Source organism: Micromonospora sp. RB23 (genome assembly GCF_053585025.1).
In genome coordinates this window covers 288,759-345,585 of record NZ_CM132111.1, presented here as the reverse complement: position 1 = coordinate 345,585, position 56,827 = coordinate 288,759, and the positions used below count along the sequence as shown (strand labels likewise).

The window sequence follows — 56,827 nt, the reverse complement described above, 5'->3', positions numbered from 1 at the left end:
GAGCCAGACCTGGACGGCCGGGTGCCCGACGGCGATGCCCAGGCCGTGCTGGTCGCGACGGGTCAGCATTGCCACGTCGACGGTGAACTCGAACAGCCGCCAGTCGACCCGCGGCTCCGCCCGGGCGCTCTGCGCCAGCCGGGCCACCCGCACCGGGTCGGTGACCGGCCAGGCGTGGCCCGCCACGTACGCCTCGTCGTCGCTCTCCTCCGGCGGGAACGAGTGCAGCGCGTATCGGCCGTCCCGTTCGAGGTCACGGCGCTTCGGCGAGTCGATGATGAAGCAGAACAGACCCTCGTCGGTGATGACCGGGGAGACCGGATGGACCCGGGGCCCACCGTCGGCACGGACCGTGGCCAGGTAGCCGAAGCCCGGCCCGTACTGCTGCAGGAGAACGCGGATGCCGTCGGCGAGGCGGGGCTCGTCTGCGGCGAAATCGGACCAGGAAGCCATGCGGGCATTCTATCGAACAAATGTACGAGGAGCGACCTCGACACGCTGGTCACCGCCCACCTCGCTATGGTGGTCCGATGCTGCTCTCCGACCGTGACCTGGTCTCCGAGATCAAGGCCGGCACGCTGGGCCTGGAGCCGTTCGAGCCCACCCTGGTCCAACCCTCCAGCATCGACGTACGACTCGACCGGCTGTTCCGGGTCTTCAACAACCATCTCTACACCCACATCGACCCGGCCATGCAGCAGGACGACCTGACCTCGGTGGTCGAGGTGCCCGACGGCGAGCCGTTCGTGCTGCACCCGGGGGAGTTCGTGCTCGCCTCCACGCTTGAAGTGATCTCGCTCGGTGACCAGCTCGCCGGCCGACTGGAGGGCAAGAGCTCACTGGGCCGCCTCGGGCTGCTCACCCACTCCACCGCCGGGTTCATCGACCCGGGCTTCTCCGGGCACGTCACGCTGGAGCTGTCCAACGTGGCGAACCTGCCGATCACCCTCTGGCCGGGCATGAAGATCGGTCAGCTCTGCATCTTCCGACTCTCGTCGCCGGCCGAGCACCCGTACGGCTCGGTGGTCTACGGGTCGCGTTACCAGGGCCAGCGGGGGCCGACGCCGAGTCGCTCCTGGCAGAACTGGCGCGCCTGGCCGACGCGGTAGCGGCCGTTCCCACCGGGAGCTAAACGACGAAGGGCCCGCCGCGAGCGGATCGCGACGGGCCCTGACCGTGTCCGGCGTCGGTCAGCCGGGTCGGCCGTAGCTGTGGATGGGCCCGTCGTCGACCCTCTTCATCTTGACGGGCACACCGGCCTGGGAGGCGTGCACCACCCAGCCGTTGCCGACGTACATGCCGACGTGGTGGATGTCGCTGTAGTAGAAGACCAGGTCACCGGGGCGCAGGTCGCCCTTGCTGACGTTCCTGGTCACCCGGCTCTGCGCGGCGGCGTTGTGCGGCAGCGACACACCGGCCTTCGCCCAGGCGGCCAGCATCAGACCGGAGCAGTCGTACGAGTTCGGCCCCTCGGCGCCCCACACGTACGGCTTGCCGATCTGGGCGCAGGCGAACTTGACCGCGATACCGGCACCGCCTCCGGGGTAGCTGGCCGGGCAGGGCGCGGGGCGCAGCGGACCGCCGCCGCCGTTGCCGTACACCTTGAGGCGCAGCTTCTGCAGCCGGTCGATCTCCTCGTTGATCTGCTTCTTCTTCGCCGCCAACTGGGCCTCGGTACGGGTCAGCTGGGCCACCATCTCGTCCAGCGGCGCCTTCTGCCGGGCCAGCTCGTTGCGCAGGTCGGCGACCTGACGGACGTCCTCCTGCTGGTTGTGGGCGAAGCGGTCGAGCATCTCGAGCTGACCGACCATCTCGCTGGGCGACCGGCTGCCGAGCATCGTGTTGACGGTCGACAGGTTCTCACCCATGTACGCCCGGACGGCCAGCGCGCTGACCTTGTCCATCGCGGCGTCGACCTGGCGCTCCAGCGGCGCGATGCGGGCGGCGAGGGCGTCGGCCTGCTTGCGCTTGAGGGCCAGGTCGGTACGGGTGGCGTTGTGCCGCTCGATGATCGGTTCGAGCTTGTTCCAGTCCTCGTCGATCTGTCGTTCGATCTCGGCGACGGACGGGTCGGCGTGGGCCACCGTGGCGCTGCCGGTCAGGACGACGGCGACGCCGACCAGGGCGGCGAGGGCGGTGGTGAAGCGGGACCAGCGTGGACGCGGCACGGTCGACGTCGGGTCGGCCGGAGCCGACCGTCCGGACGACGGCCGCGGGGCTTGGAGGGCCACCGGGTTCCGTACTCCTTCTTCCTGACCGCCTACCGGGTTAGCTGACGGGTTCGGGCGGGAAGTGGGCGCCCTACCGCAGTGACTGCGGATTCACCCCGGGGAACGTGGGTCCCCGGCTCGCTCGCGAGCGACTCGGCGGTGTCGGTCCGTTACCGCCCGGGGTGGGCAGACCTGCTACCGGGCCGACGAATGACCAGAGTAGAGACGGCCGTTACCGATCCGCAACCCGTGCGGCCGTGACACTCCGTACCGATCGGAGCGGTCCATCGAGCGGAGGTGAAGGTTTCTTTCCGCATGTTTTGATACATGGAAAGGTATTGACGCGGACTCCCGGGCGGCGCGAAGGTGACCGGACCGACACCAGTTCACATGTAGGGAGTTCGATGAAACGTCCGACCCTGCTCGCCGTCGCACTCGTCACCGCCACGGCGGCCGTGCCGCTGCCCGCCGGCCCGGCCTCCGCGGCTCCCATCACGGACCGCCAACAGCAGTACGCCGCCGCCGCGACCGAGTACGGCGTACCCGTCGGCGTGCTGCTCGGCGTCTCCTACCTGGAGTCCCGCTGGGACAGCAACGCCGGCACGCCGAGCACCAGCGGCGGCTACGGCCCGATGCACCTGACCGACGCCCGACACGTGGCCGCCCTACCCCGGCGCGGCCACCACGACACCCCGGGAGAGGACCCGCGCGGCGACGACTCCCGTCGCGCTCTCGCGCCCGCGCCCGCCACCGAGGACGCGCCCCCGACCGCCGCGCTACAGACCGTGGACGCGGCCGCCACACTGACCGGCGCCACCGTCGAGGCGCTACGCACCGACCCGGCGACGAACATCCGGGGCGGGGCGGCGCTGCTGGCCGCGTACCAACGGGAGGTCGGCGCCCCGGTCGGAGCCGGCACCGACCCGGCCACCTGGTACGGCGCGGTGGCCCGCTACGCCGGCGCGGACAGCGCCGACGCCGCGGCGGCCTTCGCCGACGAGGTCTTCACCACGATCGGCGCGGGCGAGACGCGGCTGACCGACGACGGCCAGCGGGTCACGCTGCCGGCCCGCGCGGTACGACCCGAGCGGTCCTGGCTGGACCGGCTCGGCCTGCGACAACTCGCCCGCCCGGACGGGTTGGAGTGCCCCCGCACCGTGTCCTGCGAGTGGATCCCCGCCCCCTACGCGGCATTCGGCGACGGCGACTACGGCAACCACGACCTGTCCGACCGGCCCGGCCGGCAGAAGATCGAGTACATCGTCATCCACGACACCGAGGCGAGTTGGGCGACCACCCTGCAACTCGTCCAGGACCCGACCTACGTGAGCTGGCACTACTCGCTGCGCTCGGTCGACGGGCACATCGCCCAGCACGTCCGGACCAAGGACGTCGCCTGGCACGCCGGCAACTGGTACGTCAACGCCAAGTCGATCGGGTTGGAACACGAGGGCTTCGCCGCGCAGGGCACCTGGTACACGGAGGCGATGTACCGGACCTCCGCGAAGCTCGTCCGCCATCTCGCGCTGCGGCTGGGCATCCCGCTGGACCGCCAGCACATCATCGGCCACGACAACGTGCCCGGGACCACCGCGTCGACGGTACGGGGGATGCACTGGGACCCGGGGCCCTACTGGGACTGGACGCACTACTTCGACCTGCTGCACGCCCCACGCCTGGACACCGGCACCCCGGCCACCGGGCTGGTCCGGATCGACCCCGACTACGCGACCAACCAGCCGGCGTTCACCGGATGCGTCACCCCGGGAACACCGTGCGCGCCGCGCGGCTCCTCGTCGGTGCTGCTGCGCACCGCGCCGTCGGCGGACGCGCCGTTGGTCAACGACGTCGCGCTGCGCCCCGACGGCACCCCGAACACGATGGACGTGTCGGACCACGGCGCCCGCGCGTCCGCCGGCCAGACGTACGCGCTGGCCGGTCGGGAGGGCGACTGGACGGCCATCTGGTACCTCGGCCAGCGGGCCTGGTTCCACAACCCGGCGTCCGCCCCGACCGCGACGTGGACCGTCGGCCTGGTGGTCACCCCGAAGCCCGGCCGGGCCACCATCCCGGTTTACGGGCGGGCGTACCCGGAGCAGGCCGCCTACCCCGCTGGTGTGCCCTACCAGACGATCTCACCGTTGCAGTACACCCTCGCCGCCGGCCAGCGGTACGCGGTCGGGGCGGTGCTGCCGGGCGAGTACTACCGGGCCAGCACCTTCGACGGGTCCTCGCCCGGCGACTGGACGGTGATCCGGGGGCAGAACCGGTACGCGCAGATCCAGTTCGGTCACCGGATCATGTACGTCGACCTCGCCGACGTGCAGCTCCTGCCGTCCCCGGTGGGCGCACCCCGCTGAGAACTACGACGGCCCCCGGTCGAGGTGACCGGGGGCCGTCGTCGTGCGTGGGGAGAGGTCAGCCAGGTCTGCGGAACCCGGCGACGGGCATCGTGTTGATGCTGGACACCTGCACCGGTTTGCCAGCACGTGGGGCGTGCACCATCAGGTTGTTGCCCAGATAGAGCCCGACATGGCTCAGACCGGAGTAGAAGAAGACCAGGTCACCGGCGCGGGCGTCGGCGCGTGAGACGGCCTTGCCCTCGTTCCACTGATCACCCGTGTGGTGGGTGAGGTAGATCCCGGCCGACTTGTAGGCGTACTGGGTCAGGCCCGAGCAGTCGAACGCGTTCGGACCGACGGCACCCCAGACGTACGGATCGCCGACCTGCTGGCAGGCCGTCTTGATCGCCTTTTGTGCCGCCACGGAGACCACACCGTTGATGGTCGGGCAACCGGCGGTCTTGACCGTGGTCTTGGGCATCGACGCCTCGAGCTTTTTGATCTCGGCGTCGATCTGCTTCTTCTTGGCCGCCAGGTCGTTCTGCTGCTTGGTCTGGGTGGCGATCAGCGCGTCCAGCTTCTGCTTCTCGGCGTCGTACTTGGCCCGGACGGCGAGCACACCCTCGACCTGCCTGCGCTCCTGTGCGGCGAGCCGGTCGAGGAGGGTGAGCTGCTCGGTGAGCGTGTCCGGCTTGGCACTGACCAGCAGCGCGCCGATCTCCTGCGAGGGGCCCGACATGTAGTAGCGGGAAGCGAGGTCACCGACGCGGTTGAGCGCCAGCTCGCTCTGCAGGGCCAGCGGCTCGATCTTCTTCTGCAGCGCGGCGGACTTGCTCTTGTTGACCTTCAGCTGCGCCCGCACCTTGTTGTACTGCTCGATCGTGGGCTCCAACTGCTCCCACTTCTTGTCGATCTGCGCCTCGATCTCGTCGACCGTCGGCTCGGCCTGCGCCGGCACGGCGAGCATTCCGGCACCGACCGCGGCTGCCGCGACCAGCACGAGCAGACGGTGGGCGACCTTGCGCAGACCGCCCGGTCGAGCAGGCAGTCCTGGTGCGTGACGATGAGGGGGCATGGTTGCCACCGGCACCGACTCCTTTGCAACCGACCGCCGGGCGCCTCGCTTGAGGGAAGGGCCGAGGCAGACGACCCACAGCGGTCGGTGCACCACATTAGGGAAGCGTCGGACCGGAATCAAGGCGAGCCGCGACAGTGTCACTGTCGCGCAACCACTTGCACACCAAGGGTGTTGGTCAATTACCCAACGATTGCGGTCAATACATCGTCGAGAGTGACCACACCGAGAGGTCGGCGTCCGTCACTGACCAGCACCATGTGTCGCCGTTCCCTGCGCATGGCCAGCAGCAGATCGGCCAGCGTACGGTCCGGTGGCACCACCGCCAACGGCCGGTACACCGCCGCCGGCACCGGCGCGCGGCGACCCTGCCCGGCGTACCCCAGGACGTCCTTGACGTGCACGAAGCCCAGCACCCGCCGGGTGGACCGCTGCACCACCGGGAACCGGGACCGACCGGTACGGGTCGCCAACACCTCCAGCGACGCCGGTGAGACGTCCTCGGCCACCGTCGTCACCGTCGACCACGGTTGCAGGGCGTCCGCCGCGGTCCGGGTGTGCAGGGCCAGAGCGCCCGTGATGCGGGCGTGCTCCTCGGCGTCGAGCAGCCCCTCCGTACGCGCCTGCGACACCAGCCCCGCCAACTCCTCGGCGGTGAACACCGTCTTCACGGCCTCCGTCGCCTCGATCCGCCACAGGGCCAGCACCCGCCGGGCGGCCCACTTCATCGCCAGCAGCAGCGGCTTGGTGGCCACGCAGAACGCCAGCATGGCCGGGCCCAGCCAGAGCGCCGAGACCTCCGGACCGGCAAGCGTGATGTTCTTCGGCACCATCTCGCCGACCACCGTGTGCAGGAAGACGACGACGCCGAGCGCGAGCACGAACGCCACCGGGTGCACCGCGCGCTCGGGCAGGCCGACGGCGTGGAACGGCGACTCGAGCAGGTGGGCCAACGCCGGCTCGGCGATCGCGCCGAGGCCCAGCGAACAGACCGTGATGCCGAGCTGCGCGCCGGCGATCATCAGGGGGATCTGGTTCATCGCCGACAACGCCCAGCGGGCCCGCTTCGAACCGGCCGCCAACGGCTCGATCACCGTCCGGCGGGACGCGATGAGCGCGAACTCACTGCCTACGAAGAACCCGTTGCCGAGCAGCAGCAGGACGGCCACCAGCAGCTCAGTCATCGGCGTCGGGATCCGCCGGGCGCAGCACCCGGACCTGCTCGATCCGGTGCCGCTCCACCTCCACCACGGTGAACTCCCAGCCGTCGGCGTCGACCGTCTCGCCGGGCAGCGGGATGTGTCCGAGCCGCGCCAGCAGGAATCCCGCCAACGTCTCGTACGGCCCCTCGGGCAGCCGGAAGCCCGTCTGCTCGACCAACTCGTCGGAGCGCAACACGCCGTCGACCAGCACCGTGCGCTCCCCGCCCGGCACGGTCAGCTCGAAGGGCCCGGCGTCGTCCACGCTGGCCGGGTCGAACTCGTCGGCGATCTCGCCCACCAGCTCCTCGACCAGGTCCTCGATCGTCACCACGCCATCGGTGCCGCCGTACTCGTCGACGACGATGGCCAGGTCGGCTCCGGCGGCCTTCAACGCCGCCAGCACGCCGTCCAGGTCCAGGCTCTCCGGCACGTACACCGGCTCACGGGCCACCGCGGCGACCGCCGTCGACGCCCGTGCCGTCAGCGGCACGCCCAGCGCGTCCGGCACGCCCGCCACACCGGTGACGAGGTCGAGGGTCTCCTCGTACACGGGGAAGCGGGTCCGACCCGTACGCCGGGACTCCTCGAGCAGCTCGGCCACGCTGGCGGTGGCCCGCAGCGCGACCACGTCGACGCGGGGAGTCATCGCCTCGGCGGCCCGTTTGTCGCCGAACCGGATGGTGCGACGCAGCAGCATCGCCGTGTCCGACGGCAGCGCCCCCGCGCGGGCCGAGATGGCGGCCAGCAGGCCCAGCTCCTCCGGCGACCGGGCGCTGGCCAACTCCTCCTGCGGCTCCACGCCGAGCGCCCGGACCAACCGGTTCGCGGAGCCGTTCAGGCCCCGGATCAGCCAGCCGAACGTCCGGGAGAAGGCGTGCATCGGCCCGGCGGTGGCCAGCGCGGCGGGCATCGGCCGGGCCAGCGCCGCGTTCTTGGGCACCAGCTCGCCGAAGAGCATGGAGATGAGCGTCGCCAGGGCCAGCGCCAGGAACGGGGTGAACCGCTCGGCGCCCTCCCCGGCCAGGGGACGCAGCAGCGGGGTGAAGAGCCGGGCCAGCGCCGGTTCGGCCAGATAGCCGGTGAGCAGCGCGGTGATGGTGATCCCGAGCTGCGCCCCGGAGAGCTGGAAGGACAGCTCACGCAGCGCGGCGCGTACCGTCCGGGCGGCGTCGTCGCCGGCGGAGGCCCGCCGGTCGATCTCCGCGCGGTCGACCGTGACCAGGGCGAACTCGGCCGCGACGAAGAACGCGTTGCCGGCGGTCAGCGCAACGAACCCGACCAGCGGCAGCAGCGTCATCAAGAGCAGGCCGTCGATGTCTCTTCACCTCGGCGAGATTCTTGCACGGCGGCGGCGACCCCTGAGGGCCGCCGCCGCCGATGTGCAGAACTCCAGGTGTACGCCTCAGCCGGCGACCGGCGTGGCCTCCTTGTCGCCCCGCGGCTGCTCGGGCTTGACCGAGCGCAGCAGGACGCTCGCCACGTCCACCACCTCGACCTGCTCACCGGCGCCCTTGCCGTTCACGCCGTCGTTGAGCATGGTCGAGCAGAACGGGCAACCGACCGCTACCGTCTTCGCCCCGGTGGCCATGGCCTCCTCGACCCGGTCCACGTTGATCCGCTTGCCGATCTTCTCCTCCATCCACATCCGGGCGCCGCCGGCGCCGCAGCAGAAGGAGCGCTCGCTGTTGCGGGGCATCTCGGTGATCTCGCCCTGGATGGCATCGCCGAGGACCTCGCGGGGAGCGGCGAAGACCCGGTTGTGCCGACCCAGGTAGCAGGGGTCGTGGTAGGTGACGCCGCCATCGACGGGCTGCACCGGCGTGAGCTTGCCGGTGGACACCAGGTGGGCCAGCAGCTGGGTGTGGTGGACGACCTCGAACTCGCCGCCGAGCTGGCCGTACTCGTTGCCCAGCGTGTTGAAGCAGTGCGGGCAGGTGGCAACGATCTTGCGCTTGGCCTTCTCCCGACCCTCGAACGCCTCGTTCAGCGTCTCGACGTTCTGCTGGGCGAGCATCTGGAAGACGAACTCGTTGCCGATCCGGCGGGCCGGGTCGCCGGAGCACGTCTCGCCCTCGCCCAGGATCGCGAAGCTCACGCCGGCCTCGTTGAGCAGCGTGGCCACCGCGCGGGTGGTCTTCTTGGCCCGGTCCTCGAACGCGCCGGCGCAGCCGACCCAGAACAGGTACTCGAAGTCGTCCACCTCGCCGACCCGCGGCACCTCGAAGTCGAGGCCCTTGGTCCAATCCTCGCGGGTGTTCTGCGGCGCGCCCCACGGGTTGCCCTTGTTCTCCAGGTTGCGCAGCATCACGCCGGCCTCGGAGGGGAAGCTCGACTCGATGAGCACCTGGTAACGCCGCATGTCGACGATGTGGTCCACGTGCTCGATGTCCACCGGGCACTGCTCGACGCAGGCGCCGCAGGTGGTGCAGGACCAGAGGACGTCCGGGTCGATGACCCCGCCCTCCTCGGCCGTGCCGATCAGCGGCTTGTCGCCCTCGGCGAGCGACAGCACGTCCAGGTGTGCGAGCTGCGCCTGGGTGGCCTTCTCCTCGCCGGTGAGGTCCTTGCCGCCGCCGGCCAGCAGGTAGGGCGCCTTGGCGTACGCGTGGTCGCGCAGGCTGAGCACGAGCAGCTTCGGCGACAGCGGCTTGCCGGTGTTCCAGGCGGGGCACTGCGACTGGCAGCGGCCGCACTCGGTGCAGGTGCTGAAGTCCAGCAGGCCCTTCCAGGTGAACTGCTCGACCTGGGCGACGCCGAACTGGTCCTTCTCCGGGTCGGCCTCCTCGAAGTCGAGCGGCTTGCCCTCGCTCATCATCGGACGCAGCGGGCCCAGGCCGGAACCGGCCGGCTTCTCCGGGTCGCGCTTGAAGAAGATGTTGGGGAAGGCCAGGAAGCGGTGCCAGGCGACGCCCATGGTGACGTTCAGCGAGATGACGATCAGCCAGGTCATCGAGATGACGATCTTGATGAGCGCGGCGACGCTCGCCCCGTCCGACCAGTCCGGGAGGATCGCGCCGACCGCGTGGCTGACCGGGGTCGCCCAGACCGGGTACTCGAAGTGGTCGGTGGCGACCTTGAAGCCCCGGATCACCAGGCCGAAGATCAGGACCAGCAGCACGATCCACTCGACGAAGTAGCCCTGCCACATGGTCGAGCCGGTGAAGCGGGAGCGACCGCCGGGCCGGCTCGGCCGGTTGCGCAGCCGGATCGCCATCAGCACCAGGATGCCGACCAGCCCCAGCACGGTGATGATCTCGGTGGCCAGCCCGAAGACGGTCCAGTGCCCGATGACCGGAAGGCCACCGGTCGGCGTGACCACCTCGAAGTACGCCTCGAGCACCAGCAGCGACAGCACGATGAAGCCGACCATCACGAACCAGTGGGCGGCGCCCACCACACCCCATTTGAGCATCCGGGTGTGGCCTGCGGTCTCCACCAGCATCTTCCTGGTGCGGGCGCCCTTGTCGGCGAACCGCTCCGGAGCGGGTTGCCCCAGCCGGATCACGGCCGTCATCTTCATGACCGCGCGCACCGCCAGCCACACCGCCACGGCGGTGATGCCAGCCGCGAGGATCGTGGTGACGATCTGGACGCTGCCCATCGAGTTGGCCTCCCCGGTCTGCTGCTCGTCGAGCGGTTCAGCAACCGGGGCCGGAGTGGGGCAACGTCGCGCCGCTGCCGCACCCGCGACCGGACCGGTCGATGACCTCGCTCCGCTCGGTCATGCAGTGCAGCCTACGCGCAAGGTTACCCAGCAGTAACGTGAGTCATCTCGCAGTAGGCCACGCCGCCTGCGGACACCATAGGGTGCCCGGCCCGGCCCTGCCGGGCAGGGGGACGGCGGGAGACGGAGATCCTGGGGTCCGGTGGTGGATCCCGCGGTGCGGCGGCGGCCCGACCGGGCTCAGCGCCAGCGGGAGAGCAGCACCAGCGACGCGACCATCGCGCCGAAGCCGACCGCCAGGTTCCAGTACTGCCACGAGGCGACCGGGTACTCCTGCTCGGAGAGGTAGTAGACGACAAGCCAGCCGATGCCCGCGACGATCAGAGCGACCGCGGTGATCGGCAGCCACACCGGGCTAGGCTTGCGCGACGCCGCCGTCGTCGTCGGACGGACGTCCGTCGGCGGGGTGTACACCTTCTTCTTGCGGACCTGAGACTTGGGCACGGCGCTCTCCAGAGGGGGTGACAACCTCGTCCGGCCTGACAACCGGACGCGGAGGCGACGGTTCATGGCCAATAATGTTCGACAGCTAGCGTAGTCCCGAACGGCCGCCTGGACCACGAATGGGGTCAGGCAGGTACATGGAGTGACCGAAAAAGGCGGGACTGTTCGCATCGCGGCCCAGCCGTCACGAACCGACCCCCGACACGCGGAAGGAACGCTCGGTGGAGTACACATCCGGCGCCGCCTCCTGGCAGAAGGTCCTCCGACGGGCCGTCGCCGGGCTGCTGCCCCGGCGGCCACGCCAACGGCGACCAGGCTGGTCGATCGGGGTGCCCCTGATCGCCGCCGCGGCGGGGCTGCTCTTCACCACCACCGCAACCACGGCCGGCGGCACCGCCCTGCGGGAGGACCGGCGGCCCCAGCTCAACCAGCTCATCGAGGAGCGGCAGCAGCAGGTCACGGCGAGCGAGCGCCGCGCTGCCACCCTCCGCGACGAGGTCGAGCAACGCACCAACACGCTGGCCGACTCGGACGCCCCGATCAAGGCCCAGCAGACCCGAGCCCAACGCAGCCTCGCGGCGGCCGGATTCACTCCCGTCACCGGCACGGCCGTGACGGTCGAGCTGAACGACGCACCCCAGCACAACGACGAGGCTCACTCCGACGCCACCAACGACGACCTCGTCGTCCACCAGGGTGACGTGCAGGCGGTGGTCAACGCGCTCTGGGCGGGTGGAGCGGAAGCCATGTCAATCATGAACGTCCGCGTGCTCGCAACCAGCGCGGTACGCTGCGTCGGTAACACCCTGCTGCTTCATGGCCGGGTGTACTCCCCACCGTTCAAGATCGTAGCGATCGGCGATCCCGCTGCCCTCCAGCAGGCCCTCGCCAGCTCTGAGGGAGTCCGGTTGTTCAAGGACGCAGTCGACGACTACCAACTCGGCTACAAGGAGTCCGTCTCCACCGTGACCGTGCCGGCCTTCGAGGACTCCACGGCCCTCCGCTCGGCGACGGTGCCCAAGTGAGCGGCCCCGACGGCCGCGACGGGCGACACCGGGACCAGGCCGACGAGCCGACAGCCTTCCTGCCCAAGGTCAGCCGACCCGAAACGGACCGCACCGAGCCGCCTGCGAGCCGGCCGGAGCCCTCCCCGGGCAACGCTGAGCCCACCGGAGGTCGACCCGATTCGTCGCCAGCCCGGCCCGCGCCGACACCGGGGCGGACACCGGCCGGAAACTGGCCCGATCCAGTGCTGCCCAGCCGGTCACGGCCGACGAGCCCGCCCGCCGCCTTCGAGGCACCGAGCGCCGGACGGCCCGACCCGCAGGTCAACCCCGACCACCCGACGCCGACCGCGCCACCGCGCTGGCCGGGTAACGCGGCACCGCGCGCCGAGTCCGGTCCTCCCCTCGCCGCCGCTCCCAGCCGACCGACCGCGCCGTCCCCACCGGGGCCGGTCCGGCCGGCCACCCCGGGCACCGATCCCACGCGCGCACCGGCCGCGCCCGGCAACGCTCCGGGCGCCTCCACACCCCCGAGCGCCTCCCCGCCCCCCGGCGTCCCCGCGTCGTCGGGCGGCAACGCGCCCACCGCGTTCATTCCGAAGGTCACCCCCGGGTCCACGCGTACGACAAGCGCGGCAGGCGCCCCCGTCTCCCCGGCCGCCTCCGACCCGAACGCCACCGCGGTCATCCCCGCCGTGACCGGCAGGCCGACGCCCCGACCCCCGTCCATCGACACGACGGCGCTGATGGGCGCGGTTCCCCGTACGCCTGCGCCGGAGGGGCCGGCCGGCGAGAGCGACGCCCCCGCCGAGCCGCCCCGACCGCGTCGGGGTGAGCGGGTCGTCCAACTCCGGCCGCACCAGACCGGCGAGGGCTACAAGAGCGTCTACTCGGAGCTGACCCGTCCGTCCATCGCCTCCCGGCTCCGGACCGGCATCCGGGCCACCGGCGAAATCCTGATCACCTTCGGCCTGGTGGTGCTCCTCTTCGCCGGCTACGAGGTGTGGGGCAAGTCCGCCGTCGTGGACGCCCACCAGAACGACCTCAGCAGCCAACTCGCTCAGGAGTGGGGCCCGACCGACGACCCGACGGTCGCGCCGTCCAAGGGCCCGAGCGCCAAGCCGTCCCCGCCTGTGCACGGCAAGCCGATCGCCGGTCTGTACATCCCCAGGCTCGACAAGAACTGGGTGGTGGTCGAGGGCGTCACCCAGAACGACATCCGGTACGCCCCGGGCCACTACCCGACCAGCGCGCTGCCCGGACAGATCGGCAACTTTTCCGTCGCCGGCCACCGGAACCGGGCCACCTTCTGGCGGCTGGACGAGTTGCACGACGGTGACGCGATCGTGGTCGAGAGCAAGACCGACTGGTACGTCTACCGGGTGGCACAGACCCGCATCGTCAAGCCCACGCAGGTCGAGGTGGTCGCGCCGGTGCCCGGCGAGCCGAACAAGAAACCGACCAAGCGGATGCTCACCCTGACCACCTGCAACCCCAAGTGGGACAACTACCAGCGCCTGATCATCCACGCCGAGTTGGACCGGACCCAGCCGAAGTCGGCGGGCCGCCCGACGGAGCTGGGAGGCTGACGGCATGTACGCGTTCATCTGGCGCAAGCTCCCGTTCGGCCTGGCCGGCAAGCTCGTCGGTTCGGTGCTGCTCGCGGCCGCCACGGTGGCTCTGCTCTGGTACGTGGCCTTCCCGTGGGCCGAGCCCCTGCTGCCCTTCGACGACGTCCAGGTCACCCAGGACTCCGGCGTTCCCGGCGACCCGGGCGACGGGGACGCGGGCGTGACCGACGACGCACCGGCCGGCGACGAACACGACCTGCCGTACGACACGGACCGGAACAATCCCGAGCCGTCCTCCACGAGCAGGTGACGATGCGCGTCCTGGTGATCGACAACTACGACTCGTTCGTCTTCAACCTGGTGCAGTACCTGGGTCAACTCGGCGTGGACTGCGACGTGCGCCGCAACGACGAGATCGACGTCGCCGAAGTCGGCCGGCTGGGCGCGGCGGGCGTCCTGCTGTCACCCGGTCCGGGCAGCCCAGACCGTGCGGGCATCTGCCTGGACGTCATCCGGGAGTACGCGGGCAAGCTGCCGATCTTCGGCGTCTGCCTCGGCCATCAGGCCATCGGGGAGGCGTTCGGAGCGACCGTCACCCGGGCCGCCGAGCTGCTGCACGGCAAGACCTCCGAGGTACGGCACCACTCCGTCGGCGTGCTCGCCGGCCTGCCCGACCCGTTCACCGCCACCCGCTACCACTCGCTGGCCGTCCTCCCCGAGACGTTGCCCGACGAGCTGGAGGTCACCGGCTGGACCGGCTCCGGGGTGGTGATGGCGATGCGGCACCGGACGCTGCCCATCGAGGGTGTGCAGTTCCACCCGGAGTCGGTGCTCACCGAGGGCGGCCACCTGATGCTCGCCAACTGGCTGGCGAGCTGCGGGCACACCGAGGCGCTGGAACGCGCGCCGGCGTTGGCCGCCGAGGTGGACGCCCGGCGACTCGCCGCCTTCGCCACCTCGTAGAACGTCCGGACGGTCAGCCCGCGAGCGCGTCCCGCACGGCCGGGTCCGCAGGTGACCGAACCGCCGGTGGCCGGTCCCGGAACGCGTCCCAGGCCGCCTTCCCGCTGGCCAGGTAGTCCCGGACCGCCTTCCCGGCGAGCATCACGGAACCGCATCCGTCGCAGCGGGCGGCCACCCCGTCGACGTCGAGACCGAGGTGCCGGCAGAGCGTCACCGCCCGGGACAGGTGGTAGGACTGCGTCACGATCAGCGCGCGTTGGACGCCGTACACGTCCCGGGCGCGGACACAGCTGTCGTACGTGTCCAGGCCGAACGGGTCCGCCACCACCCGTCCCGGGTCGACGCCGAGCCGCTCGGTCAGGTACGCGGTCATCACCGTCGGTTCGTCGCCGGAGGTGCCACCCCCGTCGCCGGACACCAGCACCGCCCGCGCCCGGCCGTTACGCACCAGCTCGGCGGCGGTCTCCAGACGGCCGGCGAGCCGGTCGCCCGGTTGCCGCCCGTCCGCGGCCGCCGCCGTGCCGAGGACGATCACGACGTCGGCGGCGGGCGCCCCCGACGCGTCGTAGGTGTGCCCCCGTGCGCCGATCGTCGTCCACAGCCACGGGACGCTGCTCAGCACCACCACGACCACGCCGAGAACCGCCGCGCGTCGCAGCCGCCGTCGCCAGCGACCGGCCGGTGGGTGGCCGTCGACGGGTGTCCGCAGGCCCCGTAGCCGGATGCGGACGGCTACTCCCCGTCCACCCGGAACGGCGGGATGATCGGCTGGCCGGTGCCGCCACCGCTACCGGGCGTGCTCGTGCTGCTCGGTGTCGGCGTCGGGGTCACCGGCGGGCTGGGCGTCTCCTCGACCGGCTCCGGGATGCCGACCTCGATGATCACGGTCCGGCCCTGCGCCAGTTCGGTACCGCCCTTCGGGTTCTGCCTCTGGACCCGGCCGGCCTCGGCAGCGGGCACCTCGTCGCCGTCGCGGAACGAGACCACGTACCCCGCCGCGCGGAGTTCGGCGGCAGCGTCGTCCTTCGTGGAGTTGACGACGTTCGGCACCTTGCTCACGTTGCCGCGCGAAACCTCGACGGTCACCTTGCTGCCCTGCGGGACGGTGCTTCCCGAGGGCGGGCTTACCTTGACCACGATGCCCTTCTGCGCCGGGTTGTCGACCGGCTTCTCATCGACGGTCAGTCCCAACGCTTCGAGCTGGGGCTCGACGTTGTCGAACTGCGAGTTGACCAGACCCGGAGGGATCTTGACGTCGGGCTTGCCGTCGCAGATCTGGACGGTCACCGTGCTTGAGGGCTTCAGCCGGACGCCCGCCGCGGGATCCTGCTTGGCGACGGTCCCCTTCGTGCAGTCGTTGTCGAGGACGGGATCGCCGACCACCGGGTTGAAGCCCGCGTTACGGATCTCGGTGACCGCCGCGTCGCGCGCCTTCCCGGCGAGCGTCGGCACCGCCTTCAGGTCCTTGTCCTGCTGACTCCAGAGCAGCGCGGCGACCAAGGCGATAACCGCCAGCACGCCGACCGCGCTGAACAGGGCGATCAGCCAGGAGGACGCCTTGCGCTGGCGCGGGTCGCCGACCCGCGCCGGGACCTGCCGGGTCTGTGGTCCGGTGGCGGCCGGCGGGTAGCCGGCAGCGCCGCCGGCCGGGGCCATCGCCACCGTCTCCGCCTCGCGCAGCACCGGGGTGGCCAGCACCGGGCGGCCAGCGGCAGCGCGCAGCAGGTCGGCCCGCATCTCGCCGGCGCTCTGGTAGCGGTTCAGCGGGTTCTTCGACAGCGCCTTGAGCACGATCGCGTCAACCGCCGGGGTCACGTCCGGGTTGATGTCGCTCGGGGTCGGCGGGGTCTCCCGGACGTGCTGGTACGCAACGCTGACCGGGCTGTCGCCGACGAACGGCGGGTGCCCACAGACCAGCTCGAACAGGACGCAGCCGGCCGCGTACACGTCGGAGCGGGCGTCCACGGCCTCGCCGCGCGCCTGCTCCGGCGACAGATATTGCGCGGTGCCGATGACCGCGCTGGTCTGCGTCATGGTGGTCGCGCCGCTGGCCAGGGCGCGGGCGATACCGAAGTCCATCACCTTGACCTGGCCGGTCTGGGTGAGCATGACGTTGCCCGGCTTGATGTCCCGGTGGATGATCCCGTGCCGGTGGCTGAACTCCAGCGCCGCGCACATGTCGGCGCAGATCTCCAGCGCACGGCGGGGCTGCAACCGGCCCTCGACGCCGAGGACCTCCTTCAACGTCCGTCCGTTGACGAACTCCATGACGATGAAGGGCAGCGTCTCACCGGTCGGGGCGGTCTCCTCACCGGTGTCGTAGACCGCGACGATCGCCGGGTGGTTGAGCGAGGCGGCGTTCTGCGCCTCCCGGCGGAAACGCATCTGGAACGTCGCGTCCCGGGCGAGGTCGGTGCGGAGCATCTTGATCGCGACGTCCCGACCGAGCCGGAGGTCGCGACCGCGGTGCACCTCGGCCATGCCGCCGTAGCCGAGCAGCTCGCCGACCTGGTACCTGCCACCGAGCAGGCGGGCCTGCGCTGTCATCGCGTCTGTCGTCCTTCGCTCGTCGTCGTCCCGCCGTCACCCGGCCGGATTCGTACCCCACGACGGTACGACGTCCGGGTCGCATCGTCGCGTCCGTCGAGCCGCAGCGCGCCGGACGTCACGGTCTGTGAAGTCGCCGCCCCGGACGCACCCGTCTGCGACGCCTTCCGCAGGTTGTAGGAAATCACGCCGGAGCAGAGCAGGACCAGTAAGGCCAACAGGATGGCGAGGAGCACCATCCCGGGCCGGGACCGGCGCGGCTCGGGCGTCGGACCGGCCTGCCGGGCGTACGCCGGTGGATGTTCCTGCCGGGTCGGTGCCTGCGGCACCGCCGCGGCGCCGCGCGGGTAGCCGGCCTGCGCGACCGGCGGCCGGGCGTGCGGTACGGCCGGCGCGACAGCGGTGGGGCGGGGTTGTTGGGCCGGCGCGACCGTGGTGGGCCGCTGCCCGACCGGAGGCTGCCGGTGCGGCGCGTTCGGCGGGCGGAACTGCTGCGCCTGCGGCACCTGCGCCCGCCCGGGTGCGGCGGGCGAGGACGGCGCCCCGGAGATCGGCGCGGCGGCGCCACCGGCCCGGGCCTGCTGCGACAGCGCGGCCTTGAGCTGCCGGGCGACCGAGGCGAGCGCGGCGGCGCTCGGCCACCGGGCGGCCGGATCCTTCGCCAGCGCCCGCTCGACCACCGCGCGGACCTGCGGCGGGATGTCGTTTGGCAGCGGGCGGGGCGTCTCCCGGACGTGTCGCATGGCGATGTCGAGCGGGTTGTCCCCCTCGAACGGTCGCCGTCCGGCGAGGCACTGGTAGGCGACCACGCCGAGCGCGTACACGTCGGACGCCGGGGTGGCCACCTGCCCGGTGGCCTGCTCCGGCGAGATGTACGAGGCGGTGCCGAGCACCGAGCCGGCGGCGGTGAGCTGGCCGACGATGTCCGAGCGGGCGATGCCGAAGTCGGTCAGCACGAGGGTGCCGTTCGGCCGGACCAGCAGGTTGCCCGGCTTCACGTCGCGGTGCACGATGCCCTTCTCGTGCGCGGCGTGCAGCGCGTCCGCGGCCTGCGCGACGAGCGCCATCGTCCGGGCCGGAGTGAGCCGGCCGACCCGGCTCAGCGTGGCGGACAGGGCGTCGCCCTCGACGTACTCCATGACGAGGAACGCGATCTGCTGGTCGTTGCCGAAGTCGTAGACGTCGACGACCCCGGGGTGATTGATCGTGGCCATCGTCCGGGCCTCGCCCCGGAACCGCTCGGCGAAATCCGGGTCGTCGAGCAGCGCGGGGAGCAGGCTCTTCACCGCGACCGTCCGGCCGAGCACCTGGTCGGTGCCGCGCCAGACGTCGCCCATGCCGCCACTGGCGATCCGCTCGTCGAGACGGTAGCGGTTGCCGAGCTGGACGCCGGGGCTGAGCATGTCAGCGGCCCCCAGGATCGGCGATGGCGGCCCGCATGATCTGGCCACCGATCCGGGCCGCCTCGGAGCTGCCACCGCTGCCGGCCTGTTCCAGGACGACACACACGGCCGAGACCGGGTTGCCGTTCTTGTCCAGCGCGAAGCCGATGAACCAGCCGTGGTCGGGGCGGTCCGGCGCGGACTGCGCGGTACCCGTCTTGCCGCCGACCGTGTAGCCGCTGATCGCCGCCTTCTGGCCGGTGCCCTTCTGGACGACGCTGACCATCATGTCGCGCAGGTCGGAGGCGACCTGCGGCTCGACGGGCTGGCGCAGCTCCCGCGCCTTCGCGGTGTAGTAGCTGGTGGTCCGATCCGGGGCGAGGAGCTGCCGGACCAGGTACGGCCGCATCTGGCTGCCGCCGTTGGCGACCGCCCCGGCGATCATCGCGCCCTGCAACGGGGTCATCCGGACGTTGTTCTGACCGATCGAGGACTGGGCCAGCGCGGCCGGGTCGGTGCTGCCGTCCGGGTTCTGCATGTCGCCGGTCCGGCTGGCGGCCGTTCGCAGGCCGCCCTCGCCGAGCTGGCCGACGGTGAGGTCCTCCTGCTCGAAGCCGAACTGGCGGGCCTTCTCCTTGATCTTGTCCGCGCCGAGGCGTACGCCGAGTTGCGCGAAGCCCGTGTTGCAGGACTCGGTGACCGCCTCCTGCAAGGTGACCTGCGCCTCGGGGCAGATCGACGGTACGGCGTTACGGATCGGGCTGCCCGAGGTGGGCGGCGTGTAGCTGGAACCGGCCGGGATCGGGGTCGACTTGGTGATGCCGTTCTCCAGACCGGCCGCGGCGACCACGATCTTGAAGGTGGACCCCGGGGGCAGCGTCTCGGACAGGGCCCGGTTCTTCAACGGGCCGTCCGGGTCCTGCTCCAGCTTGTTGATCTCCGCCGCCGCCTCGGCCGTGTCGTGGCTGGCGAGCGGGTTCGGGTCGAAGCTGGGCATCGACACCAGGGCCTGCACCGCGCCGGTGGACGGGTCGATGGCGATCGCCGCGCCCCTCTTCGCACCCACCTGGTTGTTGCGCATCTGGTCGTACGCCACGTCCTGCGCCCGCTTCGAGAGCGTGAGCAACACGTTGCCGCCGGCCGTCTCGTCACCGGTGAACAGGTCCTTGAACCGGTCGCCGATCAACTGGTCGCTGGTGCCGGCCAGGAAGTCGTTCTCCACCTGCTCGATGCCGGTGTCGGCCAGGTTGACCGGCTTGTAGCCGAGCACGTGGGCGTACTTGGCGCCGCCCGGGTAGGTGCGCTGGAACTTCAGCTTGCCGGTGGTCTCCTTGCTGGTCGCCAACGCGGTGCCACCGGCCTCGATGTTGCCGCGCTTGCGCTTGTAGTCGGCGACCTGGACCCGACCGTTGTAGTCACTGGTGCGGTACTCGTCCGCCTTGTACGCCTGGATCCAGTTCAGGTTCGCGAAGAGGAGACCGAACAGGACCATGACGACGACACCGACACGACGCAGAGGTGCGTTCACGGCTTGATCACCTCCGTGGGGGCACCGTGCAGCTGCTCGGGCGGACCGCCCGACGGCCGGGCCGCCTTGCCGGCGCCACCGGTCACCGGCCGCCGAGCCCCGTCGGAGACCCGCAGCAGAACCGCGATGAGCAGCCAGTTCGCCATCAGCGACGAGCCACCGGCGGACAGGAACGGCGTGGTCTGGCCGGTCAGCGGGATCAGCTTGCTGATGCCGCCGACGATCACGAAGACCTGAAGGCCAAGGGTGAAGGCGAGACCGCCGGCGAGCAGCTTGCCGAACGAGTCACGGACCGCGAGCGCGGCGCGCAGGCCCCGCTCCACGATCAGCAGGTAGACCACCAGCAGCGCGGAGAGACCGAAGAGACCGATCTCCTCACCGATGCCGGCGAAGATGAAGTCGTTCTGCACCTCGGGCAGGATGTCCGGCTGGCCACCGCCCGGTCCCGCGCCGAAGAGCCCACCCGTACCGAGGGCGAGCAGGCCTTGGACGAGCTGGTAGCCCTTGTCGGTCGGGTCGGCGAACGGGTCCAGCCAGATCTCGGCGCGCAGGTAGAAGTTGGCGAACGGGCCGCCGACCGTCGAACCGAGGACGTACGCGAGGTAGGCGCCACCGAAGAAGAGGAGCAGACCGATCAGCAGCCAGCTGACCCGTTCGGTGGCGATGTAGAGGGTCACCACGAACATGCCGAAGTACAGCAGCGAGGTGCCGAGGTCCTTCTCGAAGACCAGCACCAGGAGGCTGATGAGCCAGACCACGACCACCGGGCCGAGGTCCCGACCGCGCGGGAAGTCGATACCGAGGAACCGCCGGCTGGCCAGCGAGAGCACCTCGCGCTTGCGCACCAGGTAGTACGCGAAGAAGACCAGCAGCGCCAGCTTGGCGAACTCACCCGGCTGGATCGAGAACCCGCCCAGCCGGATCCACAGCTTGGCGCCGTTGATCTCGGACATGCTGCGTGGCAGCACCGCCGGGAGCATCACCAGCACGATGCCGGCGAGCCCCAGCGTGTACGCGTACCGGGAGACCGAACGGTGGTCGCGCATGATCGCGAGCAGGCCCGCGGCGAGGATCACCGAGGCGAGCGTCCACGCGAGCTGCCGGCCGCCGATGCCGGCGAACGTGGCCAGGTCCTCCCGGTCCACCGGAGCGGCCTCGCCCAGGTCGATCCGGCGCAGGAAGCCGACGCCGAGACCGTTGAGCAGGGCCACGGCCGGCAGCAGCGCCGGATCGGCGAACGGGGCGAGGAACCGGATGACCAGGTGCAGGCCGAGGAAGACCGCGCCGAGCGCGGCGGCGGGCATCCAGAAATCCGGCGTGACCGTGTCCAGGAGGTTCGCCTCGACGGTCGCCATGTACGCGGCCACCAGCACCATGGCCAGCAGCAGCAGGGACAGCTCGGCGTTGCGCCGGGACCGGGCCAGGCGTACGCCGGACTCCCCGCCCGTGGTGGCGGGCGAGGATGCCGGTGTGGCCGCTACGGTCACGGGTGGAGTCCTTGGGATCTCAGTCGACGCTCACTCGGGAGACCGGCAGCCGGCCGGGTCGAGCGCCGGCGGTGCCGAGTCGGAGGGCGTGGCGTCGGGTGCGGTGGTCGGATCGGTCCCGCCGGCGGTGACCGCCGTGGTCGGGCTCGCGCTGAGGACCCCGTTCACCGAGGCGCTGGGGCTGGTGGCCGGCGTCGGGGACGCCACGGGCGGGGTCGGGGAAGCATTGGGCGTGGGCGAGCCGGTCAGCGCGCCCGGGTCGGGCGGGCAGAGCGGCTTGAGGTTGGGGTTGGTCGGGGTGTCGCTGGTCAGCTCCGCGAGCTGACGCTCGGCGTCCGGCTCGCTCTTGGCCCGGATGCCCACCTTGACCGTGTCCTGGGCGGCGACGGTGAGGTCGTCCAACCGGGTGCCGCTGGTGCGGTGCACGGTGGACAGGTCCACTCCGGCGATCTGCCCCTGGATGCCCCGGAAGACGGCGACCTGGCCCTCGTCGGTGGCGCCCACGTAGTACTGGCGTTGCGTGTACGTCCAGCCGGCGAAGAGTCCACCGCCGAGGATCACCAGAAGGGCCACGGCCATGGCGGTGGCCCGTACCGGCCGGCGCTTCCGCCGTTCCGGCTCGTCGTCGGCGGCGGGCTCCTCGGGCGCGGCGGGACGCGGCGCGGAGAGCGCCGAGGCCCGGGCGGCCGGGGTCGAGTCGTCGGCGGAGGTGGCCATGCCCCGGTCCCGGGCGGCGGCGCCACCGACGATCGGGGTCGCCTCGACGATGTCGTGGTCGGTGGCGTCGGCGATGATCACCGTGATGTTGTCCGGACCGCCGCCGCGCAGCGCGAGCTGCACCAGCCGCTCGACGCACTTCTGCGGATCGGTGTACTCGCGCAGGGTCTCGCCGATGGTCTCGGCGCTCACCACACCCGAGAGGCCGTCGCTGCAGATCAGGTAGCGGTCGCCGGACAGCACCTGGCGCACCGAGTACTCCGGGTCGATGTCCCGGCCGTCGAGCGCCCGGGTCAGCAGCGACCGCTGCGGGTGGCTGCTCGCCTCCTCGGCGCTGATCCGGCCCTCGTCGACGAGCATCTGGACGTACGTGTCGTCCTTGGTGATCTGGGCGAACTCGCCGTTGCGCAGCAGGTAGGCCCGCGAGTCACCGATGTGGACCATCCCCAGCTTGCTGCCGGAGAAGAGGGTCGCTGTCAGCGTGGTGCCCATCCCCTCCAACTGCGGGTTGGCGTCCACCGTGTCGCGGAGCTGTTGGTTGGCGGTGCCCACGGCCGAACGCAACGCGTCGACGAGGGCGTCCCCGGGGACATCCTCGTCGAGCGGCGCCATGGCACCGATGACGATGTTGCTGGCGACGTCACCGGCGGCCATGCCGCCCATGCCGTCGGCAACGGCGAGTAGCCGCGGCCCGGCGTAGACGGAGTCTTGATTGCCGTCACGGATCAGACCGCGGTCGCTGTGGGCCGCATAGCGCAGGGTCAGAGTCATGGCCGTAATTCGAGGGAAGTGCGGCCGATCCGGATCGGCACGCCGAGGGGTACGGGGGTTGGTCCGGTGACCTTAGCGCGATCGAGGTACGTGCCGTTAGTCGAGCCGAGATCCTCGACGAACCACTGGCCCTCGCGCGGCACGAGTCTCGCGTGCCGCGCGGAGGCGTAGTCGTCGGTGATGACCAGGGTGGAGTCCTCGGCCCGACCGATGGTGATCTGCGCTTCGCCCAGGGTGATGCGGGTGCCGGCCAGTTGACCGGCGGTGACCACCAGCTGGTGGGCCGCCCTGCCCCGCTTCACCTTCGCCGGTTTGGCCGCCTGCCCCGTCGAGGCGCCAACCGCGCGTGGTGCCGCCACCAGGCGACCGGACCGGGCTCCCGCGAAGAGATCTCGGCGGATCACGCCGACCACCGTGAACACGAAGATCCACAGCAGGATCAGGAACCCGAACCGGGCAACGGTGATGACCAGTGCCGGCAAGGCGGCTCAGCCGTCCACGCGGAAGGTCAGCGTCGTGGTGCCGAGCTGGACCATGTCACCCGGGTTCAGCGCGACGGCGGAGACCCGCTGCCCGTTGACCATGGTGCCGTTGGTGGAACCCAGATCGGTCAGCACAACCTGGCCGCCGTCGAAATCCAGCCGGGCGTGTCGCCGGGAGATACCGACGTCCGGCAGGCGCAGGTTCGCCTGGTCGCCGCGACCGATCACCGTCGACCCCATCTGGAGGGGGTAGGTGCGTCCGTCACCGGAGACCAGCCGCACGTTGCGACCGCCACCGTGCCCGGGCGGCGGCCCGTAGCCGCCACCCTGGTCGTACGCGGGGTAGGCGGGCGGTCCGGCGTCGTAGCCGGGCGCCGACACCGGGGCGACCTCGCCACCGGTGTAGACCTCGGCGGTGACGCGGAACATTCCCGTGTCCAGGCCCTCGCCCCGCTCGATCTCCACGATCACGTCGCCGTAGACCGTCCAGGCCTGCTCGCCGATGAACTCCGCCTGCGACTGGGCCAGCTCCTGGGCCAGCGCGGCGGCGTACGGCGCCAGACGACTGTGGTCGAACGGCGAGAGATCGATCACGTAGCGGTTGGGCACCAACGTGCGCCCACCGGCCAGGATCGCCTTGTGCGCCTCGGCCTCCCGCTGCATGGCGTTGAGGATCTCCACGGGGTGGACCACCCCTTTGAAGACCTTGGCGAAAGCCCCTTCGACCAGGCCTTCCAGACGCTTCTCGAAGCGTTGCAGCACGCTCACCGGCTCCTCCTCGGGTCCCGAGGACATGATGGTATCCGGCCGGCGCGCGCGCAGCTCACACGCCGCTCGGCCGCCTGCTTCCGACCCGTTCGGAGGGACCGGGACCGCCGTGCTAATCTTTCGTCCGCCACGAACGGTAACCGCTCGTGGCGAGCGTCTGGGACAGCGTAGTATTCCCGGAGCCTGTTGGAGACAGCGGGTCCGGGGCGGCTACAGTGTCCCGGGTCGTGCCACGGGGATGTGGCGGAATGGCAGACGCGCACGGTTCAGGTCCGTGTGCCCGAAAGGGCGTGGGGGTTCAACTCCCCCCATCCCCACCAAAAGGCGAGGGCTCCGCTTGATGCGGGGCCCTTCCGTCATATCGGGGCGTGCCGGGCGTCACGCTATGCTCCGATGGTTTCTGCCTCCGATGGACCAGGAGTGGCGTGTGAGTGTCGCGTTGGTGACCGGGTCGGGCGGTCTGATCGGCTCCGAGGCGGTCCGGCACTTCGCCGGCCTCGGTCTGGACGTCGTCGGCATCGACAACGACATGCGCCGGTACTTCTTCGGAGAGGACGGCTCCACCTCGTGGAGCCTGGAGCGGCTCGGCCGTGACCTCGGTAACTCCTACACCCACTACGCGGTGGACATCCGGGACCGGGACGGCCTGGAGCAGGTGTTCAAGAAGTACGGCTCGGACATCGCCGTGGTGATCCACAGCGCCGCCCAGCCGAGCCACGACTGGGCGGCCAAGGAGCCGTACACGGACTTCGACGTGAACGCGGGCGGCACTCTCAACATCCTGGAGAACACCCGCCGGCACGCCATCGACGCGCCGTTCATCCACTGTTCGACGAACAAGGTTTACGGCGACCGGCCCAACAGCCTGCCGCTGCTCGAACTGGAGACCCGGTACGAGCTGCCGGAGGACCACCGCTGGTACGAGGGCATCACCGAGGAGATGTCGATCGACCACTCGCTGCACTCGGTCTTCGGCGCCTCGAAGGTGGCCGCGGACGTGATGGTGCAGGAGTACGGCCGTTACTTCGACATGAAGACCGCCTGTTTCCGGGGCGGCACCCTGACCGGCCCGGCCCACTCGGCCGCCGAGCTGCACGGGTTCCTGGCGTACCTGATGCGCTGCGTCATGGAGGGCCGGACGTACAACCTGTTCGGCTACAAGGGCAAGATGGTCCGCGACGCGATCCACTCGCACGACGTGCTGACCGCGTTCGAGGCGTTCTTCCGGGCGCCCCGCTCGGCCGAGGTCTACAACCTCGGCGGCGGGCGGCACTCCAACACCTCCCATATCGAGGCGTTCGCGATCGCCCAGGAGATCACCGGCCGCGAGGCGCAGATCAACTACGTCGAGCAGAACCGCACGGGCGACCACCAGTGGTACGTGAGCAGCATGGCCCGGTTCGAGGCGCAGTACCCGGACTGGAAGATCACGTACGACGTGCCGATGATCCTGCGGGAGATCTACGAGGCCAACGTGGACAAGTGGGTGCCGCAGCCATGACCGCCCAGACCAAGCGCAACGTGCTCGGCGTCCTCGTCGACGCCACCGACTACGCCGCGGCGACCGACGCGGTGGTGACGGCGGCGCACGAGCGGCGGCCGCTCGCGCTGACGGCGCTGGCCGTGCACGGGGTGATGACCGGCGTGCTCGATCCGGCGCACAACGCCCGGTTGAACTCCTTCGACGTGGTCACCCCGGACGGGCAGCCGGTGCGCTGGGCGCTCAACCTGCTGCACGGCGCCGGGCTCACCGACCGGGTCTACGGGCCGACGCTGACGCTGCACGTGCTGTCCCGCTTCGCCGACGAGGGGCTGCCCGTCTACCTGTACGGCTCGACCGAGGAGACGCTGGCGAAGCTGATCCCGGCGTTGGAGCGGATGTTCCCGGCCCTGAAGATCGCCGGGGTGGAGCCGTCGAAGTTCCGCGCGGTCCAGCCGGGCGAGGACGCCGAGATCGCCGACCGGATCCGGTCCAGCGGTGCCCGGCTCGTCCTGGTCGGGCTCGGCTGCCCGCGCCAGGAAGTCTTCACGTACGCCATGCGCCCGCTGCTGGACATGCCGATGATGGCGGTCGGCGCCGCGTTCGACTACCACGCCGGGCTGCTGCGCCAGCCTCCGCCGTGGATGCAGCGCGCCGGCCTGGAGTGGTTCTGGCGGCTCGGGCTGGAGCCGAAGCGGCTGTGGCGTCGTTACGTGATCCTCAACCCCGCGTATCTGGCCCGGCTCGCCGGCCAGAAGACCGGCCTGTGGAAGGCCCGCCCGCCGGCCCCGGCCACCGAGCGGCCGGCCACCTTCGCGGTCTGACAACCGATCAGGTACGACACGAGGCCCCACCGGGATCTTCCGGATGGGGCCTCGTCCCTGGGGAACAGGTCAGACGGTCAGGGTCCAACTGCTGATGTAGCCGGTGTCCGCCGAGTAGACGTCGCGCACCTGGAGCCGCCAGGTGCCGTCCGCCGCCTCGGCGGACAGGTTGACCGAGTACGTGGTGTTCACGTTGTCGGCGCTGTCCGAGGAGCTGCTGTTCTTCAGCCGGTACGAGCTGCCGTCCGGGGCGAGCAGGTCGATGACCAGGTCACCGCGGTAGGTGTGCACGATGTTCACCGCCACGGTGGAGGCCGAGGAGGCGTTGCGGCCACAGCCGGAGATGGTGATCGAGCTGGTCACCGCCGCGCCGGCGTCCGGGATCGTCAGCGCGGCGCCGTTGGTGCCGGTGCAGCCGGTGGGCGGCGGGGTGGTGCCGCCGCTGCCCACGTAGAGCAACTGGTTCGGGGTGCCGGTGCCGACGTTGGTCACCACGTTCGGGGTGGAGTTGCCGACCAGGTTGTCCCGCACCTGCTGCGGGGTCCAGGACGGGTTCGTCGACAGCGCCAGCGCCGCCGCGCCGGCGACGTGCGGCGAGGCCATCGAGGTGCCGCTGATCGTGTTGGTCGCGGTGTTGCTGTTGTACCAGGCCGAGGTGATGTTGACGCCCGGTGCCAGGATGTCGACGCAGGTGCCGAAGTTGGAGAAGCTCGCGGCCGCGTCGTTGTTCTGCGTCGCACCTACGGTGATCGCGGAGGCCACCCGCGCCGGGGAGTAGTTGCAGGCGTTCTGCCGGACGCCGAGGGTGTTGCCATTGCCGGCCGCGACGGCGTACGTGACGCCGGAGTTGATCGAGTTGCTGATGGCCGTGTCGAGCGAACTGTTCGCGCTACCACCGAGGCTCATGTTCGCCACGGCCGGCTTGATCGCGTTCTGGGTGACCCAGTCGACGCCGGCGATCACACCGGCGTTGGTGCCGCTGCCCGAGCAGTCCAGCACCCGTACGCCGACCAACTGGACGCCCTTGGCCACGCCGTACGTCGAGCCGCCGACGGTGCCGGCGACGTGCGTGCCGTGCCCGTTGCAGTCGTCGGCCGACCCGCCGTCCACCGCGTCGTAGCCGGAGGTGGCCCGGCCGCCGAAGTCGTTGTGGGAGAAGCGGATGCCGGTGTCGATGATGTAGGCGTGCACGTTGCTGGCCGTGTTCGGGTACGTGTAGGAGCTGTCCATTGGGAGGTTGCGCTGGTCGATGCGGTCGAGGCCCCAGGACGGCGGGTTGGTCTGCGTTCCGGAGATGGACACGGTGTGGTTCTGCTCGACGTACGCGACGGCGGGGTCGGCGGCGATGCGTGCCGCCGCCGCCGCGCTGACGCTGACCTCGAAGCCCCGCAGCGCGGTGCCGTAGGTGCGGGCGACCTTTCCGCCGTGCCGGCCGGTCAGCCGTTGCGCGGTGTCGCCGACCCGGTTGGGCGCCACGGTGCTGTCCTTCAGGACGACGATGTAGCTGTCCGGCACGGCGGTGGCTCCGCCGGCCTCCCGTACGACGCCCACAGGTTCGGCGGCCAGAGCCGGGGCACCGACGGCCAGCACGGTCGCGGTGGCCACCCCGACCAGTACGGACCTGCGTGGAAGACCCATCTCCTACCTCCCTCCGACCGGCGTCGAAGCGCGACCACCGGTACCACTGATCGACGCTTGCCGATCTCGCTGAGAGTAGGTCGGCGGGCCCGACAGATAAACATGTCGAAACGTCCATCACCCGGATGGGATGTCCCCTACGGGCCCGGCTTCCGGGGTCAACGGGGGTCCGGCCCGGATTCGCCGCGCCGAGGAAGGGGAAAGACTCTCCGACATGGAGAGTCAGCTCACCATCCTGTTGCCGGTCGCCGCCGTCTGGCTGGCCGCCGGGGTCCTGGCCGACCGACTGCCCCGGCTGCGCGACGCGCGTGCGCTTCGTCGGCGTACCGGATGGTTGCTGGCGCTCGCGCTGGCCGGCGTCGCGCTGATCGCGGCGGTGGTTATCGGCGGCTTGTCAAGCGCCGGCGACGCGCCGATCGATCGTGCCGCCGCCGGGCTCACCCTCGCCGCCGGCCCGGCGCTCGTGGTGGTCGTCTGCTCGGTGCGCCGGATCCGCCGGCTGTGGGCCGGGGCCGGCGCGTTCGACACCGCACCGGGCACGCCCGCCCCGCACGGACTGCGTGCCGCCGCGGCCCACCCGCTCGTCGGCGTACCGTTGCAGGTCACCGCCCTGGCGACGCTGCCGGCGGTGATCGCGGCAGCCGGCACGGATCTCGGTGCCGAGCCGGGGATCGCCGGCCCGGCGATCACGGTCGGAGCGCTGGTGGTGGCGACCCTCGGCGTCCGGCACGCGCTGCGGCACAGCCGGCTCATCGAGCGGGCGCAGCCCACCGCCGCGCGGTCAGCGCGAGCGGCCGGACCCCTGCACGTATAGGAGTTCCAGGATCGCCCTGGTCGCCTCGAACCAGCGGTCCAACCAGCCGGGCGGCGGCACGCTGCCCTTGGGCGGCAGCTCCAGCAGCAGGCCACGCAGCAGCGGGTGATCGGCCAACGAACCGGTGGGCTCGATCGGCCAGCCGTCCGGCGGGAACGACGGCTCGACCAGCGGGTTGGGATCCAGTGACGGCAGCGAGAGCGGCGCGTCCGCCGATTCCGGGGCCGGCACCTCCCGTCCGCTGAACTCCTGGTCGGTCGAGACCACCTCGGTCAGTACGGTGTCCCGACGCGCCCCGCGGTACTTGCCACCGAAGCGCTCCGGCTTGGCCGGACCGTTGGTGAGGTTCTCTGAACCGATCGTCGTCATCCGTCTCGCCTGCCTCGCTCGGGTGCGGATCGGTGCGGCTGGTCGTCGACCGGCCGTACCGACGGGTTCAACGAGGCGGGCCCGCTGTGGCGACGGGAATCCCGGCGGAACCTGGCGCGCCCGGGACGACCGGGCGAGCACACGGAACGTCCCCGCCCGGTCGAGGACCGGACGGGGACGTTCATCGACCACTCGGTCAGGCCGAGCCCAACACACCACCCCTGGCTCCGGCAACGAAGGCACGCCAGTCACCGGGAGCGAAGACCAGGGCCGGACCGGCCTTGTCCTTCGAATCCCGCACACCGACCGCGCCGGTCACGTACGCCACTTCCACGCAGTTGTCGCAGTTCGGCCCGCTCTTCGAGCTCTTGAACCACGTCGCCTGCGTCAGGTCCACGGGGAACCTCTTGGTCGCCATTTCGGCTCCTCTGCCAGTTTTGCGATGTGTGCGACGGACTCCTCCGGACGAATGGCCGCAGCGCGGATGTGATCGAAGATGAAGCTGTACTTCTGCAGTTCGTCGCTCTTCTCGAGGAAAAGCCCACCCGTGGCGTTCTCCGCGTACACAACATCCGGATCACCGGGCTCAGGGAAGCTGAGGATCGTGAAGGTGCCGTCCATGCCGGCGTGCGCTCCCACCTCGAACGGGAGGATCTGGAGCGTCACGTTCGGCAACTCGGCCACCTCGACCAACCGCCTGAGTTGGCCGCGCATCACCTCGTCCCCGCCCACCGGCCTACTTACCACCGCCTCATCGAGCACCACCCACAGATCGACCGGATCGTCCTGGGTCAACAACGACTGACGGCCCAGACGGACACGCACCCTTTGATGTACCTGATCGGCGGTGAAGTCCGGACGGGCGGCGCGGATCATCGCCCCGGCGTACTCCTCGGTCTCCAACAGGCCGGGGACGACCTGCTGTTCGTACGCCCGGATGGAACTGGCGGCCGCCTCCAGTCCGACGTACGCCCCGACCAGCACCGTGCTGTACGGGTGCCACCAACCCTTCTGCCGCGCCTCCCGGGCGATCTGCACGAGCTCGTCGCTCTCGGCGCCCACGACGCCGTAGATCCGCAGCATGTCCCGCACGTCGCGCGGGGTGGCCGTGGTGTGCCCGGTCTCGATCCGGGAGACCTTGGACGCCGAACACTCCAACTGCTCGGCCACCACCTCGATGGTGATCCCCGCCGACTCCCGCTGACGGCGCAGCTCAGCGCCGAGCCGTCGCCGTCGGATCGTCGGGCTGCGCCGTTCACTCATCGCGCGGCCTCGGCACTTCTGGCCCTCGCCGCTGGTTGCTCGACCCCACTCTCGGGCTACCTCCGGTCGACGCGCCACTGGTTGCCGCTTGCCGGGGGCGCGACCGTCGGCCGGCGAGCGTTCGCGACGAGGGGTGTTGCCGGTCATCGGCCGGCCGCGACGGGCGAAACCGGCCCTCAGTGTGCCGTCCGCACGCGGATCGCTTCAAGCGCCGCTTTGCGTGGCGAACTCACGTATCGGCAAAAGTCGACGTGCAACTTGCATGAAGCACGTCGCTGATGCACTCTGTCCGTATGGCACGGATCACTCAGCGTTCCGGTCCGCTCTCCGGGAGTGGTGAACCCACCTACCCCGGGCAGCCGGACGGCACGTGGGTCCGGCCAGCGACACCCGGACCTGCGCCGGGGTAATGACCCCACCGCTGCAAGCCAGCTGACTGCGGCGGTGGGCGCGGTTCCCGGCAGCAGTCAGGTGATGGTCGGGTGGCGGCACGCCACCAGCGGGGTACGGCCCGACCACCACCAACACCAGACGGTCCACGAGGCGCGATCCCGCAACCGGGCCGAGACATCCAGACCAGTCACCCGCCGGCACACCGCCGGCTTACCCTCCCCAGGAGCCCATGTGCTTCCCCGCTCCGGTGACGTTCTGCACGTGACTCGCGCGGCGAGTGTCCAGTTCCTCAGGCCGATCATGTTCCGGGTGATCCGGGTGCTCGACTGGCCGACCTACGACGGTTGGCTCTGGCTCGACGGCTACGAGCTCAACGCCGCCGGCGACGCCGTCAACCGCCGGTCGATCTTCGTACAGCGGGAAGGGCTGCAACAGGTGCAGGCCGCGCCGGTGCCCCGCCCGCACACCGTACGGACCCGACGACCGGTTGCCCGTACGCCGGTCAGAGTCGGCTGACCAGCGCGATCCGCCGCGGGTAGGCGTGCCGTCGCCATAGAATCGGTACGCCCACCCCGGCACCGTTCCACCCGCACGTCCAGGACCCTGAGCCTGGGATGGTCATGGTCAATCAGCCCGCCGTGCGGCGGCACCACCGCTGGAGTATCACCTACGCTCTCGGACTGCTCGCCCTCCTCGGGGCCCTGACCACCGTCGTGGTCCTGGTCCACGATCCGGCGTCGTCGTCCACCCGGCTGGCCGTTCCGGTACCGGCGCCGGAGATCACCGTGGCCGGCTCCGATCCACCCGTCGACGAGTACGGCTGGATCGGCGCCGACACCCCCGACGGGTACGCCGACGCGACCGGCGCGGCCACCGGTTCCGGCGCCGGCGGTCCGGCCGACGGCCGCCAGGAACTCGCCGAGACGACGTCGAGCGGCCACGCCGCCACCGACGTACGTCGGTCGCTCTTCTGGTCCGGGATATTCGGCCTCACCATCTCGCTCGCCGGCCTCGGCCTCGTCAGCACCCGCCGCCGCATGTGGTGAGCACCGGTCAGGGCGTGGCCGTCACCGTCGGGCTCAGGCTGGTCGAGCTGCCTTCTGGCGACGGCCGATCCTGGGAGATCACCACCAGCACCTCCTCGTCGGTCGACACCAGCGTGCCGGCCTCCGGATCGGTCCGCACCACCGTGCCCGGCGGCAACTCGGACGGGCGGTACACCACCCGATAGCTCAGGCTCAGTCGATCCAGCAGCCCTTCGGCGGCCGACTGCGAGAGGCCGGTCAGCGGCGGCACCGGTATCTGTGCCCCCTCGGTGGTGGCCGCCGGGCTGCTCGGCGTCGCGCTGGTGGGTGCCGACGACGTCGGTGCGCTGGTGCTCGGCGCGGCGGTGGCGCTGGTCGGCGGGACCGACGGAGTGGCCCCGTCGTCGGGGTCGTCCTCCCGCGCGCTCAACACCACCCATAGGGCCGCACCGAGCAGGGCGGCGAACAACAACGCGAGTACGCCCCAGAGGATCGGCAGCCACCACCGACGGCCGCCCTGTTCCTCCACGTACCAGTCCGCTGACGGTTCGGCCGGTCGAGGCGCCCGCACCTCGGCCCGCCCCGACCACGACGGTGGCGTCGAGCGCTCCGCCGGCATCCGCGCCGTCCGGTCACCCGCAGGCCCGGACGCGGCCCGGTCGATGGGCATCGTCTCGTCCGGCGACGCTCCACCGCCGGACGCGGCCCGGTCGATGGGCATCGTCTCGTCCGGCGACGCGGTCGGTCGCGGCGGCTGAGGGCGGTCGTTGGCGGCGGGCGGCAGAGGGCGCGTGCGGTCGTCGTCTGGTGTCCCGGTGGGCGGCTCCTGGCGGTCGTCGCTCATCGCACGTCCTTTCCCGAACCGGGCGGGCGGCCTGGCCCTCGACGCCAACCTAGCCGCACAGGTCGACATCGGCCGGTATCGGTGGCACGAACCGCGTGCCGCCGGCGGGTCGGGGCCGCTCGGCGGCCGGGAACTGGTCGTGTCAGGTGGTCGGCTTCGTGGTCGGTTGGCTCGGAGGGGCCGCCGCGCCGCACCAGATGCTGACCTCGTCGTTCCAGCGGGCCGGACCGTCCTCGGCCGGGTTCTGCTGACTGACCTTGCCGCTGCGCCCACTCTGGTAACGCGGGTAGAGCCCCTCCTCGACCAGCTCATCCGCCGCCTTGGCGCAGTCGTCGCCGACCACGTCCGGCACCTCGGCGGCCGGCGGCGGCCCGGCGACCTGGAGCTGGACCGTGGTGCCCCGGGTCACCGACGTGCCCACGGGCGGCGAGGAACTCTCGACCGTGCGCCCGGTGCCACCCCCGAAGACCAGACGCCACCCCAACCGCTGTTTGCGCAGCATCTCGCGCGCCTCCAGGAAGTCCGCCCCGACCACCGGGGGCACGGTCAGCCCGGCCCCCTTCGTCGCGGAGGCGGTCGTCCGGGGAGCGGACGGGGTGGTCCGGCCGGTGGTCGGCCGAGACGAGGTGGCCTCCCCGGTCGGCGTACCTGCCGTGGTGGCGACCGCCTGCGGCGTCGCCGGAGATTCGTCGTCGTCGCCGGCCAGCAGCCAACCGCCGGTCGCGCCGACCACGGCGAGGAGCACCGCGACCAGTCCGCCACCGAGCACCACACCGGCCCGGCTTCCACCGCCGCCGTCCCGGCCGCCGGAGGAATCCTGCCGACCCGTGTTCGCGTCCGTCATACCGTCCACCGCCTCATCACCGGCGACCGTACCGTCCGCCGCCCATCACGTTGTGCCGACGGTCCGTACCGGCGGGTCACTGCGACTCGCCGCACCGACGACGGGACGTTACGCTGCCCGGCATGGCCAGACGGGGCTGGGGAGTATCGATCGCGACGGCGGTCGGGGTCGCTGCCGGCGCGGGCGCCGCGCAACTGGGCTTCGGCTACGGACTCGGCGTCATCACCTGGACGCCCACCGGAGCCGGGGCCAACGGCACGGCCTGGGCCGATGGCCTCGCCTGGGCCACCTGGCTCGCCGCCAGCTCCACTGTGCTGGGAGCGGTCTGCGCGCAGCGACTGCACCAGCGTGCCGTACCCCCGCCGACGACCGGAACCCCGACGGCCAGCCTCGTGGTGGACGAGGCTGAGCCGCCGCAGTCACCGGCGGTCACGCCCGGCCAGGCGACCCGTGCCGAGGGCACCGACGTGGCGCAGGACCGGGCGGCCGCCGATCGGGCGGAAACGCTGCCCGCCGAGCGCCCCGGTCTGCTCCGCCGGCTGTCCCTGGCGCTCGGCGCCGGGCTCGGTGGACTGGTCACCGTGCTGCTGGTCGCCGTACCGGCGCGGGTCGCCGCAGGCGCCGACACCGGCGCGCCGCAGCGGGTCGCGGCCCTGCACGCGGCGCTGGGGATCCTGATCGGCGTCGTTGTCGCGCTCTGGGCGCTGCGCTCCCGCACGGTCGCGGTGAACATCACCGCGACGTCCGCCTGGCTGTGGCTGCTCGCGGTGGTCTCGGTCGTCGACGGGGTACGCGTCGGGCGCGGGCTGACCGGCGCCCAACTCGGCACGTGGCAACTCGACCCGGACCACGGGCGGTACTGGATCGGTGGCCAGATCTACTGGCCGGGCGCGCTGCTGGCGCTCGTACCCGCGCTCCTGATCGGCGCTCTCGCCGCCCGTGGCGCCGTGCGGCCGGGCGGGCACCGGGTGGGCGCGGCGGCCTCCGGCGCGGCCGGCCCGCTGCTCGTCGCGCTCGCCTACCTGACCACCGTGCCGCGGTGGGCGGCCCCCGGCCCGGCACAGTTCTCGACCCAGCTCATCGCCCCGTACGCGGTGATCGCCGGTATCGGCGGTTCGATACTTGTCGCCCGACTCGCCGAGAGGGCGGGCCGCCAACGTGCCGCCGACGGCCAACCGAGCGTCCCGGCCCACGAGCCCGAACCGGCCTCGGCCTCGTCGAGTCCGGACGCGGCCTCGGCGGGTGCGGCGGCCCGGCGTCTGCTGACGTCGACTGATCGGGCCGATGCGGCGCGGGACCCGTCCGTGGGGCGTGAACCGCCGTCGACCCCGCGCGGCGGCTCACCCGACCCGGCGTCGACGGTTCCGGCGGATTCGACCCGGACTGAGGGGCTCGACCCGACGTCGGGCGGGACCCGCGCGCCGGCAGCCGCAGCCGATGGCACCCGGCCCGGACGCCGCGCCCGCTCGGTGACCGACGCCGCGACCGGCTCGGCAACCCGACGCGGCAGGACCACCGCGGCACCGGCGACCCCGCGCGAGGACCAGTCAACGGACGCCACCACCCCGCCCCGCGTCCCGGCCCCCCGCCCCAACCCGGACGACGAGTCGCCGACCGAAGCCCCGGCCTCCCACCGAGCCCGCCCACCCCGCCGCCCCACCACCTGATCCCCACCGCCACCCACCTGTTGATCAAGAGGTTTGCGTCATCAGCGGCGCGATTCCTGACGCGAACCTCTTGATCACCGAAGCAGTGGTGGCTGAGGGGTGGGGGTGGGTCAGTTGACGGGCCAGGTGTGGACTGGTTCGTTGGTGCGTTGGAGTTCGGCGTAGCGCTTGACCATGTGGTGCAGGGCAGCCGGGCGGTCCATGCCGTGGTGGCGCTCCGCCGCCCAGACCGCCTCGGTCTGCCAGACGGAGCCGTTACGGCCGGTACGGCAGCGCTGCTCGATGATGCCGAGCAGCCGGTCCCGCTCCGCCGCTGCCACGCCGAAGCCGTCGAGCCCGGTCGCGGCGACAGGCAGCAACTGATCCAGCACGAGCTTGGTGACCGGCACGTCACCGACCCGGGGCCAGTGAAGCACCGCGTCCAGGCCACGGCGAGCCGCCGAGTGGAAGTTCTCCTCGGCCGAGGAGAAGGTGAGCTGACTCCAGATCGGTCGGTCGGCCTCGGCCAGACCACGGACCAGCCCGAAGTAAAAGGCCGCGTTGGCCAGCATGTCCACCACGGTGGGTCCGGCGGGCAGCACACGGTTCTCCACCCGCAGGTGCGGACGGCCGTTCATGATGTCGTACACCGGGCGGTTCCAGCGGTAGACCGTGCCGTTGTGCAGCCGCAGCTCGCTGAGTTGGGGCACTCCGCCGGCGTGCAGCACCTCCACCGGGTCCTCGTCCTCGCAGATCGGCAGCAGCGGTGGGAAGTACCGGACGTTCTCCTCGAACAGATCGAAGATCGAGGTGATCCAGCGCTCGCCGAACCAGACCCGGGGACGTACGCCCTGGGCCTTGAGTTCTTCCGGACGGGTGTCGGTGGCCTGTTTGAACAGGGCGATCCGGGTCTCGGCCCAGAGTTGGCGGCCGTAGAGGAAGGGCGAGTTCGCCCCGACCGCCACCTGCACTCCGGCGACCGCCTGGGACGCGTTCCAGTAGTCGGCGAAGCTGTCCGGCGCGACCTGGAGGTGGAACTGGAGACTCGTGCAGGCCGCCTCGGGGGCGATCGAGTCGGTGTGCGTCCGCAACTGCTCGACGCCACGGATGTCGAGCTCGATGGCCTCGCCCCGGGCGCCGACAATCTGGTCGTTGAGGACCCGGTAGCGCTCGTTCGTGGAGAGGTTGTCCTCGACCAGGTGCCCCTCGGTGAGAGTGGGCAGGATGCCGACCAGGACGATCTTCGCGTCGGACCTGGCGGCGCGTTCGTCGGCACGGGAGAGGCTGCTGCGCAGGTCGTGTTCGTAGTCGGCGAAACCGGTGCCCTCGATCAGCCGGGGCTCGGCGTTCAACTCCAGGTTGAACTGCCCCAGCTCGGTCTGGAACAGCGGATCGGCGATCTCGGCGAGGATCTCCTCGTTGCGCATCGCCGGCTCGGCGGCCGAGTCGACCAGGTTCAACTCGATCTCGAGGCCGGTCATCGGCCGGTCGGCGTCGAACCCGAAGTCGTCGAGCATCAGGGCGAAGACGTCGAGGCACCGCCGGACCTTCTGCCGGTAGCGGACGCGGTCCTCCCGGGTGAAGGCGCCCTGCGAGACGTCCCTGCCCATGTGTCCTCCCGAAACCGGCGCGGTCGGGATTCTGCCGTCCCGGAAGCGCATTGTGAACCATCAACGGTAAGAGCGTCCGCCTGGCCGGGGCCAGAGGCCGACGGCGGTGGTCCGACGCCGGCCGGAGCGGAATCGCTCGTGGCGCCATCTCTACCCCGTCGTGGTCGCACCGGACCGCACCGGGTCAAGAACAAGTCGTGACAATTCACACGCGTCTGGCACCGGACGACGCCGGGCCCGCGCCGACGTGCGGCGCGGGCCCGGCGTACGGGTGATCCGGGGGATCAGGCCTGGCGGATGCCCTCGCCCTCGATCTCAATCTTGATCTTGCGGCCGACCAGCACGCCGCCGGTCTCCAGGGCGACGTTCCAGGTCAGACCGAACTCCTCGCGGTCGATCTCGGTGCTGGCCGAGAAGCCGAAGACGTCCTGGCCGCCGAACGGGCTGCGACCGACACCCTCGAACTCGACCTCGAGCTCGACCGGACGGGTGACGCCCTTGATGGTCAGCTCACCGTCGAGCACGAACTCGTTGCCCTTGCGGGACTTGACGCCGGTGCTGCGGAACTCCAGGGTCGGGTACTTCTCCGCGTCGAGGAACTCGGGGCTGCGCAGGTGCGCGTCCCGGTCAGCCTGCGTGGTGTCGATGCTGGCGGCCTGGATGGTCGCGACCACGGACGACTGCATCGGGTCCTCGGCGACGGTGATGGTGGCGGTCGCCTCGTTGAACTCACCGCGGACCTTGCTCACCATCATGTGGCGGGCAACGAAGCCGACCCGCTTGTGCGCCGTGTCCAGCACGTAGGTGCCGGCCGCCGGGATGGTGAGACCGTCCCAGTCGCGGGTAACCGCATCGATGCTGCTGGTCATGGCTGGTGTCCTCCAGAGGATTGTTTAGTAATCCAACGACTGCTTGAGCAAATATAACCGCAACAACATTCCCCGTGTCAAGTACTGGTATGGTTAACGGGTGACCAACGTGTTCGACGACCCCCGGATCACCGCGGTTGGCCTCCTGTACGAGGCCCACGCCGGGCTCTCAGCCCGGTTCGCCGCCCAACTCGAGGAGCACGGCCTCTCCCAGGTCGAGTTCGAGGTGATCACCCGACTGGCCCGCTCGCCGGGCAACCAGCTACGGATGACCGACCTCGCCGCGCAGACCTCACTGTCCACGAGCGGGGTGACCCGCGTGGTGGACAGGATGGAGCGCGACGGACTGCTCACCCGTCGAGCATGCCCGAACGACCGCCGCAGCTCGTACGCGGTCGTCACCGCGTCCGGGATGCAGCGGCTCGACGAGACGCTGCCCGGGCACCTGCGGATCATCGAACAGTGGTTCACCGGCCAACTCGACCCCGAGGCCCTGGCCGCACTGCTCGACGGCCTGCGGCGGGTACGGGACGCGGTGCATCCCGGCGCGACCGCCGGCAGCACCGAGCAGGAGATGTCCGACGACTGCGATCCGACCTGACCGTCGGCCCTCAAGAGGGGCGTCCGGGTGGTACCGGCAGAAAGACCGGCAGAACTCACCCCACAGACCGGACAAACCTCTTGAAAAACACCTTCTTCCCCGGTAGCGGTGGCAGGCTTTCGCCCACCGGGGAATCACCGGGGGGTGACGGCGCGGGCGAACAGCGAGGGGTAGCACCAAGGGGGCTCTTCGCCCGCGCCACTCTCCATCCGGCGGCCCATCGACGCCGACCGGCCCGCGCTCACCGTTCCGTGACGCCGCCTCGCGCGGCGATCAGCGCGTAGAGCAACCCGGACTCCTGCGGCAGCAATCGGATCCCGGTGTCCGCACAGACCTGGTCGAGACGGTCGAGGACCTCCGGGTCCCCGGTGCTCGCGGCGAGGCCCACCAGCGCCTCCACGACGTCCCGACGATCGTGACCGGCCTCGACCGCAGCCGCGAACCACTCGGCCGCCAACTCCCGATCACCTCGGTGCAGCGCCAGGTTCCCCTCGATCAGCGCGCAGATCCCCGCCTCCGGTCCGCTCCACGACAACACCGTGTCGTCCGAACGCGGTCGCGGCAGTCGGACCCGCTCCATCCACTGCCGGTCCGGCACTGCGATGGTCGCCTCGGCGCCGCCCGCACGCAGTTCGGTGAGCACCTCGGTCGCGTCGGCGGCACGGCCGTCCTGTGCGAGCGCCAGACCGACCGTGCCCAGCACCCGACGGCGATGTCCCGGGTCGCCCAGCTCGAACAGCGCCGCCATTGCCCGACGACCCTGGTCGACGGCGTCGGCGTACCGGCCTTCGAGGCGGGACACCTCGGCCCGGTTGGCCCAGGCCAGCACGCGTAACCGCTGCTCACCGGCCTCGGCCGCCAGCCGGTCCACGGCCGCCAGCCGCCGGCGTGCCGCCGCCAGGTCACCGACGCGGATCTCGTGCCAGGCGAGGCTGTTCTGCGCCACCGCCAGATCACGCGTACGACCGTTGCGGGCAGCGAGCCGGAGCACCGCCTCGGCCTGTTCCCGCGCCTCGTCGTGCCCGCCGGCGCTGGTCAGCAGAGCGCCGAGGACGCTGCGGGCCTCCAACTCGCCGGTCACGTCGCCGGACTTGCGGAAAATCTCCAACGCGGCGCGTGCCGTGGGTAACTCCTCGGCCGCGGCGCCGTGTTCGGCGGCGAGCCGTGCCACTCCGAGGCTGGCCCAGCCGCGCAGGATCGGGTCCGCGTCGGCGGTTCGCGGGTCGGCCAGCAGACGCCGCAGCCACTGCCGCCCGGCGACGTCTCGACCTCGGAAGCGCCACCAGCGGGGTAGGCAGGCGGCGAGCCGGAGCGCGGTCAACGGATCGTCGGTGGCCGCGTGGGCGAGCGCGAAACTGATGTCGCTACTCACCTCGTCGAGCCGGTGCACCGCGTCGAGCATCCGGGGGCCGGCCAGTTCGGCGGCGGTCCGCGCCACGAGGCGGGCGGTCACCTCCGCGTGCCGACGCCGTACGCAGGTCAGCTCACCGCCTCCGACCGCCTGCTCCACGGCGAAGTCACGGACGGCGTCGAGCAGGCGGAACCGGAACGGCCCGGTGCCGCGAACGCTCAGCAGGCCCAGCTCGACCAGGCGGTCCAGCAGCGGAACCGGATCGATCGCGACGGTGCCGTCCCGGTCGGCCTCGTCGGCGAGCATCTCCTCGGCCATCTCCACCGACCACCGGTTGCCGAACATGGCGAGTCGCCGCAGCGCGTCGCGCTCGTGGGGCGCGAGCAGGCGGTAGCTGGTCGCCACCGCGTCCCGCAGGGTCACCCCCACCGCCGCCCGGGTGGCATCGGTGGCGTACGGGCGGCGGGCGGCCATCTCCGGCCCGTCCCACCGGCCACGGGCCTCCTCGGCCGAGGTGGTCAGGTCGAGGACGCGGTCGCCGTACCGGTCGAGAAGTTCGTTGAGGTCGAGCAGCCGCCCCCGGGCGGCCATCAGCTCGATGGCCAGTGGCAGGCCACCCAGCCGGCGGACCAGAGCCGCCAGTGCCGGCAGCTCGTCGGCGCCGGGGGGTTCCCGACGGACCTGGGCGAGCCGCGCGGTGAACAGCGCGACCGCGGGCCACGAGACGAGCGTGGCGGGGCCGGAGTGCTCGGCGGCCGGCGGCGGCACCTCGAGCGGGGCGACCGGCCAGACCCGTTCGCCGGGCAGTCCGACCGGGTGCCGGCCGGTGACCAGCACCCGCAGTAACGGCAGTACGGTGCCCAACCGGTGCAGTGTCTCGGCCACCGGGCCGGGGGCACGCTCGACGGCGTCCATGACCAGCAACGCCCGCCGGCCGGCGAGGCGGGCGACCAGTTCCGGTAACCGGGCGGCGCCGAGAACGGTCATCGAGGCGGCGAGTACGTCCGGCCCGTCCGAGCCCTCGCCGACCAGCACGCCGGCCACACCGCCCGGATGGGCGCGTGCCGCACCGTGGGCCACGGCGAGCGCGAGCGCGGTCTTGCCGACACCGGCCAGGCCGACGAGGCTGACCAGCCGGGGTCCGTGCTCCGCGGTCAGCATCGCGACCAACTCGGTGACATCGCGATCGCGTCCGATCAGGGCGACCGGGGGCGGGAGGGTGACCGGCGCGTCGGCCCGGGTCGTCTGCGCCGACGCGACGTCGACCGTGCCCGAGCCGACATCCGACGGCGACTCTCCGCCGACGGGGCCGCGGGCCGTGGCCAGGAACGCCGCCCGGACGACGCCGGTCAACCCCAACGCCGTGGCGAGCAGATCGACGGTGGTGCGCTGTGGCCGGACCGACCGGCCACGCTCCAGGTCCCGCACCGTGCGCACGCCGACCCGGGCACGGGACGCCAGTTCCGCCTGGGTCAGACCGGCGGCGCGCCGGTGCGCACGGAGCAGCTCCGGCAGCCCGGTACGACCGGCCGGGCTCCGCGACCGTCCATGATCCGGAGTCATGGGCACGAAGAGTACGGATCGACTCCGACCATCGGCAGTCGAGCGTCGTCCTGCCGACGTCCGCTCGCCGATATCCGACAGCCGGCCGGTTGATCGACGGGGATCGGTAGCCGGCGCCCTCAGAAGGGGTCAGAGACCCAGATCGCGAGCGATGATCATGCGTTGCACCTCGCTGGTGCCCTCGCCGATCTCGAGGATCTTCGAGTCCCGCCAGAACCGGGCGACCGGATACTCGTTCATGAATCCGTAGCCGCCGTGGATCTGGGTGGCCTCCCGGGCGTTGTCCACCGCGATCGTGCTCGCGTGCAGCTTCGCGATGGCGGCCTGCCGCTTGAACGGCTCGCCGGCCAGCATCCGGGCAGCGGCGTCGTAGTAGGCCAGCCGGGCGGTGTGCGCCTTCAGCTCCATGTCCGCGATCTTGAACTGGATGGCCTGGTTGTCGCCGATCGGGCGGCCGAAGGCGTGCCGCTCCTTCGCGTACTTGACGGACTCGTCGACGCAGCCCTGGGCGAGGCCGACGGCCAGCGCGGCGATGGCGATCCGGCCCTCGTCGAGGATCCGCAGGAACTGGGCGAAGCCCCGCCCCCGCTCGCCGAGCAGGTTGGCCGCCGGCACCCGGCAGTCGTCGAAGGTCAACTCGTGGGTGTCCGAGGCGGTCCACCCCACCTTGGAGTACCCCGGCGCGACCGTGAAGCCGGGCGTGCCGGTGGGCACGATGATCGTCGACAGCTCCTTGGAGCCGTCCGGGTTGGTGCCGGTCACCGCCGTGACGGTCACCATGGCGGTGATGTCGGTGCCCGAGTTGGTGATGAACGCCTTCGCGCCGTTGATCACCCACTCGTCGCCGTCCAGCACCGCCCGCGTCTGGGTGCCACCGGCGTCGGAACCGGTGCCCGGCTCGGTGAGCCCGAAGCCGGCCAGGGCCTCCCCGCTGAGCAGCCGGGGCAACCAGGTGGCCTTCTGCTCCGCCGTGCCGAAGCGGTAGATCGGCATCGCGCCGAGCGAGACGGCCGCCTCCAGCGTGATGGCCACGCTGGAGTCGACCCGGGCCAGCTCCTCCAGGGCCAGGCACAGCGCGAAGTAGTCGCCGCCCATCCCGCCGTGCTCCTCGTCGAAGGGCAGGCCGAACAGGCCCATCTTGCCCATCTGCCGGATCACCTCGTACGGGAAGGTGTGCCGCTCGTAGTGCTCGGCGATGACCGGAGCGACCACCTCGCGGGCGAAGTCCCGCACGCTCTCCCGCAGCGCCGCTTGTTCGTCGGTGAGCCGGAAGTCCATCTCATCCTCCTGGGGGACGGTGCCGTCGACGCTCGTGACGCCGGGACGGGTGGCGGTGCGGGTCAGACCGGGGTGACGCCGTGCCGACGCCGGGAGAAGTGGCGATCCTTGGTGCGTGCCGCCGCGAACCGGCGGACCAGCTCGTCGCGCAGGTCGTGCGGCTCGACGATGGCGTCCACGACCAGCTCACTGGCGAGCCGGACGACGTCGATGTCCTGCTCGTACTCGGCACGCTTGGCGGCCACGAAGGCGGCCCGCTCGTCCGCGTCCTCAATCGCCGCGATCTTGTTGGCGTAGACGGCGTTCACGGCGGCCTCGGCACCCATCACCGCGATCTTCGCGGTGGGCAGCGCGATCGTCGCGTCCGGCTCGAAGCCGGGGCCGGCCATCGCGTACAGGCCCGCGCCGTACGCCTTGCGGACGACCACGCAGATCTTCGGCACCGTCGCCTCCGAGATCGCGGTGATCATCTTGGCGCCGTGCCGGATGATGCCCTGCTTCTCCACGGCGCTGCCGACCATGAAGCCGGGTACGTCGCTGAGGAAGAGCAGCGGCACGTTGAACGCGTCGCAGAGCTGCACGAACCGGGTGGCCTTGTCGGCCGAGTCGACGAAGAGCACGCCGCCCTTGAACATCGAGTTGTTGCCGACCACGCCGATGACCTGGCCGTCGAGGCGGCCGAAGCCGATGGTCAGCTCCTTGGCCCACAGCGCCTGGATCTCGAAGAAGGAACCCTCGTCGAGCAGGCCCTTGACGTACCGGCGCATGTCGAACGCCTGCCGCTCGCTGGCCGGCACCAGCGCGGCCAGGTCGGCCTTCGCGGGCGCGGCGACGGGCTCGGCGGTGGGCGGCGCCTGGGTCCAGTTGGCCGGCAGGTACGACAGGTAGGTCTTCACCACGTCGAGCGCGTCGGCCTCGGTCTTGCAGAGGAAGTGCCCGACACCGGATTCGGCGGTGTGCACCTTGGCCCCGCCCATCGCCTCCAGGGTGGTCTTCTCCCCGGTGACCATCTCGACCATCCGGTCGGAGCCGAGATACATGCTGGCGTTGCCGTCGACCATGGCCACCACGTCGCAGAACGCCGGGATGTACGCCCCTCCGGCGGCGCTCGGGCCGAACAGCGCGCAGACCTGCGGGATCGAGCCGGAGGCGCGGACCTGGTTCCAGAAGATCTTGCCGGCCCCACGGCGGCCGGGGAAGAGGTCCACCTGGTCGGTGATCCGGGCGCCGGCCGAGTCGACCAGGTAGACCATCGGGACGCCGGTCCCGTAGGCCCGCTCGATGATCCGGATGATCTTCTCGACGGTACGGGCGCCCCAACTGCCGGCCTTCACGGTGGAGTCGTTGGCCATCAGGCAGACCTGCCGACCGTCGATCGTGGCGGTGCCGGTGACCACGCCGTCGGCCGGCAGGCCGTCGGCGAGCGCGTTGGCGTAGAGGCCGTCCTCGACGAAGGATCCCTCGTCGACGAGGAGCGCGACACGTTCGCGGGCGAAGAGCTTGCCCTTGGCCTCGTTGGCGGCGTGGTACTTGTCCGCGCCGCCGGACCGGGCCCGCTTGCGCAGTTGTTCCAGCGCCTCACCGTCGAGCGTCACGCCGACTCCCTCGCCCGTGCTGACCTGAACGATCGTTAGGCTATCGCATTCGCGCACCCTCCGGCGACCCGCGCCGCGCAGAGGTCGCTTCGAACGAAACATTGAAATCTATTAATCTCTATGGATAGGCTCCTGCCACCCCCTCTCGGATAGGAGTCAGCGATGACCTCACGACTCAGTCGGCTCGCTGTCGCGTTGGTCGCGACGGCAGGTGCCACGCTCGGCGTCACGGTCGCCAACCCCGCGCCCGCGTCCGCCGCGATGACCATCTGCTACAACACCAGCCAGGCAGGCGCCTACGCCGGCACCGCCAACCAGGCCGCCTCGATCTGGAACAACGCCACCGTCAACCTGACGCTCTCCGCGAACTGCGGCTCCAACCTGCGGATCTACCAGATCACCGGCGGCGGCTCGTACGCCGTGCGGACCAGCCTCGGCAACGGCCGGGTCTACATCGACACCCAGCAGGCGGCCCAGTACAGCCCGCTGCGGATCATGACCCACGAGATCGGGCACATCCTCGGCCTGCCGGACAACTACAACGGCAACTGCGCGATCCTCATGTCCGGCGGTAGCGCCGGCACCAGCTGCACCAACCCGTACCCGAGCACCGCCGAGGCGAACCGGGTGAGCAGCCTCTTCGCCGGCACGTTCAGCGCGACCGACCGCAGCGCGGACATCTTCCGTGACAGCTGGCCGGCGCCGCTCACCACCGTGGGCTGACCGAACGCGCACCACGGAGGGGCCGGCAGCTCGCCGGCCCCTCCCGCGTGTCCTCAGCCCGGCATCGGCGTCAGGCGCGTACGCGGACCCGCCCGCAACACGCCCGACGGCAGTTTCTTGCCGAGCAGTTCCTCGGCCAGTTCGGCCGTCTCGATCAGGGCCTCCAGGTCGATGCCGGTGTCGATGCCCATGTCGTGCAGCATGTGCACCGCCTCCTCGGTGGCCAGGTTGCCACTCGCCCCCGGCGCGTACGGGCAGCCACCCAGACCGCCCACGCTCGCGTCGAACTCGGTCACGCCCAACTCCAGCGCGGTCAGCAGGTTGGCCAGCGCCGTACCCCGGGTGTTGTGGAAGTGCAGCAGCACCGGCACGTGCGCGTTGCGGTCACGTACCGCGGTCAACAGCTCGCGGACCCGGCGCGGCGTGCCCATGCCGGTCGTGTCCCCGAAGGCGACCCGGTCCGCGCCGTCGCGGACCACCCGGTCGACGATGCCGGCGACACGACGCGGGTCGACGTCCCCCTCGTACGGACATCCGAAGCTGGTCGCGACGATCACCTCGACCCGCGCGGACGCGCCGTGCAGGAGATCGATCAGCTCGGCGATGTCGTCAAGCGACTCGTCGGTCGAGCGGTTGACGTTGCGGCGGTTGTGCGTGTCGCTGGCCGACACCACCACCTCGATCTCGGTGAAGCCGGCGGCCAGGGCCCGCTGCGCGCCCCGGGTGTTCGGTACCAGCGCCGAGTACCGCACCCCGTCGGCCTTCGCCGCCCGCCGCCACACCTCGTCGGCGTCGGCCATCTGCGGAATCGCCCTCGGGTGCACGAACGACACCGCCTCGATCCGGCGTACGCCGGTGGCGGAGAGCGCGTCGAGCAGCCGCACCTTGGCGTCGGCGGGAATCGGCTCCTCGTTCTGCAACCCGTCCCGGGGCCCCACCTCACGGATGGAGACGAAATCTGGCAGTTGGCTCATCGGTCACCTCGCTGTGACGTCGGATCGGAACAGGTCAGCGCATCCGGGAGACGATGCCCGTGTCGTAGGCGCCGGAGCGGAACTCCTCGTTGCCCAGCAGCTCGGCGAAGAAGGGGACGTTGTTCTTCGGGCCCTCGATCTGGAACGCGGCGACCGCTTCCCGCGCGCGTTCGAGCACCTCGTCGCGGGTCGAGCCGGTGACGATCAGCTTGGCCAGCAGGCTGTCGTAGAACGGGGTGACCGTGTTGCCCCCGGTGTAGCCGGAGTCCACCCGGATTCCCTCGCCGTCCGGCTCCACCCACGTCCTGATCACGCCGGGGCCGGGGAGGAACCGCTTCGGGTCCTCGGCGTTGATCCGCATCTCGATGGCGTGCCCGCTCGGCGCGAGCGCGTCCGGGTCGAACGTCGGCGCCAGCCCGGACGCCACCCGCAACTGCTCCTCGACCAGGTCGATGCCGTAGACGTACTCGGTCACCGGGTGCTCCACCTGAAGCCGCGTGTTCATCTCCAGGAAGAAGAACTCGTTCGTCGACGGATCGAGGAGGCACTCGACGGTCCCCGCGTTCCGGTAATCCACCGCCTCACCGGCGCGTACCGCCGCCGCCAGGAGGCGCGCCCGCAGTTCCGGCGAGACCGCCGGCGACGGGGATTCCTCGACCAACTTCTGGTTGCGGCGCTGCACCGAGCACTCCCGCTCGCCGAGCGCCACCACCCGGCCGTCGGCCAGGCCGAGGATCTGCACCTCGACGTGCCGTACCCGCGGGAAGTACCGCTCGATCAGCACCGAGCCGTCACCGAACATCCGCTCCGCGAAGGCGCGCACCTTGTCGTACTCGGTGCGCAGCGCGGCCTCGTCGGCGGCCACGCCCATGCCCATGCCGCCGCCGCCGGCGGCGGCCTTGACCATCACCGGGTAGCCGATCTCGGCGGCGGCCGTCACGGCCGCGTCCAGGTCGACGGCCGGGTCGGTGGTGCCGGGCGCGACGGGCACGCCGGCAGCGGCCATCAGGTTCCGAGCATTGATCTTGTCGCCCATCGCGCTGATCGCGTCCGCGCCCGGTCCGACCCAGATCAGCCCGCTCGCCTCGACGGTACGGGCGAACTCCGCGTTCTCCGACAGGAAGCCGTAGCCGGGGTGGATCGCCTGGGCGCCGGTCGACTTGGCGGCGGCGAGGATCGCCTCGACGTTGCGGTAGCTCTGCGCCGGGTTCGGCGGGCCGATGAGGACCGCCTCGTCCGCCTCGGCGACGAACGGTAAGTCGGCGTCCGCCTCCGAGTACACCGCGATCGCGCGGATGCCGAGCCGCTTGGCGGTCCGGATGACCCGGCGGGCGATCTCGCCCCGATTGGCGACCAGCAGTGACTCGATCATGTTTCCTCCCGGCGTCCGGATGTTGGGACGATGTCAGGGAATCATGACCGGCGTACTTCTGACGAGTCGGATCAGGCGAGCAGCGCGGCCAGCGTCGCTCCGCGCAGCAGCTCGGCACGACGCCGCCGGTCCACCTCGCCGCCGAGGAACGGGGTCGAGTTCATCAGGCCGAACGCGGCGTGCGCGAGCACCCGCGCCTCGCCGTCGGGCATGCCCGGGTGCAGCGCCGTGAGCACCGTCACCCACTCCTCGACGTAAAGCCGTTGCAGCCGCCGGATCCGTCGCCGCGGCTCCTCCGGCAGGCGGTCCAGCTCGTGCAGGTGCAGCGCGATCACCGCCGGGTTGGCCAGCGCGAACTCGACGTGGAAGTCGATCAGGGACTCCAGGACGCCGCGCGGGTCGTCCGGGTGCCCGGCGGCGCGTTCCCGCCCGCCGGCCAGCAGCCCCTCGCTCACCGGGATCAGCGCGGCGGCCAGCATCGCCTCCTTCCCGGCGAAGTGGTGATAGAGCGCCGGACCGGTCACCCCGGCTGCCGCGCCGATGTCGTCCATCGACACGCCGTGGTAGCCACGGGCGGCGAACAGACCGACCGCGATCTCCAGGATCTCGTCCTTGCGGGACCGACGCCGGCCCGTACCCGCCGCCCCCCGCGCCTGCTGCTCCACCGTCACCGGGCAAGCGTAGACCCGCGCGCCGGACCCGGTGGGGCGACGGTTACCGCTCGGTCGGTCGAGGCGGTCAGTCGTCCGGGTCGAGGTCGTGCTCCCGCCGCAGGGCGGCCGCCTCGTCAGACCGGTCGACCAGGTCCAGCGCACGGGCCAGCAACCACGCCGTCTGGCGGACCGGCCGCGAGCCGGCCGGCAGGCCACCGAGTACGCGACGCAGCAGCGGCTCCGCCTCGGCCGGCCGGTCCAGTCGGAGCAGCAGCTCACCGACGAGCGTCTCCACCTGGGCCGCCTCGGCGAACGCCTCGATCGACCGCAGCCGGTCGGGCACCCCGGCGAGCCGTTCCAGCGCCTCGTCCGGCCGGCCCTCCCCGGTCAGCACCCGCGCACCGGTCTCCGCCGTCATCGCCAGCTCGTACGTCACCGCAGGCGTCGGCTCCGGCTGCCCGGCCAACACCGCCGCCAGCCCGTCCGCCAGTTCGACGACGCGTACCGCCTCCGGCAGGTTGTCGGACCAGAACCAGGCGTACGCCTCCCGCCGACGGGCGCGCAACTCGTCCAGCGGCAGTCCGGCGAGCCGGTACGCGGTGGCGGCGGCCGCGAACCGCTCGGCGGCCACGGCGTCCCGGTCGGCGTCGTACAGGATCCCGCCGGCCTCCTCCAGCACCTGGGCCCGGTTGGGCAGGTTGTCCGGGCCGTCCAGGTTGACGGACAACTGCTCCAGCAGAGCCAGCGCGGGGTCGATCTCGCCGAGCCCGCTGTACACACCGGCCAGCAGGTGCCGGCAGCGGTCGGCCTCCGCCTGGGCGCCCAGCCGGTCCAGGCCGAGCACGGCCTCCTCGGCGACCTCCGCCGCCTCGGCGAGCCGACCCACCACCCGGTACGCGTTCGCCAGCTCCCAGCGCAGGAACGCGTCCCCCTCGGCGCCACGTTCCACGCAGAGCGTCACCGCCTCGACGAAGTCGTCCACCGCGTCGACGGCCCGGCCGGCCGAGAGCAGTGCCCGCGCGCGGGCGACCCGTACAGGCAGCTCCGCGTCCGCCGGCGCCACACGCAACGCCTCGTCGCAGGCGGCCACCGCCTCCGCCGGATCGTCGACCGTCCGCGCGCAGGTCAGGCAGGCCGCCACGACCAGCTCGTCGATGCCCAGCTCACGGGCGATCCGGCGGGCCTCCTCGGCGGCGGCGCGGGCCTCGTCGACCCGGTCGGACTGCTCCAGCAGATGCGCCCGGTGCAGCGCGATCCGGGCCGCCAGGTGCTCATCGCCACCCGCGTCGGCGGGTACCCGGTCCAGTGCGGCCAGGGCGTCCGCCCAGCGTTGCCGGTGCAGCAGCGCCAACGCCAGCCGGTCGTGCCCGGCGGCCCGCTGCCGGGCGTCACCGAGCCGATCCAGCGCCTCGGTAGCCTCCCGCACCAACGTCAGCCCCTCCTCGGCGTGCTCGTCGTCGCGGGTCAGCAGCACACCGAGCCGCCCCGCGACAACCTGGGCGGGCAGCTCCTCGCCCGCCGAGCGGTACAGCTCCAGCGCCGCCCGGTTCAGCTCGACCGCGCCCTCGATGTCGTCCTCGTCGCCCCGCTCGGCCGCCCGCAACGCCAGCCGGTGCGCGACCGTACGCGACGGCAGGTCGGCGCCGTCGAACCGGTCGTCGTACGCGGCCAGCGCCGCCTGGAAGGTGGCCCGGTCGTGCCGGCCCCAGCTCTCCTCGGCGAAGGTCAGCAACTCGTCGGCGTCGACGGGCAGATCCGCAGTGGGCACCTCGACGGGTGCCCGGTCGGGCCGTTCGGGCACGGGCGCTGCCACACCGGTGGGCGCGTCCCCACCCGCTCGGGCCGGACGGCGACGGACGCTCGCGGAGAGCGGCAGGTGCTCGCCGCCGGGCCGGACGGCGAGCCGCCGCGCGATCCACTGCGACTGGTGGGTGGTCCCGTTGCGGGCGTCGAAACGGGCGGCCAACTCGGTCGCCGTCCGGGCCAACTCGTCGGCCAGCGCCGACGCCGGCACCTCGGCCGCCGGCCGTCCCTCGGCGGCCCGGCGGTACACGGTCGCCCCGCCGGCCTGACGCAGCGCGGCGGCGGCGGTCGCCGCGAAGTGCATGGCGGCGGCCGGCGACGGCGGCCGGTCCAGCCAGTCCAGATGCCGCTCGACCAGCTCGACCGCCCGCGCCTCGTTGCCGGTGAGCGTGCAGAACTCCACGTGGTCGCCGATGTCCCACAGGTCGGCGAGGCTGCCGCGCAGCTTGCGGTACGCCTCACGGTGCGCGTCGCGCGCCGACTCACCCCGACCGGTACGCAGGTACGGCAGGAGGAGCGCCGTGAGGATCGCCTGCGGCTGCTCGGTGCACGTGAGCCGGCCGGCGAGCACCGGCTCGGCGAGGGCCACCGCCTCGGCGTCCCGACCGGTGTCGGCGAGGTAGCCCACCTGACTCGTCGGGTCACAACCCGCGCAGTCGGACAGGTCGTCGCGAGGCGTCGTCTGCCACAGCCGGTACCAGTGCGCGGCGGCCTCGGCGTCACCCACGTGGTCGGCGACCCGGAACCGGTGCTTGTGGACGGTCTGCAGGCTGTGCCCGCCGGCCCGGTAGCGCCGCTCCATGTCGTCGAGCACGGCGTACGTGCGGTCCAGCGGCACCTCGGGGAACTTCAGCAGCCCTGAGATCATGTACTTGAAGTGCCACAGCAACTGGTGCAGGTGGCGCTGGTGGTAGGGCTGCGGGTCGCGGTCGAACTCGGACAGGCACCACGAGAACGTCACGAACGACTTCGCCGGCTCGCCGCCGTAGACGTACCCCGTCGTCGCCTGCATCCGCGTGACGAAGGCGAGGTGCCGGTCGTCGGCGGCGTCCACCCGGCGCAGCAACTGCTCCAGCGCGGCGATCTGCCCCGCCCCGTAGGGCATGTCGGCGATGCCGCGCAGCACCCGCCACAGGTCCTCGTCGCTCATGCCTGCTCCCGTCCCGGCACGGCCCGGCCGAGCAGGCCGAGGAAGGAATCGTTCAGCAGCGCGGCGTCGGCCGCGCGGATCGGATGGTGCCCGAGCAGCAGCGCCTGCCCGTACAGCGCCTCGACGGCGAGCCCGACCAGCTCCGGGTCGCCCAGCACGGTGACCCGCCGCACCAGCGGGTTGCGGTGGTTGAGCACCAGTTGCGGGCGGTCCGGTGGCGCGGTGGCGGCGAGCGCGTCGAGCACCCCGCCCCACAGCTCGTCGGCCCGGTCGCGGCTGGCGGCGAGCTGGTCGTTGAACGCCGCCGACCGGCTGACCAGGTAGAGCGCCGGCAGCGAGACCGGGTCGTACGCGCGGATGACCACCTCGCAGCCGGACCTCTCGACGGCCCGCTGCGCGGCGGTGAGGAACGGCCGCAGCGCCAGTTCCACGGACGGGTCGAGGGCCTCGAACCGGGTGGTGAGGTCGCTCGGCTCGAGCCGTTCGATAAGCACCGAGCGGTCCACCGCCGGCAGCCGCTCGATCAGCTCGGTGTCGTACGTGTAGCCGGCGTTGACCACCGCCAGGTCCTGTGCGGCGGCCACCGCGGCGAGCTGACGGAACTCGTCGAGGCTGGCCGCGTAGCGGACCACCCCGTAGCGTTCCCGGAACTCGGCGAGGGTGAGCGTGCCGACGTTGGTGTCCATCGGCCACCACCTGTCGACCAGCCGCAGCATGTCGTCGTCGTGCAGGGCCAGCGCCTTCACGCCGAGGTGGTGCACCTGGAGGAACTCGGCCAGCCGGTGCGGGTCGTGTCGCGCGAGCCGGACCAGCCAGCCGCGCACCTGGTCGCCGAGCGCCTCCCGGGTCGCGGTCAGCAGGGTGTCCTCGTACAGGGCCTCCCGGCTGGCCGTCGGACGCAACTCGGTCGCGTCGACGACGCAGTGCGCGAAGAACGCCCAATCCGGCAGCAGGCCGTCGGCGTTCTCGGTGAGCAGCATCCGCTTGAGGTAGACGCGGTGCCCGGCACGGGCCGCCGGGTTCACCGGGGTGGGCAGGATGACGGCGACACCGGTCAGCCCGGCCTCGGGAACACTCAGCGGCAGCACGTCGAACGGGTCCACGCCGAGCGTCTCGCGGGCGTACGCGATCAGCGCCGCCCGGTCGACCGGCGCTCCCGGCGTCGTCGGCCAGGGCGGTTCGCCGACGGTGGTGACCACGTCGCCGACCCGGACGGTGACGGGCAGCAGCGATCCGAAGAGCCGCGCCAGGTCGACGACCGTCGGGGTGCTGAACCACTGGTCGGCGTCGCGGCGGGGCACCAGCGTCACCGTGGTGCCCGGCTCGGCGCGGGCGGCCTCCGGTGGCGCCACGCTCACCGCGTACCGGCCGTCGGCGTACCCGGTCCACCGGACGGTGGGGTTGTCGCCGTGGCGGGTGAGCACCTGGATCTCGTCGGCCACCAGGAAGCAGGAGAGCAGGCCGATGCCGAACTGGCCGAGGAACTCGTGCCGGGAGAAGCCCAGCTCGTCGCGCTTGGAGCTGCGGCCGATGGTCGCCAGCAGCTCGTGCACCTGCGCCTCGGTCAGGCCGACGCCGGTGTCGTGCACGCGCAGGGTGCCGTCCCCGGTGATCTCCGGGGGCTCGATCCGGACCAGCGCCGGCGCGTCCGGCTCGGTGGTACGCCGGGCGGTGATCGCGTCCACGGCGTTCTGAAGCAGCTCACGGACGTAGACCCGAGGGCTGCCGTAGAGGTGGTGGCTGAGCAGGTCGACCACGCCACGTAGGTCGACCTGGAAGGTGTGGTCCACTTCTGTGCTCTCCCGGGTCCCGATGCCGGCGCTCACCGTACCCAAGATCACCGACTGCCCGCGTCCCCCTTTCGCCCGGCGACTTGACCCTCGACCCGGTCGAACCGGCACGGTCGGCGGCATGATCTCTTCCGCTCTGGGCCGGGACTTCCGGCTGCTCTGGTCCGCCGCAGTGGCGTCCCGCTTCGGGGACGCGCTGCGGACGCCGGCGTTGGCGTTGCTGGCGGCCACGCTGACCCGCGACCCCCGCGTCATCGCCGCGGTCACCGTGGCCGCGCAGGTGCCGCCGCTGCTCTTCGGCCTGCTCGGCGGGGTGTACGCGGACCGCTGGGACCGCCGCCGGACGATGGCCGGCATCGACGGGGTACGCGCCGCGGTGGTGGCGGCGGTGGCCGTGGCGGTGGCCTTCGACCGGGTCGGCATCGGGCTTCTGCTGGTGGCGGCGTTCCTGCTCGCCTCGCTGGGAACACTCTTCGACGCCGCCTCGTTCGCGCTGCTCCCGACCCTGGTGTCGCCGGCCGCGCTGCCCCGGGCGAACGGCCGCCTCCAGGCGGGTTCGGCGGTGGCGGGCGGTTTCCTCGGCGCCCCCGCCGCCGGTGTGCTGTTCGCCGCCGCTCCCGCCCTGCCGTTCGCTCTCGACGCCGTCACCTTCGCGGTGGCCGCCCTGTTCGTGCTCGCCCTCGCCCCTCCGGCCGCCGTCCGAGCGAGGCCGAACACCGGGCGCGGGTCGGTGCGGGGCGACATCGTCGAGGGAGTGCGGTGGTTGCGCGCGCACCGGACCATGTGGCGGGTCACCCTGCTCGCCGCGGCGAGCAACCTGGCGATCTCCGGCATCATGGCGGTGCTGGTGCTCTACGCGCTGGACGTGCTGCGCATACCGCCGGCCGGGTACGGGCTGTTCGCCGCGTCGGCGATCCTCGGCGGAGTGGCCGGGGCGCTGGCATCGGATCGGCTCGCCGCCCGGCTCGGCACCGTACCCGCGCTGCGGGCGGTTCTCGCCGCGGAGACCGTCGCGCTGACCGCTTTCGCGCTGGCCCGGCATCCGGTGCCGGGCGGGCTCGCGCTGGCCGTCTTCGCCGGCGGGACGGTGGTGTGGAACAGCCTGTGGGCGTCGTACGGTCAGCGGCAGGTGCCGTCGGGGCTGCTCGGCCGGGTCGGCGCCGCCCAGCGGATGGTCGGTCTGCTCACCGCCCCCGTCGGCGCGGGCCTCGCCGGGCTGGTCGCCGCCGCACACGGGACGGTCCCGGTGGTGGGCGCGGCGGCGGGTGTCTTCGCGCTGGTGACGGTGGTGGCGTGGCGGATACTGCGACCGGACGGAAAATCGCCCCAACCTTTTCCGCCCTCCCGTGCGTCTGTCGGGTGACGCGCACCGCGGACGGCCGGAAGGGGTGCGGATGGGATCGACGGCGGACGACGGCCGCGACGGCTACCTCGCCTTCGTGGAGAGCAACCAGCACCGGCTCCTGCGCGCGGCCTTCCTGATCTGTGGCAACCGGCACCAGGCCGAGGACCTCCTCCAGGACGCCCTGCTGAAGCTGGCGCTGCGCTGGACCTCGGTCCGCGACGGCGATCCCGCCGCGTACGTGCGGGCCATCCTCTACCGGGACGCGGTGTCCTGGTGGCGGCGTCGTCGCCGGGAATGGCTCAGCGCCGCGCCGCCGGAGCGGGCCGCGCCGGACCGGGACGGCGCGCTGCGGCTGACCCTGCACGACGCGCTGGGGACGCTGCCGCCGCGCCAGCGGGCCGTGCTGGTGCTGCGGTACTACGAGGACCTCACCGAGGTCGCCACGGCCGAGGCGCTAGGGGTGACCGTCGGCACCGTGAAGAGCCAGTGCCATCTGGCGCTGCGCCGCCTCAGGGAGGTCGCACCCGACCTCACCGGGAACGACCGACCGGGTCGGGACGCCAACGGTGTGGAGGTGACCCGGTGAAGGAGCAGGACCTGCGTGACCTGTTCACCATCAGCGTGCAGGATGTGCTGCCCACCGCGCCGGCGTCGGCCGGCTGGGATCGGGCGCGGCGTACCCGGCGTACCCGGCGGGCCGTGGGCGCGGTCGTCGTCGCCGTGACGTTGGCCAGTGGCGTGGCCGTCGCCCTGCGACCGTCCGCTGGTCCACGCCTGGACCATCCGGTGGCGCCCACCGTCGAGCCCACCCACGCCGGCCCGGTGCAGCGCCCGCCCGCCAAGCTGACCTTCCCACCCGATCCGTTGAGCCGGATCAGCGGTCCGCCGACCGTGGCGCTGTCCGCGCGACCGGTCCAGCGGGCGCTGGCGCTGTTCCAGCCGCTCAACGAGGAGGGCCAACCGGACGGCCCGATCCGAATCCTCGGCGACGACGGCGTGGTCCGCAGTCTCGACGTGGTGACGCCGGCACCCACCTGGGACGAGAGCGGCAACGAGGCGACAGCGGTCAAGCCGGGAGTCCTGTCGCCGGACGGCCGGTGGGCGGCGTTCGCACAGACCGATGAGCTGATCATGGTCGACCTCACCACGGCGGGCGTACGTCGCGTCCCGCTCGACGGTTACCTGGAGTTGGTGGTGTGGGCGCACGACCGGGTGCTGGTCGGCGGCGACAACCGGACGTACGTGGTGGAGCGGGACACGGAGGCGGCCAGTACCACCGACGTGTCGGCCTGGAACGTGGTCACACCCGATCCGGAGGCCGGTCGTGGGGCGGCTCTGCTCGAGATGGTCGGCGAGCGCGGTGGCCTGAAGCTGCGGAGCCGTACCGCCTTCGACAGCCCGGTCCGCTCCGAACAGCCGATCACCGTGGACGCGCTGCCGCCGCCCTATGAGGTGAAGGAGTTCTACGGCCGGGGTTGGCTGCACGGGGGCCGGTTGGCCAGCGCCGGGTGGATCGTCAACAGCCAGATCGACGGCGCCGAGGGGGTGGCCGTGCTGGATTCCCGCACCGGCTCGGTGACTCACCTGCTCGACCTCGGGCGGGACCGCGCCAAGGGCTGCTGCCCGGTGTTGGGCTGGGACAACAAGGGGGCGGTGCTGCTACGCCTGGAACCGGCGGCCCTGGCGCGCTGGGACCCGGAGAGCGGCGCGATCACCGGGATCATCGCCGACCTGCGCGGCGTGCTGGCGCTGCCCGGCTGAGGCAGGACGTGCTCGCGCCGGCCGACTGAGGCGCGGCGCGCTGGAGCTGGCCGGCTGGGCCTCGGGGGTGCCCAGCCGGCCGAGCCCGCGTCTCAGGCCGCGATGCCGCCGGGCTGGTCGCCCTTCACCACAGGCGCCCGGACCAGGTTGCCCCACTCCGTCCACGAGCCGTCGTAGTTGCGCACCTGCGGGTAGCCCAGCAGGTGCCGCAGCACGAACCAGGTGTGGCTGGACCGCTCGCCGATCCGGCAGTACGCGATCACGTCGTCGTCCGGGCTGAGCCCGAGCTGGTCGGCGTAGATGGCCTTCAACTCGTCGGCGGACTTGAACGTGCCGTCCTCGTTCGCGGCGGACTTCCACGGCTTGTTGACCGCGCCCGGGATGTGTCCACCCCGCAGCGCGCCCTCCTGCGGGTAGTCCGGCATGTGCAGCATCTCGCCGGTGTACTCGCCCGGCGACCGCACGTCGACCAGCGGCCGGCCCACCGCGATGTGGGCCATCACCTGCTCGCGGAACGCGCGCAGCGGCGCGTCGTCCCGCAGCGGCACCGGATAGTCGGCACGGGGCCGGGCCGGCTTGTCGCGGGTCAGCTCGCGCCCCTCGGCGACCCACTTCTGCCGGCCGCCGTCGAGCAACCGCACGTCGGCGTGGCCGAAGAGCGAGAAGACCCAGAGGGCGTACGCGGCCCACCAGTTGAAGTTGTCGCCGTAGAAGACGACGGTGTCGCCCCGACCGATGCCCTTCGCGGCGCACATCTCGGCGAAGCTCGTCGCGTCGAGGTAGTCCCGGGTGACCTGGTCGTTCAGGTCGAGGTGCCAGTCGACCTTGACGGCGCCGGGGATGTGACCGGATTCGTAGAGCAGGACATCCTCGTCGGACTCGACCACGACAAGGCCCTCGTCGCCCAGGTGCTCGGCCAACCAGTCGGTGGTGACCAGCCGCCGCGGGTCGGCGTACGACTGGAAGCGGGGATCAGGATCGTTCGGCACAGACATGATCCCCAAGGTACGCCGCCAGAGCCTCGGCTGACCG

At 71.6% G+C, this 56,827-nt stretch carries 48 protein-coding genes, 1 tRNA gene, 2 pseudogenes and 1 riboswitch (1 of these 52 running past the window's edge); of the genes and pseudogenes, 18 read left to right on the top strand and 33 right to left on the bottom strand.

The window, feature by feature from the left end; translation table 11 throughout:
• Nucleotides 1–453 carry the 5' portion of a pyridoxamine 5'-phosphate oxidase family protein gene (locus ACTFTM_RS01520; protein ID WP_449564094.1) on the bottom strand. 96 nt of this gene lie to the left of the window's left edge, so the window shows 453 of its 549 coding nt (coding positions 1–453); it begins with the start codon at nt 451–453; the stop codon falls past the left edge of the window.
• Between the two features lie 77 nt (nt 454–530).
• Here ACTFTM_RS01520 and dcd point away from each other — a divergent pair, with 77 nt between their 5' ends.
• The gene (gene dcd, locus ACTFTM_RS01515; RefSeq protein WP_266247661.1) at nt 531–1,109 is read left to right on the top strand and encodes a dCTP deaminase; all 579 of its coding nucleotides are present in this window, start codon (nt 531–533) and stop codon (nt 1,107–1,109) included.
• An 81-nt stretch (nt 1,110–1,190) separates the two neighbouring features.
• Here the strand turns inward: dcd and ACTFTM_RS01510 are convergent, their stop codons facing one another.
• Nucleotides 1,191–2,231 (bottom strand): C40 family peptidase, encoded by a 1,041-nt coding sequence (locus ACTFTM_RS01510; RefSeq protein WP_449564093.1) that lies wholly within the window; start codon nt 2,229–2,231, stop codon nt 1,191–1,193.
• Between the two features lie 12 nt (nt 2,232–2,243).
• Nucleotides 2,244–2,379, bottom strand: a riboswitch (cyclic di-AMP (ydaO/yuaA leader).
• 235 nt (nt 2,380–2,614) lie between these two features.
• Between ACTFTM_RS01510 and ACTFTM_RS01505 the strand changes: the two genes are divergently transcribed.
• Entirely contained in the window at nt 2,615–4,570 is a 1,956-nt protein-coding gene (locus ACTFTM_RS01505; protein WP_449564092.1) for an N-acetylmuramoyl-L-alanine amidase, read from the top strand.
• Nucleotides 4,571–4,628: 58 nt separating this feature from the next.
• Here ACTFTM_RS01505 and ACTFTM_RS01500 read toward each other — a convergent pair whose 3' ends face one another.
• From ACTFTM_RS01500 to ACTFTM_RS01480, 5 genes are all read right to left on the bottom strand, one after another.
• A complete protein-coding gene (locus ACTFTM_RS01500; RefSeq protein WP_449564091.1) occupies nt 4,629–5,642 on the bottom strand; it encodes an NlpC/P60 family protein in 1,014 nt (337 codons plus the stop codon).
• 167 nt (nt 5,643–5,809) lie between these two features.
• Entirely contained in the window at nt 5,810–6,811 is a 1,002-nt protein-coding gene (locus ACTFTM_RS01495) for a hemolysin family protein (RefSeq protein WP_449564090.1), read from the bottom strand.
• The gene (locus ACTFTM_RS01490; protein WP_449564089.1) at nt 6,804–8,126 is read right to left on the bottom strand and encodes a hemolysin family protein; all 1,323 of its coding nucleotides are present in this window, start codon (nt 8,124–8,126) and stop codon (nt 6,804–6,806) included. The genes ACTFTM_RS01495 and ACTFTM_RS01490 overlap by 8 nt, the downstream gene beginning before the upstream one ends.
• A gap of 105 nt (nt 8,127–8,231) precedes the next feature.
• Entirely contained in the window at nt 8,232–10,430 is a 2,199-nt protein-coding gene (locus tag ACTFTM_RS01485) for a (Fe-S)-binding protein (RefSeq protein ID WP_449564088.1), read from the bottom strand.
• A 303-nt stretch (nt 10,431–10,733) separates the two neighbouring features.
• A complete protein-coding gene (locus ACTFTM_RS01480; protein ID WP_007454145.1) occupies nt 10,734–10,997 on the bottom strand; it encodes a cell division protein CrgA in 264 nt (87 codons plus the stop codon).
• A 221-nt stretch (nt 10,998–11,218) separates the two neighbouring features.
• On the opposite strand from ACTFTM_RS01480, the gene ACTFTM_RS01475 reads away from it, so the two are divergent.
• From ACTFTM_RS01475 to ACTFTM_RS01460, 4 genes are read left to right on the top strand one after another with little or no spacing between them, the layout of a single operon-like run.
• A complete protein-coding gene (locus ACTFTM_RS01475; RefSeq protein WP_449564087.1) occupies nt 11,219–12,022 on the top strand; it encodes a DUF881 domain-containing protein in 804 nt (267 codons plus the stop codon).
• Nucleotides 12,019–13,590: a class E sortase gene (locus tag ACTFTM_RS01470; protein ID WP_449564086.1), complete on the top strand. Its 1,572-nt coding sequence runs from the start codon at nt 12,019–12,021 to the stop codon at nt 13,588–13,590. The genes ACTFTM_RS01475 and ACTFTM_RS01470 overlap by 4 nt, the downstream gene beginning before the upstream one ends.
• Before the next feature lie 4 nt (nt 13,591–13,594).
• Nucleotides 13,595–13,882, top strand: coding sequence for a hypothetical protein (locus ACTFTM_RS01465; RefSeq protein ID WP_449564085.1), 288 nt, complete (start codon nt 13,595–13,597; stop codon nt 13,880–13,882).
• 2 nt (nt 13,883–13,884) lie between these two features.
• Complete coding sequence (locus ACTFTM_RS01460; protein WP_433536374.1) at nt 13,885–14,535, top strand: aminodeoxychorismate/anthranilate synthase component II; 651 nt, start codon at nt 13,885–13,887, stop codon at nt 14,533–14,535.
• 13 nt (nt 14,536–14,548) lie between these two features.
• Here the strand turns inward: ACTFTM_RS01460 and ACTFTM_RS01455 are convergent, their stop codons facing one another.
• From ACTFTM_RS01455 to ACTFTM_RS01420, 8 genes are all read right to left on the bottom strand, one after another.
• Entirely contained in the window at nt 14,549–15,169 is a 621-nt protein-coding gene (locus tag ACTFTM_RS01455) for a SanA/YdcF family protein (RefSeq protein ID WP_449564084.1), read from the bottom strand.
• A 98-nt stretch (nt 15,170–15,267) separates the two neighbouring features.
• Nucleotides 15,268–17,082, bottom strand: a complete 1,815-nt coding sequence (gene pknB / locus ACTFTM_RS01450; RefSeq protein WP_449564083.1) for a Stk1 family PASTA domain-containing Ser/Thr kinase — start codon at nt 17,080–17,082, stop codon at nt 15,268–15,270.
• A complete protein-coding gene (locus ACTFTM_RS01445; protein ID WP_449564082.1) occupies nt 17,079–18,485 on the bottom strand; it encodes a protein kinase domain-containing protein in 1,407 nt (468 codons plus the stop codon). The genes pknB and ACTFTM_RS01445 overlap by 4 nt, the downstream gene beginning before the upstream one ends.
• A 1-nt stretch (nt 18,486) precedes the next feature.
• Nucleotides 18,487–19,992: a peptidoglycan D,D-transpeptidase FtsI family protein gene (locus tag ACTFTM_RS01440; protein ID WP_449564081.1), complete on the bottom strand. Its 1,506-nt coding sequence runs from the start codon at nt 19,990–19,992 to the stop codon at nt 18,487–18,489.
• Nucleotides 19,989–21,479 (bottom strand): FtsW/RodA/SpoVE family cell cycle protein, encoded by a 1,491-nt coding sequence (locus ACTFTM_RS01435; protein WP_449564080.1) that lies wholly within the window; start codon nt 21,477–21,479, stop codon nt 19,989–19,991. The genes ACTFTM_RS01440 and ACTFTM_RS01435 overlap by 4 nt, the downstream gene beginning before the upstream one ends.
• Nucleotides 21,480–21,509: 30 nt before the next feature.
• Entirely contained in the window at nt 21,510–22,967 is a 1,458-nt protein-coding gene (locus ACTFTM_RS01430; RefSeq protein WP_449564079.1) for a protein phosphatase 2C domain-containing protein, read from the bottom strand.
• A complete protein-coding gene (locus ACTFTM_RS01425) occupies nt 22,964–23,449 on the bottom strand; it encodes an FHA domain-containing protein FhaB/FipA (RefSeq protein ID WP_007454124.1) in 486 nt (161 codons plus the stop codon). The genes ACTFTM_RS01430 and ACTFTM_RS01425 overlap by 4 nt, the downstream gene beginning before the upstream one ends.
• 6 nt (nt 23,450–23,455) lie before the next feature.
• Nucleotides 23,456–24,244, bottom strand: a complete 789-nt coding sequence (locus ACTFTM_RS01420) for an FhaA domain-containing protein (protein WP_007454122.1) — start codon at nt 24,242–24,244, stop codon at nt 23,456–23,458.
• A gap of 207 nt (nt 24,245–24,451) precedes the next feature.
• On the opposite strand from ACTFTM_RS01420, the gene ACTFTM_RS01415 reads away from it, so the two are divergent.
• The 3 genes from ACTFTM_RS01415 (at nt 24,452) to ACTFTM_RS01405 (ending at nt 26,521) form a co-directional block, all read left to right on the top strand.
• Nucleotides 24,452–24,537, top strand: a tRNA-Leu gene (locus ACTFTM_RS01415).
• 65 nt (nt 24,538–24,602) lie between these two features.
• A complete protein-coding gene (locus ACTFTM_RS01410; RefSeq protein WP_449564078.1) occupies nt 24,603–25,718 on the top strand; it encodes an NAD-dependent epimerase/dehydratase family protein in 1,116 nt (371 codons plus the stop codon).
• Nucleotides 25,715–26,521 (top strand): WecB/TagA/CpsF family glycosyltransferase, encoded by an 807-nt coding sequence (locus tag ACTFTM_RS01405; protein WP_449564077.1) that lies wholly within the window; start codon nt 25,715–25,717, stop codon nt 26,519–26,521. The genes ACTFTM_RS01410 and ACTFTM_RS01405 overlap by 4 nt, the downstream gene beginning before the upstream one ends.
• A 69-nt stretch (nt 26,522–26,590) precedes the next feature.
• Here ACTFTM_RS01405 and ACTFTM_RS01400 read toward each other — a convergent pair whose 3' ends face one another.
• The gene (locus ACTFTM_RS01400) at nt 26,591–28,159 is read right to left on the bottom strand and encodes a S8 family peptidase (protein ID WP_449564076.1); all 1,569 of its coding nucleotides are present in this window, start codon (nt 28,157–28,159) and stop codon (nt 26,591–26,593) included.
• 214 nt (nt 28,160–28,373) lie between these two features.
• Between ACTFTM_RS01400 and ACTFTM_RS01395 the strand changes: the two genes are divergently transcribed.
• Nucleotides 28,374–28,973 (top strand): hypothetical protein, encoded by a 600-nt coding sequence (locus tag ACTFTM_RS01395; RefSeq protein WP_449564075.1) that lies wholly within the window; start codon nt 28,374–28,376, stop codon nt 28,971–28,973.
• Here the strand turns inward: ACTFTM_RS01395 and ACTFTM_RS01390 are convergent.
• From ACTFTM_RS01390 to ACTFTM_RS01380, 3 genes are all read right to left on the bottom strand, one after another.
• Nucleotides 28,941–29,342, bottom strand: a complete 402-nt coding sequence (locus ACTFTM_RS01390) for a hypothetical protein (RefSeq protein WP_449564074.1) — start codon at nt 29,340–29,342, stop codon at nt 28,941–28,943. The two genes, ACTFTM_RS01395 and ACTFTM_RS01390, sit on opposite strands and share 33 nt — an antisense overlap.
• 196 nt (nt 29,343–29,538) lie before the next feature.
• Complete coding sequence (locus ACTFTM_RS01385) at nt 29,539–29,760, bottom strand: DUF397 domain-containing protein (RefSeq protein ID WP_355048523.1); 222 nt, start codon at nt 29,758–29,760, stop codon at nt 29,539–29,541.
• Nucleotides 29,730–30,605: a helix-turn-helix domain-containing protein gene (locus ACTFTM_RS01380; protein WP_234584497.1), complete on the bottom strand. Its 876-nt coding sequence runs from the start codon at nt 30,603–30,605 to the stop codon at nt 29,730–29,732. The genes ACTFTM_RS01385 and ACTFTM_RS01380 overlap by 31 nt, the downstream gene beginning before the upstream one ends.
• A 624-nt stretch (nt 30,606–31,229) precedes the next feature.
• On the opposite strand from ACTFTM_RS01380, the gene ACTFTM_RS01375 reads away from it, so the two are divergent.
• A complete protein-coding gene (locus ACTFTM_RS01375; RefSeq protein ID WP_355242798.1) occupies nt 31,230–31,514 on the top strand; it encodes a hypothetical protein in 285 nt (94 codons plus the stop codon).
• Between the two features lie 98 nt (nt 31,515–31,612).
• Nucleotides 31,613–32,044 (top strand): hypothetical protein, encoded by a 432-nt coding sequence (locus ACTFTM_RS01370; protein ID WP_449564073.1) that lies wholly within the window; start codon nt 31,613–31,615, stop codon nt 32,042–32,044.
• Between the two features lie 7 nt (nt 32,045–32,051).
• On the opposite strand, the gene ACTFTM_RS01365 is transcribed toward ACTFTM_RS01370, so the two are convergent.
• Nucleotides 32,052–32,867: a PASTA domain-containing protein gene (locus ACTFTM_RS01365; protein ID WP_449564072.1), complete on the bottom strand. Its 816-nt coding sequence runs from the start codon at nt 32,865–32,867 to the stop codon at nt 32,052–32,054.
• A 142-nt stretch (nt 32,868–33,009) separates the two neighbouring features.
• Entirely contained in the window at nt 33,010–33,711 is a 702-nt protein-coding gene (locus ACTFTM_RS01360) for a PASTA domain-containing protein (protein WP_449564071.1), read from the bottom strand.
• Between the two features lie 122 nt (nt 33,712–33,833).
• Between ACTFTM_RS01360 and ACTFTM_RS01355 the strand changes: the two genes are divergently transcribed.
• Nucleotides 33,834–35,378, top strand: a complete 1,545-nt coding sequence (locus ACTFTM_RS01355) for a hypothetical protein (protein WP_449564070.1) — start codon at nt 33,834–33,836, stop codon at nt 35,376–35,378.
• Nucleotides 35,379–35,488: 110 nt separating this feature from the next.
• On the opposite strand, the gene ACTFTM_RS01350 is transcribed toward ACTFTM_RS01355, so the two are convergent.
• Both ACTFTM_RS01350 and ACTFTM_RS01345 read right to left on the bottom strand, forming a co-directional pair.
• Nucleotides 35,489–36,967: a glutamate--cysteine ligase gene (locus ACTFTM_RS01350; RefSeq protein ID WP_449564069.1), complete on the bottom strand. Its 1,479-nt coding sequence runs from the start codon at nt 36,965–36,967 to the stop codon at nt 35,489–35,491.
• A gap of 284 nt (nt 36,968–37,251) precedes the next feature.
• Nucleotides 37,252–37,836, bottom strand: coding sequence for a YceI family protein (locus tag ACTFTM_RS01345; RefSeq protein WP_449564068.1), 585 nt, complete (start codon nt 37,834–37,836; stop codon nt 37,252–37,254).
• Between the two features lie 100 nt (nt 37,837–37,936).
• On the opposite strand from ACTFTM_RS01345, the gene ACTFTM_RS01340 reads away from it, so the two are divergent.
• Nucleotides 37,937–38,437, top strand: coding sequence for a MarR family winged helix-turn-helix transcriptional regulator (locus tag ACTFTM_RS01340; RefSeq protein ID WP_449564067.1), 501 nt, complete (start codon nt 37,937–37,939; stop codon nt 38,435–38,437).
• A gap of 241 nt (nt 38,438–38,678) precedes the next feature.
• Here ACTFTM_RS01340 and ACTFTM_RS01335 read toward each other — a convergent pair.
• The 4 genes and pseudogenes from ACTFTM_RS01335 to ACTFTM_RS01320 form a co-directional block, all read right to left on the bottom strand.
• Nucleotides 38,679–41,015, bottom strand: a pseudogene (locus tag ACTFTM_RS01335) (ATP-binding protein); the annotation flags it as partial.
• 159 nt (nt 41,016–41,174) lie between these two features.
• Nucleotides 41,175–41,351, bottom strand: a pseudogene (locus tag ACTFTM_RS01330) (helix-turn-helix domain-containing protein); the annotation flags it as partial.
• Between the two features lie 129 nt (nt 41,352–41,480).
• Entirely contained in the window at nt 41,481–42,629 is a 1,149-nt protein-coding gene (locus ACTFTM_RS01325) for an acyl-CoA dehydrogenase family protein (RefSeq protein WP_449564066.1), read from the bottom strand.
• A 62-nt stretch (nt 42,630–42,691) separates the two neighbouring features.
• Nucleotides 42,692–44,224 (bottom strand): acyl-CoA carboxylase subunit beta, encoded by a 1,533-nt coding sequence (locus ACTFTM_RS01320; RefSeq protein WP_449564065.1) that lies wholly within the window; start codon nt 44,222–44,224, stop codon nt 42,692–42,694.
• A gap of 162 nt (nt 44,225–44,386) precedes the next feature.
• Between ACTFTM_RS01320 and ACTFTM_RS01315 the strand changes: the two genes are divergently transcribed.
• Nucleotides 44,387–44,947, top strand: coding sequence for a snapalysin family zinc-dependent metalloprotease (locus tag ACTFTM_RS01315; protein WP_449564064.1), 561 nt, complete (start codon nt 44,387–44,389; stop codon nt 44,945–44,947).
• A gap of 53 nt (nt 44,948–45,000) precedes the next feature.
• On the opposite strand, the gene ACTFTM_RS01310 is transcribed toward ACTFTM_RS01315, so the two are convergent.
• The 5 genes from ACTFTM_RS01310 to ACTFTM_RS01290 form a co-directional block, all read right to left on the bottom strand.
• On the bottom strand, nt 45,001–45,921 hold the full coding sequence (locus tag ACTFTM_RS01310; protein ID WP_449564063.1) for a hydroxymethylglutaryl-CoA lyase: 921 nt from the start codon (nt 45,919–45,921) through the stop codon (nt 45,001–45,003).
• A gap of 34 nt (nt 45,922–45,955) precedes the next feature.
• A complete protein-coding gene (locus tag ACTFTM_RS01305; protein WP_449564062.1) occupies nt 45,956–47,293 on the bottom strand; it encodes an acetyl-CoA carboxylase biotin carboxylase subunit in 1,338 nt (445 codons plus the stop codon).
• Nucleotides 47,294–47,364: 71 nt separating this feature from the next.
• Nucleotides 47,365–47,964 carry a TetR/AcrR family transcriptional regulator gene (locus tag ACTFTM_RS01300; RefSeq protein WP_421473846.1) on the bottom strand — a complete coding sequence of 200 codons (600 nt, stop codon included), beginning with the start codon at nt 47,962–47,964 and terminating at the stop codon, nt 47,365–47,367.
• Nucleotides 47,965–48,031: 67 nt separating this feature from the next.
• The gene (locus ACTFTM_RS01295) at nt 48,032–50,899 is read right to left on the bottom strand and encodes a hypothetical protein (RefSeq protein WP_449564061.1); all 2,868 of its coding nucleotides are present in this window, start codon (nt 50,897–50,899) and stop codon (nt 48,032–48,034) included.
• Nucleotides 50,896–52,689, bottom strand: coding sequence for an HSP90 family protein (locus ACTFTM_RS01290; RefSeq protein ID WP_449566508.1), 1,794 nt, complete (start codon nt 52,687–52,689; stop codon nt 50,896–50,898). Before ACTFTM_RS01290 ends, ACTFTM_RS01295 begins: the two co-directional genes overlap by 4 nt.
• 121 nt (nt 52,690–52,810) lie before the next feature.
• On the opposite strand from ACTFTM_RS01290, the gene ACTFTM_RS01285 reads away from it, so the two are divergent.
• The 3 genes from ACTFTM_RS01285 to ACTFTM_RS01275 are packed head-to-tail and all read left to right on the top strand — an operon-like array spanning nt 52,811 to nt 55,795.
• A complete protein-coding gene (locus ACTFTM_RS01285; RefSeq protein WP_449564060.1) occupies nt 52,811–54,052 on the top strand; it encodes an MFS transporter in 1,242 nt (413 codons plus the stop codon).
• 31 nt (nt 54,053–54,083) lie between these two features.
• Entirely contained in the window at nt 54,084–54,620 is a 537-nt protein-coding gene (locus ACTFTM_RS01280) for a SigE family RNA polymerase sigma factor (RefSeq protein ID WP_449564059.1), read from the top strand.
• Nucleotides 54,617–55,795, top strand: coding sequence for a hypothetical protein (locus tag ACTFTM_RS01275; protein WP_449564058.1), 1,179 nt, complete (start codon nt 54,617–54,619; stop codon nt 55,793–55,795). The genes ACTFTM_RS01280 and ACTFTM_RS01275 overlap by 4 nt, the downstream gene beginning before the upstream one ends.
• Nucleotides 55,796–55,887: 92 nt before the next feature.
• On the opposite strand, the gene ACTFTM_RS01270 is transcribed toward ACTFTM_RS01275, so the two are convergent.
• A complete protein-coding gene (locus ACTFTM_RS01270) occupies nt 55,888–56,790 on the bottom strand; it encodes a sulfurtransferase (RefSeq protein WP_449564057.1) in 903 nt (300 codons plus the stop codon).
• Between the last annotated feature and the right edge of the window lie 37 nt (nt 56,791–56,827).

Excerpts from the sequence above, each read along its gene's own strand:
- dcd (WP_266247661.1), top strand. The coding sequence starts at position 531 with ATGCTGCTCTCCGACCGTGACCTGGTCTCCGAGATCAAGGCCGGCACG.
- ACTFTM_RS01505 (WP_449564092.1), top strand. The coding sequence starts at position 2,615 with ATGAAACGTCCGACCCTGCTCGCCGTCGCACTCGTCACCGCCACGGCG.
- ACTFTM_RS01495 (WP_449564090.1), bottom strand. The coding sequence starts at position 6,811 with ATGACTGAGCTGCTGGTGGCCGTCCTGCTGCTGCTCGGCAACGGGTTC.
- ACTFTM_RS01490 (WP_449564089.1), bottom strand. The coding sequence starts at position 8,126 with ATGACGCTGCTGCCGCTGGTCGGGTTCGTTGCGCTGACCGCCGGCAAC.
- ACTFTM_RS01485 (WP_449564088.1), bottom strand. The coding sequence starts at position 10,430 with ATGGGCAGCGTCCAGATCGTCACCACGATCCTCGCGGCTGGCATCACC.
- ACTFTM_RS01465 (WP_449564085.1), top strand. The coding sequence starts at position 13,595 with ATGTACGCGTTCATCTGGCGCAAGCTCCCGTTCGGCCTGGCCGGCAAG.
- ACTFTM_RS01460 (WP_433536374.1), top strand. The coding sequence starts at position 13,885 with ATGCGCGTCCTGGTGATCGACAACTACGACTCGTTCGTCTTCAACCTG.
- pknB (WP_449564083.1), bottom strand. The coding sequence starts at position 17,082 with ATGACAGCGCAGGCCCGCCTGCTCGGTGGCAGGTACCAGGTCGGCGAG.
- ACTFTM_RS01445 (WP_449564082.1), bottom strand. The coding sequence starts at position 18,485 with ATGCTCAGCCCCGGCGTCCAGCTCGGCAACCGCTACCGTCTCGACGAG.
- ACTFTM_RS01430 (WP_449564079.1), bottom strand. The coding sequence starts at position 22,967 with ATGACTCTGACCCTGCGCTATGCGGCCCACAGCGACCGCGGTCTGATC.
- ACTFTM_RS01420 (WP_007454122.1), bottom strand. The coding sequence starts at position 24,244 with ATGTCCTCGGGACCCGAGGAGGAGCCGGTGAGCGTGCTGCAACGCTTC.
- ACTFTM_RS01410 (WP_449564078.1), top strand. The coding sequence starts at position 24,603 with ATGCTCCGATGGTTTCTGCCTCCGATGGACCAGGAGTGGCGTGTGAGT.
- ACTFTM_RS01405 (WP_449564077.1), top strand. The coding sequence starts at position 25,715 with ATGACCGCCCAGACCAAGCGCAACGTGCTCGGCGTCCTCGTCGACGCC.
- ACTFTM_RS01400 (WP_449564076.1), bottom strand. The coding sequence starts at position 28,159 with ATGGGTCTTCCACGCAGGTCCGTACTGGTCGGGGTGGCCACCGCGACC.
- ACTFTM_RS01395 (WP_449564075.1), top strand. The coding sequence starts at position 28,374 with ATGGAGAGTCAGCTCACCATCCTGTTGCCGGTCGCCGCCGTCTGGCTG.
- ACTFTM_RS01390 (WP_449564074.1), bottom strand. The coding sequence starts at position 29,342 with ATGACGACGATCGGTTCAGAGAACCTCACCAACGGTCCGGCCAAGCCG.
- ACTFTM_RS01385 (WP_355048523.1), bottom strand. The coding sequence starts at position 29,760 with ATGGCGACCAAGAGGTTCCCCGTGGACCTGACGCAGGCGACGTGGTTC.
- ACTFTM_RS01380 (WP_234584497.1), bottom strand. The coding sequence starts at position 30,605 with ATGAGTGAACGGCGCAGCCCGACGATCCGACGGCGACGGCTCGGCGCT.
- ACTFTM_RS01370 (WP_449564073.1), top strand. The coding sequence starts at position 31,613 with ATGGTCATGGTCAATCAGCCCGCCGTGCGGCGGCACCACCGCTGGAGT.
- ACTFTM_RS01365 (WP_449564072.1), bottom strand. The coding sequence starts at position 32,867 with ATGAGCGACGACCGCCAGGAGCCGCCCACCGGGACACCAGACGACGAC.
- ACTFTM_RS01360 (WP_449564071.1), bottom strand. The coding sequence starts at position 33,711 with ATGACGGACGCGAACACGGGTCGGCAGGATTCCTCCGGCGGCCGGGAC.
- ACTFTM_RS01355 (WP_449564070.1), top strand. The coding sequence starts at position 33,834 with ATGGCCAGACGGGGCTGGGGAGTATCGATCGCGACGGCGGTCGGGGTC.
- ACTFTM_RS01350 (WP_449564069.1), bottom strand. The coding sequence starts at position 36,967 with ATGGGCAGGGACGTCTCGCAGGGCGCCTTCACCCGGGAGGACCGCGTC.
- ACTFTM_RS01345 (WP_449564068.1), bottom strand. The coding sequence starts at position 37,836 with ATGACCAGCAGCATCGATGCGGTTACCCGCGACTGGGACGGTCTCACC.
- ACTFTM_RS01325 (WP_449564066.1), bottom strand. The coding sequence starts at position 42,629 with ATGGACTTCCGGCTCACCGACGAACAAGCGGCGCTGCGGGAGAGCGTG.
- ACTFTM_RS01315 (WP_449564064.1), top strand. The coding sequence starts at position 44,387 with ATGACCTCACGACTCAGTCGGCTCGCTGTCGCGTTGGTCGCGACGGCA.
- ACTFTM_RS01310 (WP_449564063.1), bottom strand. The coding sequence starts at position 45,921 with ATGAGCCAACTGCCAGATTTCGTCTCCATCCGTGAGGTGGGGCCCCGG.
- ACTFTM_RS01305 (WP_449564062.1), bottom strand. The coding sequence starts at position 47,293 with ATGATCGAGTCACTGCTGGTCGCCAATCGGGGCGAGATCGCCCGCCGG.
- ACTFTM_RS01295 (WP_449564061.1), bottom strand. The coding sequence starts at position 50,899 with ATGAGCGACGAGGACCTGTGGCGGGTGCTGCGCGGCATCGCCGACATG.
- ACTFTM_RS01285 (WP_449564060.1), top strand. The coding sequence starts at position 52,811 with ATGATCTCTTCCGCTCTGGGCCGGGACTTCCGGCTGCTCTGGTCCGCC.
- ACTFTM_RS01280 (WP_449564059.1), top strand. The coding sequence starts at position 54,084 with ATGGGATCGACGGCGGACGACGGCCGCGACGGCTACCTCGCCTTCGTG.
- ACTFTM_RS01270 (WP_449564057.1), bottom strand. The coding sequence starts at position 56,790 with ATGTCTGTGCCGAACGATCCTGATCCCCGCTTCCAGTCGTACGCCGAC.